This window comes from Bacillus taeanensis, from assembly GCF_003318295.1.
Taxonomy (GTDB): Bacteria; Bacillota; Bacilli; order Bacillales; family UBA6769; genus Maribacillus; species Maribacillus taeanensis.
This window is the reverse complement of record NZ_QOCW01000013.1, coordinates 1-57,671: the sequence shown is the minus strand read 5'-3', so window position 1 is coordinate 57,671 and position 57,671 is coordinate 1. Positions and strand designations below refer to the sequence as shown.

The window sequence follows — 57,671 nt, the reverse complement described above, 5'->3', positions numbered from 1 at the left end:
TTGATTTGGATCTAAAATAATCCTTACTTCAATTCCGCGTTCAGCCGCGTCTTCAAGGGCATCAATAATATCACGATCAGCTAAATAAAACATGCCAACCCAAATGACATCTCCTTTTACTGCATGATCCACAGCTTCTACAACGCTGTCTTGAATTTTACTTTCTGTTAAGATTTGCGCTTTAATGAAGGAATCTGATTCTATCTGAGAGCCGGTACTTTCAATATTTTCTAACTGTTTTTCGGTAGGAAACTTCTTTAAATTTCCGCCTGAAAAAGCGGCAGCCGCTCTTTCAGCTTTAATCATATCGAGGAGAATGTCTCCTTTTATTTTAAAGGCGATATTAGAATGAAACCCACTCGCATCATGCGGGTTTGCTGAAAGAATAAGTCCGGCATCTTCTGTAATGACGACTTTTCGGTGATTTGCTTTAATGTTTAATAATTTAAAATAGGAGCGCATGGTAACAGAAGGTGCATTTGCTGCGAGAGGATTAGGAAGCCATCCTGTTCCTTCTTGTCCAAACCAAGATAGCGTCGTTCTCCAAATTCCCGAATATAAGATGTTAGGATCGCGTAATCGATTTAAATCTGTAAAAATAACTTCTGCACCAAGCTTTTTTAAAGGCTCTATTTGTTCGGCAGTGTGAGAATGATAGGTTGTGTTAATTTCATCAGTAATAAATACAACTTTTAAATTCGGATCTTCTTTCATCTTCTTTTCAATCGTTTTTCTTAATTTACTGCTGATCGGAGGATAGTTACGTTCCCCATTTGAGTAACTATTGACGAGAAATAAATCTAAAATAAGGAAGCTATCCGCTTTTTCAATTGTTTGATAAACTTCTTTAAAAATCGATTGCTCATACGTTTCTTTTCCATTTTGTTTATAAGTAAGATCATAAAGAAATTCTACCTCTTCATCTGGTACATTATATACCTTACCTGCAAAGGATGTATTCGGCGGCAGCGGCTTTATTCTGTGATAAATCATGGTAGTTGTTACAATTAAAACAATCAGTACAAGTAAGATCCGACCCTTTTTCTTATGAATAGGTTTCTGTATTTTCATTTTCACTTCTCCAAACATATTTAGACATTTCATTACTGTATACCCTCTTTTTCCGGATATCTATCGTTCTTGTTAGTAAGAAAGCAGAGTGGATGAAAACATGAATTAAAATTTTTTAGGGTGAATGGATAATGAAAAAAATACGTTAATATATATAAAATGAGAAAGAAGAGTTAAACTTGTTTTATACTCTGTTAATGGATGTGATGAGATGAGAACGGTTAATGAACAAGCAGTAAAAATTGGTTATGTGCTTGCACTTTCTTTAATAATGGCTGCAGTTATTTATTTTTTTGCATCGAATTGGGGTGGATTGGATAAATGGCAAAAAATTAGTTTAAGTGTGGGACTGCTCGTTTTATTTTACGGAGGAGCCTTTTTGTTAGCTAAATGGTTTACTAGGCGCCCCTTTTTAAGTGAATTCTTTTTCTTTATAGGCTGTATAAGTTTTGGGGTGACGATTGCCTTAATAGGGCAAATTTATAATTCCCATGCAGACAGTTTTATGCTGTTTGTTGTGTGGGCTGTGCCGTCGCTTCTGTTTTCTTTTTTTACAAAATACCAGCCGTTTTATTTTTTAAGTTATGGATTGGTGCATTTAGCCGTATGGTTCTTTCTTTTTCCTTCAGCAGGCTTTCATACAAATGAGGAGTATTGGTATCGAGGCTTCTTTTTAGGAACGGCTTTCGCAAATCTTCTTTTATTTATAATCATTGAAAAAGGAGTTTTTCGTGCACAGGCACTTGCCTTTTTGGCATTCATTTCCTTTCATATAACCATGCTTATTTTATCGACAGGGGAATTATTTGAGTCTTTTTCATTGATTATGAGTTTTACTTATCTTGTTATTTTAGTTCGTTGGTTTATTTACTATGTAAAAACAGATTTTCATAAAGGGTATACAGTCTTGTTAGGACTAGGTTTTACAGTTTTTGTTATTATTAAATTTATCGCTTTTTTAATTTTTGTAGGAACTGAGTTTGTTTTTCTCTTTACAATGTTTTTGCCGGTTGTGATTGTTGCAGGAGCTGTGTTTGGAATCAGCAAATGGCGAAAAAATAAGAAGGGAAATGAAAGTCCACTGATGAGGCGGATTTTTATCGGGGTGATTTCGTTAATTTCGTCTGTGATTGCGGCCAGTTCAATCGCGGGAACATTATTTTTAATTGTGGGTGAAGTTCCTTATTATGTAACAGCTTTTTTAGCGGTTCTAGGTTTTATCTTACCAGCAGTATTACTAAAAAACTGGGACCCTGTTATTCGGTATACAGTGCTTTTAACCGGTTATTTTCTCGGTGCTCCTTCTGTAATTTTTTCTCATCTTGCTTATTCATTTGCATTTATCGCTGTGCTTGGATTTGTGTTTTGGATATATGAAAGCAAAGCGATTAAATATGGAACGTATTTTTTAACAATGTTTGTCCTGTTTGCCGGATGTTTAGAAGAAAACTTCAACATGGAAGCAGTGGTGTTTAGCTTATTAATCGTAAATATTATTTTGTTAGCGTTAAGTTTTAAGATGATACCAGTATTAAAAGAGCTTGTTTATATCAACAGTATTTTCTATAGTTTTCTTAGCTTTTTTATTTTAACCTTTTTATTTGAAAATTCTTTCGTTACGTATGTCATCGTAAATAGTGTGTATTTTATTATCGCAACGGCTGTGCTTTTTCTAGCGCTTAAGAGAGATCAGCAGGCTCTTTATTGGATGAGTTTATTGTTCTGGTTCGCTTATGTGATCTATAAATATTATGATCTATTATGGAGTTTGCTGCATAAATCACTGACATTTCTAATTGTAGGGCTTATTCTTTTTATACTTACAAACAGATATGACGCTCTTTCTAAAGCAGTAGGTTCATCGATTAGTTTTGTGAAAAAAAGATGGCTTTCAATTCTCGTTGTGTTAGTACTGCAGGTTACGATTATCGGCTTTCAAGTTGTGAAAAGTGAAGTACTGCTCGCTGAAGGGGAGTTAGTGAAACTTGAACTGGAGCCGGTTGATCCGCGTTCAATGCTGCAGGGCGATTATGTGATTCTTCGCTATACGATTTCAAATCTTTCCTTAACACCAGAGCCTTCTTACAATGAAAAAGTAAAAATCGGCTTAGTAAAAAATGAAGCGGGAATTTATCAATACAGCGGTACCTTCTTAGAAAATAACCAGCAGTTAGAAAATGAGCATGCGGACGTGTGGATCACAGGGCGTTATAAAGGGGATGGTAACGTTGAATACGGCATTGAAAATTACTTTGTAGAAGAAGGGACGGGGTTTGAACTCGAACAGAATGCTGACTATGCGAATGTAAAGGTTTCAAAAGGCGGAGATGCGATTATTGTTTCTTTAGAATAGGTACTGTTTCATAATGGGGTTGACTTCTTAGTTGGGGTCAACCTTTTTTTGCTGTCCTTTGCTCTCGGAACAGATAACGTTATAATGAAAAGCATGGAATGCAATAAAATGTGAAAATGATAAAAAGAAGTTAGGATGAAAAAAGATGACGAAAGAAATTTCTTTAAAGATAAAATCAAAGTTTACTAATAAATTCAAAAGTGGTTATCCGCTCATTTTTAAAGATGCATTACTCAATAGCGAAGTTCTTAAAGAAGAAGGATCGATTGTAAAGCTCTTTGATGAAAGAAATCACTTTATTGGAAAAGGCTATTACGGCAAGCAAAATAAAGGCTATGGCTGGGTGCTTACACAAAAAGAAAGTGAGAAAATTGATCAAGTATTTTTTGAAAAGAAGCTTCATTTCGCATTAAAACACCGCGCCCATCTTTATGAAGATGCGGAAACCACTGCATTTCGTGTTTTTAATGGGGAAGGAGACGGCATTGGCGGTTTTACAATTGACTACTTTGACGGATACTATTTAATTAACTGGTATAGTGAAGGCATATATCAATTTAAGGAATCTGTTATAACATCACTTGAAAATTTAGTTTCCTTTAAAGCGATTTATGAGAAAAAGCGATTTGATACAAAGGGTCAGTATATGGAAGATGATGATTTTGTTATGGGAGAACGCGCGGAGTTTCCGCTTCTCGTCAAAGAAAATGGCGCTGTGTTTGCTGTTTATTTAAATGACGGGGCAATGGTTGGGGTGTTCTTAGATCAGCGTGAAGTAAGGCGTACGATTCGCGATCAGTATGCGGCAGGAAAAACCGTGTTAAACACGTTTTCTTATACAGGTGCTTTTTCCGTTTTTGCAGCATTAGGTGGTGCAAAGAAAACAACAAGTGTTGACCTTGCTAATCGAAGTTTAAGTAAAACAATTGAACAGTTTCGTGTAAATGACATTGATTATGAAGCACAAGACATTATCGTAGAAGATGTGTTTAAATATTTTAAATATGCGGTTCGAAAACAATTGAAGTTTGAGATGGTCATCCTTGATCCGCCGAGCTTTGCCCGCTCAAAGAAGCATACGTTTAGTGCGGCAAAAGATTATAAAAACCTTTTAAAAGAAGCGATTGCGATTACAGAAGATCATGGGGTGATTGTTGCTTCCACAAACTGCAGCACATTTGATATGAAGAAGTTTAAAGGCTTTATTGAAGCAGCATTTAAGGAAATGAACGGAAAATATGAAGTTTTGGAACAGTTTTCACTGCCGGAAGACTTTAAAACGATAAAAGAATTTAAAGAAGGCAACTACTTAAAAGTAGTGTTTATTAAGAAAATAAAAGGGTAGGAATATACCTCCCATGGTAGGGGTCTGACCCCTACCATGGGAGGTATATATTTATTTTACCGCGACTTCAATATGTTTAAAAATGGTGACATCAAAAAGACCTAAATCGGTTAGTTTTAAGGCAGGAATAACAGGTAAACTTAAAAAGGAAAGTGTTAAAAAAGGATTAAAGTTCGTGCGGCCGCCAAGCTGTTTTAAAGCGAGATGAAGTTCATGAAGTTCTTCATTAACTTCTTTAAATTCCTTTTTTGATAGCAATCCAGCAATTGGTAAAGGAAGTGAACCGATCACGTCACCTTGGTTTACAACGACAAGGCCTCCCTTCATCTTAACGATGGTCTCAACCGCTTTTAAAAGGTCGTGATCGTTTGTGCCAGCAGCAATAATGTTGTGAGAGTCATGGGCGACCGTTGAAGCAATTGCCCCAGACTTTAATCCAAAGCCTTTTACAATGCCTGCTCCAATAGTGCCTTTCTTTTGGTGGCGTTCAACAACAATGAGTTTTAAATGATCATCTGTTGGTGATGAAACAAAATAACCGTCTTTTATGTTCACCTTTTCAATTAGTTTTTTTGTTACAAGCTGGTTTGGAATCACTTCAATAATGTGAGCCAGGCCGCTTTTATAAATTGGAATTTGCAGATCTTTTTTTGTAATAGAAGGAACTTGAACAGAAGTTGTTAACTTTGTTCCCGCTTTTACTTTATAAGGATTACGGAGCATACATTTGCCATTTTTAGCAGCAAGTTTCCCTCCTTTAAACACATGTGAGATTTTTACATCATCTAAGTTATCCAGCAGGAGAAAGTCTGCATCATATCCTGGGGCAATGGCTCCTTTACTTGTTAATCCATAGCATTCAGCAGCATTTAAAGAGGCAATTTGGATGGCTAAAAGAGGATCAAGTCCTAGTTGAATCACTAGCCGGACATTATAATCAATACTTCCTTCAGAAATTAATTCATCTAAATGTTTATCATCTGTACAAAATAGAAAGCGGCGCGCATTTTTATAAGTTACCGCTTTAATAAGCTCTGTTAAATTTTTCGCGGCAGATCCCTGCCGAATTAATACATACATCCCTCGCTTGATTCGCTCTAATGCTTCTTCAGCTGTGACGCATTCATGATCTGTTTGAATGCCTGCAGTACGATAACTGTTAAGAGCTTCTGGAGATAATCCAGCCGCATGTCCATCAATTTTATTTCGATGCTTCAGCGCTGCTAAAAGCTTTTCAATCATTCCGTCATTACTGTTTAAGACTGCCGGATAATCCATTACTTCAGCTAACCCTAACACTCTTGGGTGGGAATAAAACGGTTCTAGATCAGGAGCAGTTAATACAGCGCCTGCATTTTCAAAAGAGGTCGCCGGAACACAAGAAGGCAGCATAAAAAAGATATCGATTGGGAGATTTTCTGAAGCTTGAAGCATAAAAGAAAGCCCGTCAATTCCAGCAACATTTGCAATTTCATGTGGGTCGGTAATGACTGCTGCAACACCATGAGGTAAAACAATCTCTGCAAATTCTTCAGGTGTGACCATTGAAGATTCGATGTGGACATGTCCATCGATAAAGGTTGGCGCAATATAACGATTTTCTGCATCTATCACAATGTGTCCATCAAATTTACCAATACCAACAATTGTGCCATCAACAATAGCTAGATCTCCTCTTATAAATTCTAAATTAAACACATCAATAATTTGGCCATTTTTAATCACAAGATCTGCCGCTTTTCGGTTACTTGAAACATCTATTTTGCTTATAAGCTCCTGTTTTTTATTTTTCATAATCGTTCTCCTCTTAGGTTGAATTTTTAAGGGATAAACGTATGGTAAGACGTACTGTAAAGCAATGTTTTATCATTTGCTCAATTGGGAAATGGTTTTATAAACATGTTAGAAAAGGAGCGAGATTATGAAAACATACAGTGTAGTTCCAAATAAAGATGCAGCAGGCTGGTACGTTAAAATAGAAAATGTGGCACCGACCGATTTATATGACAATAAGGAAATTGCCGTTGAAAAAGCAGAAGAATTGGCAAGAAAAAATAAGCCAAGCAAGCTGTTTATTCATGATAAGCATCATGAAGTAGAAGATGAAAAAAGTTTTAAATAGAGACAACATAACCGCTCACCTGTGAGTGGTTATTTTTTTATGGAAATGTTCTTAGTGAGAGGATAAGTGAAGTTTGTTATGTGAATTTGTGAATAAATATTGAAAAAAAAATGGCTTTTTTGTCACAGTGATTGTGACCGTTTTTTGAACTTTGTGAAAGAAAGTAATCAAAAGCGCTTTCAATTTGGTATGATAAGTCAGCACTATTAATAACAGATTTATTAGAAATAGGCTGCAAGCCATTATAAAAACATTAGCTATTTTATATTGCTCGATTTGAGAGTGTCTTATTTAGAAAGGAAGGTGAACGAAATGTTCAAAAATCGCAATACATTTTTAATTGTAAGTAGTAGTTTAATTTCACTAATCATCATCACAGTATTAGGTTTTCAGACTGATATGATTGTATTAGATCCAAAAGGACCGGTTGGACAAATTCAAAAGGACCTTATTATGTTTTCTATTTATTTTATGATTGGTATCATGGTTGTCGTTTTTGCCATGTTTACGTATGTCATTATTAAATACCGTGGTGACCGTAAAAATGTTACAAGTAAAGATTATCAACCTGATATGCATGGCAGTACAAAATTGGAAATCATCTGGACGATTATTCCGGTTATTATCGTTACATTATTAGCGGTTCCGAATGCAAAGGCGCTTTATGAACTGAAAGAACCACCGAAATCTTCTGCTGATAAAGAGGCAATTGTTATCCATGCTACTGCGGTGGATTGGAAGTGGATTTTTAGTTACCCAGAGGAAAATATTGAAACAGTGAACTATGTAAATGTTCCTGAAGATACTGCAGTTCTTTTTAAAGTGACGGCTGCTGATTCCATGGCTTCTTTCTGGGTCCCGCAGATTGGCGGTCAAATTTATGGAATGCCAGGAATGGTCAATGATCTTTACCTGCAGGCAGATGAGCCTGGCGAATATGAAGGAAGAAACTCAAACTTCACGGGTGAAGGAATGACCCATCAGCAGTTTAATTTTGTCGCGTTAGAAGAAGACGATTATCAAGAGTGGGTAAAAGAAACACAAGAAACTGCACCAAAGTTAGATGAAGAAACATATGAAAAGTTAATGTTACCTGAAAATGTTGAGGAAATGACGTTTTCATCTACTCACTTAGAATTTGTCGATCATGGAACAAATTCTGGATATGCAATGGGAATTCGTGAAAAATACGGCGTTGAGATAAAAGGAATTAAAGTGGAAGGCGTATCTTCAGATCATGAATCTGACTCTAATTCGAACTCACACTCACATTCTCATCACTAAGAAAGGGGGCCACTTGAATGTTTAATTTTATAAAGGATAATTTAATCCTGCATGACCCAATGATTCTTGGAGCAAATATTTCGATCGCATTAACGGTCATTGGAATTGTATTTGTTCTTACGTACTGGAAAAAATGGAGATGGCTCTGGACAGAGTGGATCACAACCGTTGACCACAAACGAATCGGAATTATGTATATTATTGCAGCCCTGCTGATGCTTTTCCGCGGTGGTGTGGATGCATTATTAATGCGGGCACAGTTAACTGTTCCTAATAATGATTTCTTATCATCACAGCATTATAATGAAATCTTTACAACACATGGTGTAATCATGATTTTATTCATGGCGATGCCGTTTTTAATCGGATTAATGAACGTCGCGGTTCCACTACAAATTGGAGCAAGGGACGTAGCCTTTCCATATTTAAATAACTTAAGTTTTTGGTCATTTATGTTTGGGGCAATTTTATTTAACATCTCGTTCGTATTTGGTGGATCACCGGATGCGGGTTGGACAAACTATGCACCACTTGCAATTGAAGGTAGTCCCGGACCTGGAATTAACTATTATTTACTAGGTTTACAGGTTGCCGGTATTGGTACACTTATGACAGGTATTAACTTTATTGTAACGATTGTTAAAATGCGTGCACCAGGAATGACATTGCTTCGTATTCCAATGTTTACATGGACAACGCTTATTACGTCGTTTATTATCGTTTTTGCCTTTCCAATCTTAACGGTTACGTTAGCGTTAATGTCGTTTGACCGATTATTCGGAACACATTTCTTTACACTAACGGGCGGCGGTAACCCGATGCTTTGGTCGAACTTGTTCTGGCTGTGGGGTCACCCTGAAGTATATATTGTTATTTTGCCTGCGTTCGGTATTTTCTCAGAAATTATTGCAACATTTGCAAGAAAAACATTGTTTGGCTATAAATCAATGATTATTTCTCTTGTTGCGATTTCTTTCCTAAGCTTCATTGTATGGGTTCACCACTTCTTTACAATGGGCGGAAGCGCGGCAGTCAATAATGTCTTTTCAATTACGACGATGGCCATTGCGATACCGACCGGGATTAAAATCTTTAACTGGTTAGGTACGTTATATAAAAGTAAAATTCAATTTACTTCAGCAATGCTTTGGTCGGTTGCATTTATTCCGACATTCGTAATTGGCGGGGTAACAGGGGTTATGCTTGGAATGGCTGCAGCAGATTTTCAATATCATAACAACTATTTCCTTGTTGCACACTTCCACTATACGTTAATTGCCGGTGTAGCATTTGCCTGCTTCGCAGGTTTAATCTACTGGTATCCAAAAATGTTTGGTTATAAAATGAATGAACGCATTGGAAAATGGGCATTCTGGTTCTTTACAATTGGATTTAATGTCTGCTTCCTGCCGCAGTTTATCTTAGGATTTGCCGGTATGCCAAGACGTGTTTACACGTATATGCCGGAAGATGGCTGGACTACATTAAATGTTATTTCTACAATCGGAGCCGTTGGTATGGGGATCGGCTTTGTAGTTATTGTTTATAACGTCTATTACAGCTTCCGTTACGCTGAAAGAGAAGTTTCAGGAGACTCTTGGGATGGGCGTACATTAGAATGGGCAACAACAACAGCAGTACCGCCGCATTATAATTTTGCGGTTGTTCCTGAAATAAAAGAAGTCGATGCATTCTGGTATATGAAACAGGAGCAAAAAGAAGCGAAACAAGAAGAAAAACAAGACAAAATCGACTATAAACCAATTCACATGCCGAGCAATGCAGGAACACCGTTTGTATTTTCAGCGTTTACCTTTGTGGCAGGCTTCGCTTTAGTGTTTGAATTATGGTGGATGGCTATACTCGGTGCGGTCGGTATACTTGGATGTTTGGCATTCCGTTCCATGCGCTCGCATAAAGAAGATGAAGGTTATTATGTAAGTGTAGAAGAAATTAATAAAACGGAAAACTTGTTTAAGAAGGAGGCGTGATTGATGGCACATAGTACGAATGTAGATCCAAACACGCCATTAGAATATCAATCTAGTATTGGCAGATTAAATATATTTGGATTTTGGATTTTCCTCGGTGCGGAAGTTGCTTTATTTGCTACAATTTTTGCGACATACTTTTCGCTTAAAGGCGGCACAGCCGGCGGTCCGCTTCCGAGTGAACTTTTTGACTTAAAAAACACAATTATTATGACATTACTGTTATTAATTAGTAGTTTCACTTCTGGTTTATCCATTAATGAAATGAGAAGAAAAAATGTGAAGGCAATGCTTATTTGGCTGATCATCACATTATTATTCGGGGCTGGATTTCTCTATATGGAGATCACTGAGTTTATCCATTTAGTGCATGAAGGTGCTGCTTTAAGTACAAATGCATTCTGGTCATCTTTCTATATTTTGACTGGAACACATGGACTTCACGTAACACTTGGTATTGGCTGGATTATATTAGTGATGTTCCAAGTGCTTAAAAGAGGTTTAAACCCGGATACTGCTAAAAAGATTTTTATTTCTAGTTTATATTGGCACTTTTTAGACTTTGTATGGATTTTCGTCTTTACAAGTGTTTATCTATTAGGGATGGTGGGATAATGGCAAGTAAAACAGCGAATCATAATGGCTTTCCATGGACACAGGTTATTGGCTTTCTCCTATCTATCGCTTTAACATTTTTAGCAGTTTGGTGGGGACTTTATACAAACTTACCGTATAATACAATTGTTATTCTTGTCTTTGTCCTTGCAGTTCTTCAAGCAGCAATTCAGCTCTTTATGTTTATGCACGTAACAGAAGGTGAGGGTAAATGGCAGGTAGGTAAAATGCTTTCATCTGCATTTATCGCATTTGTAATTGTTGCTGGTTCGGTTTGGGTACTAACTTCAATGCACTAAAAAAAGCGGAAGCACCTTGTTCAGCCTCGAAGCGCATTTCAGCTCCTGACAAAAAGGCGCACTTTGCCTTTGCAGGAAGGAGAGAAATGACACGAGAGGCTGGGTGCTGCAGCTGGATTAAAAAAAGCGGAAGCACCTTGTTCAGCCTCGAAGCGCATTTCAGCTCCTGACAAAAAGGCGCACTTTGCCTTTGCAGAAAGGAGGGAAATGACACGAGAGGCTAGGTGCTGGAAGCTAATTAGATAAAAGCAAAAAATGCGGTTTGCACATTTTGTGCAAACCGCATTTTTTTATATAATAAGGTGGGTAGGGTTAACGAAAGTTATTTAACAATGTGAAGATTTTTACGCATTTTCCTTTTTTCAAGATCACGTCCGATTACAAATACTAATATTATAGCAGCTTCAGCAAATACTAAGTTTCCATAGAAAGAGACTGGTAAAATGAAATGTGAAATATTTCCTGATGCAGCCTGCACAAAATAAGCCCACATTCCGACTACAAACGGAATTTGAATAAGTGCTAATTTATGACGGCTGTGACGCCATAATAAAATAGGTGTGAGACTTGAAAGCAGCATGAAAATAATAACGATATCCATATCAATCTCTCCTTTTTCCGACTATTATAGTAAACGCTTACAATACGTATGAAAATAAAAAGGTAACTATTTTAATAGTTTAAATTATGTAGTTGTTTTATTTGTTACTTATATTGTAACAAATTGTTCAATGAATTGTCACTATTTTTTCAAAAAATGTTCAAATTTATAGTGAATAACTTATTGCAATGACTGTGAGAAACGCAGATGATCTAGTATAATGACTGTACTGCAATGATAACGACATAAATAAAAAGGAGTTCTTTAAGATGGCGAAAGAAGCAATTGAAACATTTCGGCAGTGTATTCCGCTTTTTCAAGCGTTAAGTGATACGTACAGACAAGATATTATTTTACTTCTCGCACAGCATGAAAAATTAACGGTGAATGAGATTACAAATCATTCGACGCTCTCAAGACCAGCAATTTCACATCATTTAAAAGTATTGCGAGATAATAAATTGGTATCAATTGAACAAAAAGGTACGCAGCGTTATTACTCGCTAGAAGTTCAAGCATCAGTAGATTTATTGAAGGAATTAATTTATCAAGTGGAATTGGCATGCGACCTTTAAGAAAGATCTTTTCTCTAAAGGTCGTTTTACTAATATAAAGTTTAATTATTTAAACGATTAAACTAATTTGGCGAAAAAAACTCCTCTTTAAAACGAAGCATGGAAAAACGTCAAAAAGTTCGAAAATAAAAGATTTCCCTTTATAAATACGCTTTCATTATCCAAAAGAAAATTTGCTTTCTGCAGAAAAGGTTTAGTACTGTGTACAGTAGAAAGTTTTCTCCGATTAAGGGAGGGCTTCTTGATAAAAACGAAAAAGGGGCTGTGTAAAGATGACGGAACGAGAACAACAGCTTATTCACGCTGCATATGCAGAAGTTGAAAAGCATCAAGAAAAGGTTGAAAGTGACTATTATCGTTTAAAGTATCACATGATGCCGCCTGTTGGTCTATTAAATGATCCGAACGGGTTTATTCAGTTTAACGGTACCTATCATTTATTTTATCAATGGAATCCATTTAAAACAGGTCATGGTGCAAAGTTTTGGGGCCATTATACGTCTGCTGATTTGGTTCATTGGAATCATGAAAAAATTGCACTTGCTCCGAGTGAATGGTTTGAAAAAAACGGCTGTTATTCTGGAAGTGCCGTTGAACATGATGGGAAGATGCTGCTTTTCTATACGGGGAATGTAAAAGATGAAGAGGGAAATCGTGAAAGCTATCAATGCTTAGCGGCATCAGCAGATGGCATGCATTTTGATAAAAAAGGTCCTGTTATAAACCTCCCTGAACAGGGGTATACTGCGCATTTTCGTGATCCGAAAGTATGGGAAAAAGATGGAAAGTGGTATATGGTAATCGGTGCTCAAAGTGAAGCGGAAGAAGGAAAAGTTGTCTTATACCGCTCAGCTAATTTAACAGATTGGGAACTTCTCGGTGAGATGACCGGTTCAAACTCAGAACAGCTCGGTGAATTTGGTTACATGTGGGAATGTCCGGATCTTATTTCGTTAGACGGAAAAGATGTTCTTATCGTTTCTCCGCAAGGGCTGGCACCAGAGGGAGATCTCTACAACAACCTTTATCAAGCAGGTTATTTTGTTGGAAGCTTGGATTACGAAACGGCCAAATTTTCACATGGAGCATTTACTGAGCTTGACCGCGGCTTTGAATTTTATGCACCGCAAACGACAGAAGATGATAAAGGAAGACGCTTATTATTCGGTTGGATGGGCATGCCGGAAGAAAATGAAGAAGATCATCCAACGATTGAACACGGCTGGATTCACACGATGACACTACCGCGTGAGTTAAAATTGATTAACGATAAGCTGTATCAAATTCCTGTTCAAGAATTAACAAAACTTCGCCAAACAGAAACAACTGCAGAAAATATTCAGCTTTCAAATGAGGCTCAAAGCTTTGAAGAAATCGCAGGAGATGCACTTGAACTTCTCATTACAAGCAGTGGTAGTCGCGAGTTTTCAATTGAAATCAACATCCATGATAACGCAAAAGTAATCTACAATGCTGATGACAAGAAGCTTTCACTTGAACGAATCAGTTTTGCAAACGGGAATTGGGAGAGAAGACGCTGTGAATTAGCTTCACTTTCTGAACTGCGTATTTTCTTAGATACATCTTCTGTTGAAATTTTCGCAAATGGTGGGGAAGAAGTATTTACAGCACGTATTTATCCAGAAAAAAGCAATCAAAAGATTTCCTTTTCTGGTCAAGGAAATGTCTCGATTAAAAAATGGGAGTTATCTCTTTAATAAAAAAGCAGGCTCAAGAAGGAGTCTGCTTTTTTCCGTTTAATGAAATAGGGTTAAAGGGAACAATAACACGTATACATCGTTATTTAACAAGAGATAAGTTAATGGGGGATGGGAACAATGAAACAGTTTGTTAAACCAACAGTCGTTGTTAGTAAATGTCTAGAGTTTGCTGCCTGCCGATATAATGGGGATGTGATTCACGATGAAATGGTTGATAATCTTTCTACTTTTGTTGATTTTATTCCTGTGTGTCCAGAAGTGGAGATTGGCTTAGGAACGCCAAGGGACGTGATTCGGATTGTTTCAAAAGAGGGAGAGCATCGCCTTATTCAACCATCCACAGAAAAAGATTTAACGGAAAAGATGACTGCATTTGCTAATACTTTTCTAGAAGAAATCGGTGAAATAGACGGTTTTATTTTAAAAAATCGATCGCCAAGCTGCGGGACACGCGATGTAAAAGTGTATACAGGTATTGAGAAAGCACCTGTTAAAGAAAAAGGCAGCGGCTTATTTGGTGGAAAAGTTATTGAAAACTACGGTGATAAGGCAGTAGAAGAAGAAGGAAGGCTGAAAAATTTTACGATTCGGGAGCATTTTTTAACAAAGCTGTTTACACTTGCTGAATTTCGAAGCATAAAAACCAGACACGATATGCAGGAGTTAATCGATTTTCATTCCCGCAATAAATATTTATTTATGGCTTACAACCAAACACAGCTGAAAAATATGGGAAGAACGGTCGCCAATCATGAAAAAAAATCAATTGAAGAAGTGTTTAAAAGTTATGAGTTGTACTTATACAAACTGCTTAAACGGGTACCGCGTTATACCTCAAACATAAATGTATGTCAGCATGTATTCGGTTACTTTAAAAACGAATTAAGCTCAAAAGAAAAAGCATTTTTTCTTGAAATGATGGGAAAATATAAAGAAAAAAAGATACCCTTAAGCAGTTTAATCAGCTTATTAAAGGCTTGGGCGATCCGGTTTGAAAATAATTATTTATTAAGTCAAACGTATTTTGAACCTTATCCTGAGGCGCTTGTAGAAATTAGCGATTCAGGAAAGGGAAGAAATTACAGCTAAAAAGGTGTTGACGAATGCTGTCGATCAAGCTACAATGAAAGCGGATTATAAATTAATAACACAGGATTGTGACTGGTAAAGCAGGCAAGACCTAAAATGTGTAAAGGGCATCGTGTACCTATGTGTACGTATTCGCTCCTGCGCGTTTTAGGTCTTTTTTATTTTCCTGTGCTAAATATAAAGGAGGAACAACAGCATGAATCCAAAAGAAACTGCTCGTAAAATTTTGCCGTTACTTGGCGGTAAAGAGAACATACAAAGTGCTGCACATTGTGCAACACGTCTTCGCCTTGTCTTAAAAGATGATGATAAAGCAAATAAAGCAGAACTTGAAAATATTGATGAAGTAAAAGGCGTATTTTTAAGTTCAGGTCAGTTCCAAATTATTTTAGGAACAGGTATGGTTAATAAAGTATATCAAGCATTATCAGAAGAAGCGGATTTTAGTACGGATACTGATTCTAGTGATCATTCCGAAGCGATTAAGAAGAAGATGAATCCAGTTGCTCGTGTCGCTAAATCATTATCAAATATTTTCGTCCCAATTATTCCAGCGATCGTTGCCAGCGGTTTATTAATGGGTCTTTTAGGGATGATGAGAGCATTCCAATGGGTAGAGCCTGAAAGTGCATGGTTTGTATTTCTTGATATGTTCTCAAGTGCTGCCTTTATTATTTTACCAATCTTAATCGGTTTCAGCGCGGCGAAAGAATTTGGCGGCAATGCGTTTTTAGGTGCGGTTATCGGTGGAATTATGACACACCCTGCCCTTTTAAATCCGTGGGTGCTTGGAAATCAAGATCCATCATATATTGAATTTCTCGGTTTCGATGTTGCATTAATTGGCTATCAAGGAACAGTATTACCAGTATTATTAACAGTGTATGTAATGAGTAAGTTTGAACGCGGCTTGCGTAAATTTGTACCAAACTCAATTGACCTACTTGTTACACCGTTTTTAACAGTCATTTTTACTGGATTTTTAGCAATGCTTGTGATCGGTCCACTAGGTACTTTGTTAGGTGACGGGATTAGTAATGGGTTACAATTTTTATATGATAAAGCAGGATTTATTGCTGGTATTTTATTTGGCGGTCTTTATTCAACGATCGTTTTAACTGGTGTTCATCACAGCTTCCATGCAATTGAAGCAGGACTTCTTGCAAAATTCGGTGTTAACTTCTTATTGCCGATTTGGTCAATGGCAAACGTTGCTCAAGGTGGCGCTGGTCTTGCGGTATTCTTTAAAACGAAAAATAAAAAGCTTAAAGGAATTGCTCTTCCATCAGCGATTTCTTCATTCTTAGGAATTACAGAGCCGGTTATTTTCGGTGTTAACTTACGTTTAAGAAGACCATTTATCGGTGCTGCAATTGGTGGTGCACTTGGCGGGGCATATGTTGTATTTACAAATGTTGTGGCCAATGCGTACGGCTTAACAGGAATTCCAATGATCGCAATTGTTGCACCGGAAGGAATGGCAAACTTAGTGAACTATCTAATTGGTTTTGCGATTGCAGTTGTTGGTGCATTTGCAGCGACATTAATTTTAGGATTTAAAGAAGAATAAAAAAGATATAAACAAGCGGGTGACCTTATGTTTTGAGGTTAGCCGCTTGTTTTATTAAAAATAGTTTGGCTGCTGTTCAGTATGTGCAGCCTGTGCTAATTGATCAAGCTTTTTATTTAAAAACGTTTTATCAAGTTCTTGAAGCATGCTGCTGTTAAAGCCGCTTATAATATAATCGCTAAAATGCCAAACTTTATTTTTGATAGACTGATCAGCTCCTTCTGCAATAAAAATTAAGGCATCCAAAATCGATGTGGTGACGGAAACATCTTCTTTTCCGTAATGACGAAGCTGATAAAACGTTGAATATAACAGGTCTTCAAAACGCGGATATTCAACGATTAACCGGAGCTGATTTTCCTCATCATAATGATACATTGTACCTAAATGCGTTTTTGAAATTTAATGTAAAATATTTCCATATGATTTGATACAGGTTATCGCTGTATTCGGATCATTAATGCCGGGAGAAACAGCACGGAGCGCAATTTCTGTTAACTTTTGGATGCCATATTCCATATCTTGAAACGTCGTTCGTGATTCTCCGACTGTAATATAATCTAAAAAGCGATGAGTGTTTTCTATTTTTTTTGATTGGGGCCATATTAACAGCAGAGAAGTGGCAGGACCAACATAGGCACCGATTGGATAATTGACTTTAATAACCGCATTGCACTGCTGCGCTTCATTACGAAGTCCTTCTAAATCAATTAATTGAATATATCCAACATTGTTTAGCGGTGGAACTTCAATTGGTTTGTTTGTAAGAACATCAAGCATCTGAGCTGAAGGTGGCGTATAGTCTACATTATTTTTATCTTTATTTCCCTTATGTAATTTGTGAACAGTTTCCAAAATATCAGTCGAAAGGTTTTCGATAAGTTTACTTACCCGCAAAGAAGTAGCAACATGATGAATAAAATAAACAAAATAACCGAGACATAAAATCGAAATAGCAACTCCAAGTACCGCTGAAAAGACGACTTGTTCTTCCTCGTTTTTGCGCATAAATAAAAGCGCTAAAATCGTATAAATAAACCCTCCAATAAAAATTCCTAATACTCTTAGTGTGCGCCGTTCTGTAATAAAATTTTGCAGCGTTCGCGGTGAAAACTGGGACGTATAAGTTGTTAGGACAACCATAATCATGGAAAAGGTGATAGTTGTCATTGTTAATAAAGAAGGTGCAAGAGCACTTAAGATTGTTTGAGCTAATTCAACATCTGTTAATAAATAAGAAGGAAGCCATTTATGGATGTTATTTGCATAGATTGTATCAACGCTAAGTGCAATTATAGAAAGAATAAGGGCAAAGAAACTGTAACTTCCTGGAATAAACCACACGCTTTCATGAAGACGTAAATACCATTTTTTTATCATTTTTTTCTCCTTGAAATATGTTGTATTCTATCTGATTTATTTAGCGGTCTTTTTATCTTCTTCCCTATTTGAATGCTGTATAACCTTTAAAACTTAAATGAGGATTCAGTGATGATGGCTATTCTTTTCCATTTTAGAAAGGATTGTTTAAAATAAATAAAGAGGTTACTGATAATAAAATGGAGGGGTTCATTTTGACATTTCAACATAAGGTCGTTATTGTGACAGGTTCAGCAAATGGTATTGGAAAAACTGCGGCAATAGAATATGCAAAAAAAGGCGCAAAAGTTGTTTTAGCAGATATGGACGAAGAGGAAGCACAAAAAACGCTCACAGCCATTAAAGAACATCACGGGGAAGCAATTTTTATTCCAACAGACATGCGGAATCCAAAAGAGATTGAAACATTAATCTTTAAAACGAAAGAGGTATATGGCAGAATTGATATATTAATTAATAATGCTGGTGTATCGCGCTGGAAGTCGCCATACGAACTATCAGTAGAAGAATGGGACGACATCATTAATATTAATTTACGAGGTGTTTTTTTATGCGCAAGAGAAGCGGCGAAAGTGATGCGTCAAAATCAACAAGGTGGTTCTATCGTTAACATTGCTTCAACCCGGGCATTGATGTCTGAACAACATACAGAAGCATATGCGGCTTCAAAAGGCGGCATTGTTGCACTAACTCATGCGTTAGCCATTTCACTTAGTGAGGACCAGATTCGTGTTAATGCCATTAGCCCAGGGTGGATCGAAACCGGAAATTATGAGGAGTTAAGAGAAATTGATCACAAACAGCATCCTGCCAATCGCGTTGGAACGCCTCTTGATATTGCTCGTGCCTGTTTTTATTTAACCCACCCAGAAAATGATTTTGTTACAGGAGAAAACATTGTTATCGACGGCGGGATGACGCGAAAAATGATGTATGAACATTAAGAAGATTTCCTTCTCATAATGAAGTTTAAACTGGATAAACTAAAATGAATGAAATATGAGGAGTGATAATCATGAATTTTCAACAACATGAACTTACTGTGATTGAGCAGGCATTAAAGCAGGCAATGAATCAAAGTACAGATTACCAAGAAATTTATGCTTATGAAGAACTGTTAAAAAAATGTTCAGTACAAAATGCGGCTGCAAAACAAGACGGATTTCGCTATGATTATGATGATTCCTTTGAATTGTAGGCTTTCTATAAATAAAAGAAGTTAATGAGGGAGGCCCTCTCAAAAAATTTTTATTTATAAGAAGATATCATAACTAAAAAATAATTGTGGTTGTGTTTAATATAAAAATATTGTATGTTGTATAGTATAAGAAAGATTATGACAATAATATACGTTTTTCCACTAGGGGTGCATGTACATGCTGAGAGAGGCGAACTGCCTTAACCCTTAACCTGATCTAGGTAATGCTAGCGGAGGGAAGTGGATAGAGTAAATGCGAACAAGTGTGATTTTTTATATGCGTGTTTATGTTCAATTACTTCTAGCCTACTTCTGTTCCGAAGTAGGCTTTTTATTTTTTATAGGAGGGGATCGAAATGAAATTTTCTGAACAGCTTCGAAAAGAGGCAGATGCGATTTGGCAGGCGAGCTTTGATCATCCATTTGTAACGGGAATTGCAGATGGAACGCTTCCACTTGATTGTTTTCGTTATTATGTGAAACAGGATGCGTATTATTTATCTCATTTTGCAAGAGTACAAGCATTAGGCGCAGCAAAAGCAGGCGATTTATTTACAACGAGCCGCCTTGCAGCTCATGCACAGGGAACAGCTGAAGCGGAACTTAGCTTACATGAAAACTTCTCAAAACGATTAGACATTACAGACGAGGAAAAAGCGAACTTTAAGCCGGCACCGACTGCTTATGCGTATACATCTCATTTATACCGGGCTGCCTTAAACGGTCATTTAGGCGATATTATTGCTGCCCTGCTTCCTTGTTACTGGCTTTATTATGAAATTGGTGAACGTCTGCAGGGTGAGAAACCGGAAGAACCGATTTATCAAGAGTGGATTGCCGCGTACGGCGGGGAATGGTTCCGCGAGCTTGTTGAGGAACAAATTAATCGTTTGGATGAGCTTGCAGCCCGCGTTACAGAAGAAGACCGTAACCGCATGAAAGAGCACTTTATTATTAGCAGTCAGTATGAATATTCATTTTGGGAAATGGCTTATACAAAAGAAACATGGCCTGTAAACAAAGAAAACATACTTTTATAATAAAAGGAGAATGAAAGATGTCTAAAGGATTAAAGTTAACAGATATTTTAGTAACGATTGTGATTGCGATTGTATTTGGTCTTGTGTATAAATTATGGGGTCCATTATATTCAGCGGTTGCGCCGCTTGGCATTCATTTAGATCAACTCATTTACGGCATGTGGTTTATCGCCGCAACGGTTGCGTTTTTAATTATTCGTAAACCCGGTGTTGCCCTTCTTGCAGAAGTTGCCGCGGCATCTGGTGAGTTTTTAACCGGTTCTCAGTTTGGTCTAGAAGTATTAATTTATGGTGTTCTTCAAGGCTTGTTTGCAGAATTAGTATTTATGGCATTTCGTTATAAGCGCGTTGATTTATTTGTTGTATCACTTGCAGGTTTTGGTTCAGCGGTTGGTTCTTTTGTAATGGACTTTTATAAAGGTTATCTTGCTGATCTTGAAACATGGAACTTATTATTAATGATTGGCGCACGTTCTCTTGGTGCAATTATTATTTCTGGTATTTTTGCTTATTATCTTGTAGGCGCATTAGAAAAAACAGGTGTTACAAATTTAGTACGCCCGGCATCTAAGAAAGATTATGAGGCGTTAAACGATTAAAAGAGGTGTCTTTATGACAAAGATTGCATCTGTAGAAAAGTTACGCTTAAAATTTCCAGGAGGAGAGTCCTTGTTGTTCAAGGATTTATCCTCTTCTTTTCATAAAGGTGAAAAAGTATTATTTCTTGGTCCGTCTGGATGTGGGAAGTCCACACTGCTTCAAGTGTTAACAGGACTTATTCCAAACTCGATTGAAGTGCCGATGAAGGCGGAAGAAATTCAAATTCCAGATTCATGGGGCTATGTGTTTCAAGATCCTGATACACAGTTTTGCATGCCGTTTGTAGATGAAGAAATTGCGTTTGTATTAGAAAACTTACAAGTGCCGCGTTCGGAAATGAAAGAGCGAATTCATTACCATTTACAAGAAGTAGGCTTAAAGCTAGAAGATATTCATACAAATATTCAAACATTGTCAGGTGGGATGAAGCAGCGTCTTGCAATTGCTTCGGTAATGGCTTTAAATCCAGATGTTCTATTTTTAGATGAACCAACAGCGATGCTTGACCCTGAAGGAACAGAGCAGATTTGGGAGACGATTAAGCGGGTTGGGGAAGATAAAACACTGCTAATTGTTGAACATAAACTTGAACATGTAATTGATATTATTGAACGAATTGTTCTTTTTAATGAAAATGGTGAAATTATTGCAGATGGAGATAAAGAAACCGTACTAAGTGAGCATAAGCAAGCGCTGATTGAACAGGGCATTTGGTATCCAGGGGTTTGGGAAGATTATCTTAAGCGGACAAATAAACAACTTCCTTCTGTTGAAAGCAGTAGTCAAGAGCCTTTATTAATAGTAGAAGATTTTAAAGGTTACCGATGGAAAGAAACAAAAATTGAAGTACCGAAAGCCGAAGTGACCGCTGGCGAATGGATCGCTGTCATTGGTGAAAACGGCGCAGGGAAAAGTACGCTTCTTCATGCTTTTATGCAGTTTATTAAAACAACCGGTATCTATCAATTAGAGGGACAGCCTGTGGAAAAAATAAAAAAACTAACAAACTATTTAACGTTTGTATTCCAAAATCCTGAATTTCAATTTGTTACAAATTCTGTTTATGAAGAAATTGCTTATGCGTTAAGGTTAGACAAAGTTACTGAACAAGAGATTGATCAAAAAGTAACGAAGCTCCTTCATACTTTTAACTTAACAAAGCAGAAAGAGCAGCATCCTTATTTACTTTCGATGGGTCAAAAACGCCGTTTAAGTGTTGCGGCGGCTATTGTAAAAGAACAAAAAATCATTTTATTAGATGAACCAACGTTTGGACAGGACGCCAAAAATACGTTTGCGATGTTAGAGCTGATTGAGCATTGGCGCAGGCAGGGAACAACGATTATTATGGTCACGCACAGTCCTGAGATTACTGAGCATTTTGTTACAAGAATTTGGACCGTTGAAGACGGCCGTCTCGTAAGTGATCAAACGCCGGCAAAGTATGGTTCACAGCGCACAGAAGTTGTGTTGTCTGCAACATAAGGGGTGAGATAGATGCAGCTTGATGTATCGTATAAAGAAACATGGCTTCATAAAATTAATCCAAGTGTGAAATTACTTTTTATGGTGCTGTTATTTTTAAGTTTATTGTTTATTCATAATTTAAATTTTATGATTAACTATACGGCGGTAACGATGATTTTGCTGCTTGTTTTTACAGGTCATCCGCTAAAACGAATTCTTCTTATTACACTGCCGTTTTTATTTATTGCCGCGTCTACGTCAACATCGATGATCTTTTTCGGACAAGGTGACACAACATGGGTGAAGTGGGGACTGCTTCATATTACAGAAGAAAGCTTTTTCCGCGGCGTTCATTTAGGGCTTCGCGCTTTTGTGTTTGCCATATTAGGGGTACTGTTCGCGTTAACGACCCGACCTGTTTATTTATTTTATTCATTAATGCAGCAGTTAAAATTAAAGCCAAAATATGCGTATAGTTTTATGGCGGGGATTCGATTGATTCCTATTATGATCGAAGAGTTTCAGACGATCCGTTATGCGATGAAAGTACGAGGGGTTGAAGGAAAAAAAGGGATCGGCGCTTTTTACTATAAACTGAAATCCTATTCGATTCCGCTTCTTTCACAAAGCATTCGCCGCGCCCACCGAATTGCTGTTGCAATGGAAGCAAAACGGTTTTCAATGGTGAATGGACGTACGTTTTATTATAAAGTCAGTATTTCAAGATATGATGCTTTCTTTATTTTATATTTTGTTTTGTTTCTAACGCTTGCTTTCTATATAAGTAAAGAGTTTCCATATATACCGATTACAGATGTGCGGTACGAAGGATAAGGTTGTCTCAAAGTTATAGGGTCTACCCTATGATTTTGAGACAACTTTTTTTTATAGTTAGCTTTATAAGTCCATATAACAAAGGAAATGGATTTTTCAGCTGATAATCCTTATAATGAAGGCTAGAAAACGATGGAAAGGAATTTTTTTATGCTTCATGAATATATTGTGTACGTTCCTTATGAGCGTGTTGATGAATATGTTGAAAAATTAAATGCGGTCGATATTTTTAATGTGTATTATGAAACACCAATTGAAGTAGAGGCTGACAGAAACGGCTATACGTTTTTTGAAAAAAACGTTGAACAGATTCCATTAAAAATTTACGCGGAACCGTTTGAAGTCGAGAGTTTACCTGACGCTTATTTTGAGTTAATTACAAAAGCGCTCAACGTTTCTAAAAGTGAAATTACATATAAGGAACTACATGAAGAAACATGGCAGCTGCCGTTTGAAGATATTGATTTAGAAAACGGCTGGGTAATCTGCAGTCCTGAAACAAAAGAGTTTTATAAAGGAAAGAAAACATTCATTTTTGAGCCGCAGGGTGCGTTTGGAACAGGGCTTCATGAAACAACTCAAGATTGTTTGCGTATCCTCTTAGATCGTGATTTTACAAATCAAACGGTACTTGATTTAGGAACAGGATCGGGAATTTTAAGCATTGCAGCCGCACTTCGTCACGCGAAAAAAGTAGAAGCAGTTGATATTGAGCCGGTTGAGCGAGAAATAGGTTATAATGCCGAGCTGAATGCTGTTTCAACAATTAATGTTATTCAAGCAGACTTACTTCATGGAAATTATAAAAGCAATACTTCTTATCATTTAGTGATCATTAATATTGGTGGCGATGAAACGATTGATATTGTAACAAAGCATCATTTACTTCATAAAGGCAGTGCCGCTTTTTTAATTTCCGGTCTTGTGGAGTGGAATGAAGAAGGGGTAAGGAAGCTATTTGAAGAGAATGGGTATCAGATTGCGCATCGGATGCAATCAAATGAATGGGTAACCATTTTATTTCAAAAAAGCTAAGCAGATAACGTAAATATGTTATCTGCTTAGCTTTTTAATATTTTATCAGCAGCTAGTTATCGAACCATCCTTTTTGCTTAAACCAAATAAACATACTTAAGGCGATTCCTGCCATGACGGCAAGAACGATAAAATAGCTGTATTCCCATGTTAATTCTGGCATATTCATAAAATTCATGCCGTAAATGCCGGCAATAAAAGTAAGCGGCATGAAAATGGTTGTAATGACGGTTAAAACCATCATGACGCGGTTCATATGATGGGTATTAATCGATAAATAGCTGTCACGAATATCTGCCGTCATTTCTCTATTCGAATCAATTTTTTCTGTCAGACGAAGCAAATGATCATAAATATCTGAAAAATATTCATAGAGATCGTTAATCTCCCTTATATTTAAGTGGCTGGAATATAAAATGCGATACAATAAATCACGCATCGGTATAATCGTATGTCTTAGCTGCAGCAGCTGACTGCGAATATCAAATAAGTCTTCCATCAGGTGTTTCATTGATTTATTATGGGGGTTATTTTCAATTTGGTTAAGGGCGTCTTCAATTTTATAAACGATTGGAAAATAGTTATCAACCATGCTGTCCATTAAAAGGTATAACACATAATAAGGCCCATATTCGCGTTTCTCCGTGATTTTCTCTACTTGTTTCCATGCTTTGTCGATTTCGTGTTGTTTACGATGATGATAGGTTACGACGAAATTTTTACCGATAAATAAATCGATTTCTTCAGGTTCTAGTGTAGTTTGATTTAAAGCGTGGGTAACGAAAAAGTTGGCTTTTTTATAATAATCAAGTTTTGGACGCTGCAAAATATGAAAACAGTCTTCAATCGCAAGCGGATGAAAATGAAAATAACTTGAAAGAAGGTTGTTTTCTTCTTCTATCGGCTCACTGAAGTCAGCCCAATACCAGCTGTATAAATCTAAGTTTAGTTGTTCAACAGAAAGATTTTTTTCGATTTCGAGGTTTTGTTTTACAGCTAATATTCGAATCATTCCGTCATATCCCCTTTAAAAATAGCACAAGGTTTCTTTTCTTAATGTAAGTAAAAGGAACTCTTTTCATACATCTTTTGTTTTTTTAGAATAATCTTTCTATTCCCTCTTTTTGTTAAAAACTACAAAAATACTATATAATATTTTTGTAATTTCACAAAAATGCTAGTTCACAAAAATGTTAAAATGAAACAGAAAACAAGGAAAGCGTTTACAAAAAGGGTTAAGGAGAGATAGATAATGGATGTTTACGGTATGCTGCAAAAGATTAACGGCGTGTTATGGGGAACACCGAGTTTAATTTTATTGTTTGGGACAGGCATCTTTTTAACAGTTATTTTAAAAGGTTTGCAATTTCGTAAATTAGGATATGCATTTAAAATTGGTTTTTCAAAAGAGCAGGAATCGGATAAAACAGCTGAAGGTGATGTTAGTAATTTTAAAGCATTAATGACAGCACTGGCGGCAACAATTGGAAACGGTAACATTGCAGGAGTAGCGACAGCCGTTACAATTGGCGGTCCGGGAGCAATCTTTTGGATGTGGATCGTTGGGCTCGTTGGAATGGCAACAAAGTACGGTGAGGCGCTTCTTGCGATGAAATATCGTGTTAAAAATGAGAATGGTGAATATTCAAGTGGTCCGATGTATTATATTGAACGCGGTTTAGGAAAGAAGTGGAAAGCACTTGGAATGGCGTTTGCGATTTTTGCGATTTTTGCAACGTTTGGAACGGGAAATGGTATTCAATCAAATACAATTGCCGGTGTGATGAACGAGAGCTTTCATATTAATGGCACCACTACTGCTATTGTATTAATGGTACTTGTAAGTTTAATTATTTTTGGCGGTATTCAGCGTATTAGTACAGTGGCCGGCTTTTTCGTACCGATTATGGCGGTTCTGTACATGGGCGGGGCAATCTTAATTCTACTTTTAAACCTTGATCAGGTTATTCCAGCTTTTAAATTAATTTTCTTTTATGCTTTTAATCCAGTGGCAGCAGCAGGCGGCTTTACAGGGGTGATTGTATCTGAAGCGATTCGAAGCGGATTTTCACGCGGGATTTTTTCAAATGAAGCAGGTCTTGGTACGGCAGCTCTTGTCGCTGGGAATGCCCGTGCTGATCACCCTGTACGTCAAGCGCTTGTCGCGATGACGGGAACATTTATCGTAACGATTATCGTTTGTACAATGACAGGTTTATCACTTATTATTACAGGCTTTTGGGATCCAACAGGCGGTGCGATTTCAGGTGTTGAACATGCGGCAGATCTTAAAGGAGGCGCTTTAACGAGCGCGGCATTCTCTGCGGCGTTAGGAATTGTTGGCGAATATATTGTTGCCTTTTCGGTTATTTTCTTTGGATTTTCGACAATTGTTGGTTGGTATGTATACGGGGAAAAATGTTTTGAATATTTGTTTGGCTTACGATTTGTTAATGGATTCCGTATTGCTTACGTACTCGCGTGCGGGATCGGTGCAGTCGCAAATTTACGCACGGTTTGGGCATTTGCTGATATGACGAATGCTTTAATGATGATACCAAACTTAATTGCGCTTATTTTGTTAAGCAAAGTGATTGTAAGTGAAACAAATGATTATTTTGACAATCATTATAAAGCAGCAGTAAAAAAAGCGGGCTAACGAGTAAAAGAAGGTTGATTCGATAGGATGTTGACTCTAAAAGAGCGGGGTCAGATCTTAATGAGTCAACCTCTTCTTATGTAAACATGTTATAATAGCTAGTAAGAAGGGAGCTGAATATACATGATGCCCGGGTTAAGAGAACCGACTGAAGGAGAATTTCGAACCCCTTATACGTTTGGATCGCTTTTACTACTTTCTATTTTTATTCTTTTTCTTCTGCTGCAGCCGTTATGGAAAGAAGGTTATCCTCAATTAGAGGTGGTGCAGTATGCCTCGTTTTTTGTAGGCGTTTTGCTGCAGTTGATCGGTCAGTGGAAAAAGGAGAATAAGCGCAACTTTATCCTTGGACTGCTTGTATTTACAGGCGGTGCGGTGTTATTGTTTGTTAATTATTCAAACGTGCTTTCCTAAACCATACTTATTCAATCTGATTAACATGAGTTTTATGATATGATAGGAAAAAATGTGGTTGAATAAGGAGAGATCAAAATGGCTAAAGGATTAGATGGAAAGCATATTATTTTAGCTGCGTCGCGTAAAACGGAAGAAATGACTGAGCTTATTAAACGGCAAGGCGGAAGTGCGGCTGTTCTTCCTGCGCAGGGCACGGTTTTCCTTGCTGAAAAGGAAGTGCAGCCAGATCTTGAGCGACTTATTAAAGAAGGCTCAGATTGGGTCATTTTAACGACAGGAATTGGAACCGAAAAGCTATTTGAAATCGCTGAAAATATCGGAAAAGGCGATAAATTTTTGCAGGTGCTAAAAAGGGCGAACATTGCAATTCGCGGCTATAAAACGCGTGCAGCCTTAAAGAAGCGCGGCATTGAGCCGGATGTTAGCGATAATGACGGCACAACACGCGGCTTAATTCGTGCTCTTGAAGGGGTAGAGTTAAACGGAAAAAAAGTAACCGTGCAGCTTCACGGCGATACGGCGCCAAAGTTAATGGAATTTCTTGATGAAAAAGGCGCTCCGCATACGGAAATTTTGCCTTATCAGCATATTGCGCCGGAGGATGAAGCGCTGGAGGTACTTTACAAAGAAATTATTGAAGGACAGGCAGATGCGGTTTGTTTTACAACTGCAATGCAGGTGCGCTTTTTATTTCAATATGCAAAAGAAAAGAATGTTACAGCGTTATTGGTAGAAGCATTTCAAGATCGCGTGCTTGCGGTTGCCGTTGGCGTGATTACAGCAGAAGCGTTAAGTGAAGAAGGCATTGAACGAATTTTGGCACCAGAGCAGCAGCGTATGGGCGCTATGATTTTGAAGCTTTCGCAGTATTATGCAAGTGAAGGTCGTTAATACATTTTAAAAAGGGTCAGACTTCGGTCTGACCCTTTTTAAAATGTAAGAAAGGATAAGTTTTAATGTCCAGCTGCAGCGTCTACCCCCTCGAGTCAAATAACCTTCCGACGTAAATGTAAAAAGCACCTTTTCATCGGAAGAACATTTGCTTATCGGGGGTGAGCAAGACGCTTCCGCTTTTCTAGATGTCCAGCTGCAGGCGCCATCGGCTCGAGGTCACAAGTCAATCCGTCCGGAAGATAAAAAACAATCTTCCAGCCGTCTTGCCTTGTGCTTGTCGCCGATAAACGGGCGCCTTCCGCTTTTCTTAATACAATTTATTATATAAGCGCTGATCCATTAAGTTTGTATCAATCGGGCACTCCGGCGCATTTTCGCCGTACTGCCATGCCCAAACATTTACTGTGCAGGGCGGTGACATAGGTTTATAGTCTGGTGCTTTCGAAGCCTTTGAAACACCTGGAGTAGGCTCTTGGCTCCATAATACAACTTGCTTGCCGACCTTGTCAGAGTTTGAAACTGCAAGACAGTATGCGCGGTTAAAAGATTCTTGACTTGGATCGGAATAAATTCCCGGGCGATAGCCGCTCGGATAGATGCCGTCGACCCAACCGCGAATCCAACCTTCGTCGACATTAAAAAACTTTTCAACATTTGCAAATAAGTAAACATCTTTTGGAAATCCTAATCTTCTTGCATGAAAAAGGGTATTAAGTGCAGCAATTTTCCCTTTTTCATAGCCAACTGCTTCTTTAAAGACATTATAAATCGGTAAAACCTTTACCCCTCTATTATGCAGCAAACGAATTTCTTCTTTTGTAAGCCCATCAGATACATTTTCTACGGTCGTCAAGTAACGTCCCCAATAGCTCGGCTTGCCGTAATTTTTTACTACACAATTATATAAATCATCTGTCACAGCTGCGGCAGAATCAACACCCCAAAGTTTTCTTGCCATCATCTCCGCTCCTATCATTTCATTCTCATAACATATATATGCCCCTAAGTAAAAAAGGGGGAATTTTTTCAAGATTTCTTTCATAAATTTGCCCTCTTTAGCATGAACTTTATCAAATAGGGGAATATTTTAATGATAATCAAAGGAGTGAGTGCAGGTGTCGGGTAAAATTACAAATGTGGATGATTATAAATCTAAAAAATGGGTGAAGCAAAATAAAAAGAAGTTTCTTTCCTCAGGAGTAAATATGATTAGTCCTGAAGAAATAAAACCGTTAAAAATGCTGACAATTGATGAGTTTACGCTCATTTTAAATAAAGTGCAAGGCTCAAAGCGAAATGTTTATGAAGTGCGGCCTCATTTTGTTGATCGTACGTATGCGCCGTTTATTGAGTTTCATACATTAACAGAAGAAGGCGTGAAAACTTTTTCAAATATTAAAGGGGAAAAAGAAAGTATGTATGAAGAAATTGTGGCTTGGCTTGAAGATAAATCATCTTAAGAAGCAGCATCTTGAGAGGGAAAATTTGTTATGATAGGGATAGATATGCAGGAAAGGAGAACAGTCATTGAAACAACAATCAAAGCAGTTTTTAACAGAATTATTAGCCACACCTTCTCCATCTGGTGCAGAAATGGACATTCAAAAAAAGTGGATTTCATATGTAAAACAGTTTGCTGATGAAATTCGGACAGACATGGTAGGCAATGCGATTGGTATTTTAAATCCTGAGGCCCCCTTTAAAGTATTAATTGCCGGACACTGCGATGAAATTGGTTTTATTGTGAGCCGTATCGATGAAAACGGGTTTATTTATGTGCAGGCACTCGGCGGGATTAGTCCAAAAGCTGCGGTTGGCATGAAAGTTACTATTTTTGGATTCAATAAAACGATTACCGGTGTGATTGGTGTAAATGCTCAGCATCATGGCGGTGTAAAAGATGATTTGAAATTTGAAGATATTTATATTGACTGCGGTGCAAAAAATCGTGAAGAAGTTGAAAAATTTGTGGCGATCGGCGATTTAGCTGTTTATAAACGCGAATTAGAATGGTTAATGAATGACCGTATTTCAGGACGCGGCTTAGACAACCGTACAGGAGCATTTATTGCAGCTGAAGTGCTGCGAAAAGCAGCAAAAAAGGGGACAAATATTGGTGTTTACGCAGTAAGTACCGTAAATGAAGAAACAAATATGGGCGGTGCTTATTTTGCGGGGGCGGGCATTGAGCCAACGATGGCAATTGCAGTTGATGTAACGTTTGCCACAGATTATCCCGGCGTTGATACGAGAAAGCACGGCAGCATCAGCCTTGATAAAGGACCTGTACTTGCAAAGGGAGCGCCGATTAATTGGAAAATCAATCGTCTCTTAGAAGAAAGCGCAAAAGCGCTGGACATGAAGCTGCAGTATGAATTAACGCCAAGGCATACAGGAACAGATGCTGATAAACTAAGGTTAACAGGAAAAGGTGTCCCTGTCGCGCTTGTATCCCTGCCGCTTCGCTATATGCATGCCCCTGTTGAAACGGCAAGCTTACGCGATATAAAGGAAGAAATTGAGCTTCTTACACATTTTGTTGTAAATCTAAGTGGAAATGAAAACTTAAATCCATTAGAAGATTAAAGGAAAAGGCTGGCTCACTAGAGTTTGACCCTATGTTTTTGAGCCAGCCTTTAAAACAAGTTTAAAAATTTAAAAAATGGGTAATTAATAACAAATTCCAACCCGTGTACGTAAAAATTTATCTGAATTTAACTGGTGATATGTAAATTCAGCAGTATCTGCGACAGAGATTTCTTTCCCAGCTTCAGGTAACCTATTTTGTTCGACACGATAGGTACCTGTATAGTCTCCATCAGGTAAGTAAGTAGGACAAACAATCGTCCAATCAAGCTGTGATTGCTCCAGCAGTCGAAACACTTTTTCATGCTCCTCCGCCGCTCTTGTCAGCTTTCGCTTTGATTCACTTGATTGGTAGCGAAGAAGCTCAGGATTTGTGCGGCTGTTTAAAATACCGGCTGTTCCAACTGTAATAATTCGTGAAATGTTTTCTTGTTTCATTGCCTCGATAACAAGTGGAATGCTGTCTGTTAATGTTGTTGTTTTATCCGTGCTAAGTGTGCTTATTACGGCATCAACATTTTTTATAGCATTAAAAATATCTTCTCTGCTTCGGGCATCGCCTTGAAAAATGGTTAGCTTTTCATGAAAGGCGTGTAGTTTTTCAGGATTACGCACAAATGCTTTTACATCATAACCATCTTTTAACGCATATTGAACGAGTTTCCTTCCAACACGTCCTGATGCCCCTAAAATTAATACATTCATTAAAGCACTCCTTTTGATAACTTAAAACTGCTTTACTCTAATTTTATTGTACCAGTCCTTCATGTTAATATGACATGGAAAACAGAAAAAAGCTTTTTAATTAACTTTTTAAGGAAATTATGGCATACTATGATGGTTACAAGTACTTCCTGATTATATGGAAAGGGAGGAATGAGGAATGAAAAAATCACTTTACAACATTACTGTGCAAACAGCAGGTGGAGAAGAGAAAAAGCTTGAGGATTACAAAGATCGAGCGCTGTTAATTGTGAACGTAGCGTCATTTTGCGGTTTTACTCCCCAGTATGAAGGGTTAGAAAAGTTGAATCGTAAATACAGTGACAAAGGATTAAGCATTTTAGCGTTTCCCTCCAATGACTTTGGGGCGCAGGAACCGAATACAATTACAGAAATTCAAACATTTTGCACGGAAAATTACGGCATCTCCTTTGAACTTTTTAATAAAATTAAAATAAAAGGCTCCGATAAGCATCCGTTATATAAATGGTTAATCTCCCAAGAGAAATCATCACTTCTTGAAAAGATTACAGGGGAAGTGGATGCATCAAAAGAAGTGCAGTGGAATTTTGAAAAGTTTTTAGTATCGCGAGACGGAAAGCTTTTGAATCGTTTTGTCAGCAAAGTGGCACCAGAAGATCCGGCAGTAATTGAAGCGGTTGAAAAAGCACTCGATTTAACAAAAATTGAGCAATAAATGAACATTTTATTAATAATCGTGTTTTTAGTTGCTCTTCTTTTTAAATTTCCTTATTCTAAGAAGGGAAATAACTTTTCAATAGGTAAGGAGATGCAAAGTGAAAGAGCGAAATTATACACCGCTAATTGTGATATTATCAATTGCGATTAATGCAATTGTTGCTGTTCTTTTCTTTATGCCAAAACTTGAAGGATTTGATGGTTTAAATTTAACATTTTTACCGATGATCAACGCGATTTTAAATAGTTTTACGTTTGTATTTCTCGCGGCGGCGCTTTATATGATTCTAAAGAAAAATGTGACAATGCACCGCCGCTTTATTTATGCGGCTTTTACATCAACAGCATTGTTTCTTGTTACGTATTTAACGTATCATTCGTTAGCTGAATCAACGCATTATGGTGGAGAAGGCATTCTTCGTTATATTTACTTTTTTATTTTAATTACACATATTGTTCTTGCAGCAGCAATTGTACCGCTTGCGCTTGTCACTGTTGCGCGAGGCTTAAATATGCAGGTCGAAAAGCATCGCAAAATTGCCCGCATTACGATGCCGATTTGGCTTTATGTCAGTTTAACAGGCGTGATCGTTTATTTAATGATTTCGCCATATTATTAAGAAAATGTCCAAGCTTGTTCTTAACGAGTTTGGACATTTTTTAGTTATTTTTTAATAAATTAGACAAATATGTAAAGTGTATAAGCAAATTAGATAATTATGTCTAAAATTGTCTAACCTTTTTACGTTTACTTTAAATAGAAAAGTGGTAAAGCCTTTAATAGGACAGTTTTTTTATTTTATCGGTATGTTGGCACATTACTTGCAATAAAGTAATGTGAGAAATAATTTAATGCTGGAGGGATGATTCATGTTAACACCTTATAAACACGAACCATTTACGGATTTTTCATTAGAAGAAAATCAAAAAATCTTTCAAGAAGCATTACGTGAGGTTGAGGGACAGCTTGGAAAAGACTATGATCTTGTTGTCGGTGGGGAGCGTATTTCAACAGATGATAAGATTGTATCCATCAATCCAGCAAACAAAGAAGAAGTGATTGGAAAAGTTTCAAAAGCAACGAAAGAAATTGCGGAAAAAGCGATGAATGAAGCGAGTACGGCCTTTGAATCATGGCGTAAGGTCGACCCTGCAGAGCGCGCAAATATTATTATCCGTGCGGCTGCAATTGTGCGCCGCCGCAAGCATGAGTTTTCGGCACTGCTTGTGAAAGAAGCAGGAAAGCCGTGGAAAGAAGCGGATGCGGATACAGCAGAAGCAATTGATTTTATGGAATTTTATGCGCGTCAAATGGTTGCTTTAAAAGAAGGAAAACCAGTTAACAGCCGTGAAGGCGAGCTTAATAAATATATTTATCAGCCAATGGGTGTTAGTGTCGTCATTTCGCCTTGGAATTTTGCCTTTGCAATTATGGCCGGTACAACAGTGGCACCAATTGTAACAGGAAATCCAGTGCTGTTAAAGCCTGCGAGCGCGACACCAGTGGTTGCAGCAAAGTTTGTGGAAGTATTAGAAGAAGCAGGTCTTCCAAAAGGAGTTGTCAATTATGTGCCAGGAAGCGGCGCTGAAGTAGGAGACTATTTAGTAGATCATCCGAAAACTGCTCTGATTAGTTTTACAGGTTCACGCGAAGTTGGCGTGCGTATTTATGAGCGTGCCGCGAAAGTGCATCAGGGTCAAAACCATCTGAAGCGCGTCATTGCGGAAATGGGCGGTAAGGATACTGTTGTAGTTGATAAAGACGCCGATCTTGATCTTGCAGCCGAATCAATCGTTGTGTCCGCGTTTGGTTTCTCAGGTCAAAAATGTTCAGCAGGCTCACGCGCGGTTGTTCACGAAGAAGTGTATGATGAAGTATTAAGTAAAGTTGAAAAGCTTACAAACGAATTAACATTAGGTGATACAACGAGCTATGATAACTATATGGGACCTGTTATTGACCAAGCATCCTATGATAAAATCATGAACTACATTGAAATCGGTAAAGAAGAAGGACGTCTTGTCGCAGGCGGTACGGGTGACGATTCGAAAGGTTACTTTATTAAGCCGACTGTATTTGCAGACCTTGATCCGAAAGCACGCCTTATGCAGGAAGAAATTTTTGGTCCTGTTGTTGGTTTTAGTAAAGCAAAAGATTTTGATCATGCTCTTGAAATTGCCAACAATACGGAATACGGCTTAACGGGTGCAGTACTTACAAAGAACCGTGAACATATTGAGCGCGCAAAGCGAGATTTTCATGTCGGCAACCTCTACTTTAACCGCAACTGTACAGGCGCTATTGTTGGTTACCATCCATTTGGCGGTTTTAAAATGTCAGGCACAGACTCTAAAGCAGGCGGTCCTGATTATTTAGTGCTTCATATGCAGGCGAAAACAGTTTCTGAAATGTATTAAAAAATAAAACGAAGAGACCCATTCAGTGTAAATGGGTCTCTTTTTTGTCCTCTCCACATGGACAAAATGGGGTGATTGTCTTTTTGAGGGGTCAGACCCTTTTCAATATAACAATGACTTTAAATAAATCACCATCCACTTCAATGTTTAAATTTCCTTCATGAAGATCAATAATTGATTTTGCAATCGCAAGTCCAAGACCAGAGCCCTCTGTATGACGGGAGGTGTCACCGCGTTTAAAGCGTTCAAACAGTTCGTCCATATTATCACCAAGTTCATATTTTGTAACATTTTTAAACGTAATAACGGCTTGATTGTTTACTTCTTTTAATGAAATATAGACGCGCGTATTTTCTAACGAATATTTTAGAATGTTGCTAATTAAATTATCAAAAACGCGCCATATTTTTTGCCCGTCAACGATGGCATAAAGGGGCGGGTCAGGATTTGACACGCGAAATTGTAAGGAAGATTCGTTAATTGTCTCGCTGTATTCTGCTAATGCCTGCTGCAAAAGCTGTACAAGATCTACTTTTTCTTTTTGAAGCTCAATATTGCCGCTCGCCATTTTTGATGCTTCAAATAAATCATCGATTAACACTTTTAGTCGTTTTGTTTTGCGGTCAATAATTTCAATATATGCGTCGCGTTGATCATTTTCTAAATTTGCTGTTTTTAATAGATCCGTATACGTCATAATGGATGTTAACGGTGTGCGCAAATCATGGCTTACATTTGTAATTAATTCTGTTTTTAAGCGCTCGCTTTTTGCTTGTTCTTTTTGGGATGATTTAACGCCGTGCTTTAATGTATTCACATTATCAGCTAAACGCGCTAATGTATGCTTCCCTTTCACAGGAAGGTCCTGCTCAAAGTGTCCGTGAGCGGCTGCAGTTGTATGAAGAAAAATCCGATTAAAGTAGCCAATACGCTTAATTAAAATGACAAGTGTCGGCAGACCAATGATTAAGCATAAAAGCCCGTAAAAAACGATAACTGAAGGTTCAATAACAACAATCATCGCCCCGAACCCAAGACCAAACACGATAGTTAACAACAGAAAGAACTGCATACCGACACTGCGATTCAAAAAGACATCCTGCAGGCTGTGATAAATTTTTAGAAGCAGGCTATTTTGCCAGTTTCTTTTTAATTGATCCATGTTCTTTACTGTGTCTAGTAAAAGTTTTCCTTGAATGAATAGTAAGGTTAAAAGTACAGCTGTAACAAGTACTGCGATTCCTACATGAAACAAAAAGTCCCTCATATTAAAATAGTAATAGAAATCATAATGGTTATTATAAGTCAGTACACTAAGTAGAATCATTCCTGCTAAAGCAAAACTAACAGCACGTACATCAATCGGGAGAAGGTTGTAATAGGGTTTTACTCGTTCAAGCTGTATTTTTTCTTTTAAAGGGAATTTTTTATAAACAATCATGCTTGTGATTAAAGTTAGCAGACTTGCAATCATATAACTAAAGAAAACCATTTGTTTCATTTTATAGTTTTCATAGTTCTCTAAAAGAAAATCAGCTCCAGCTGCAGGCAGCGCAACAATGCCTTCAAAAGACCTTTTAGGGAGGTTGTCAAAAACTTCAGGGACAGTGGGACCATACATATAGTAAGCGTCTGTCGTTGTTAAATAGGAATTAGTATCATTAGGATAGTTTCTTGTAAACAACATCTTTTGATTAGTAAAAGCTTGTTCTACTTTGTCCTCACTTTTTTCATTTACATTTGTATAAATTTCGCCGCTTTTTACGTCTTTTAAATAATATTGAAATGCTTCATGATATCGTTTAAGATCAGGACGGAAGTTTTCCAGCTCACGAAAATATTCATCAATTTTTTGTTCTTTTTCTTTTATTACCTTTTCACGAACATGCTCATCGCTTGTAAAGTTTTTTGTAATGTCGGCGATTTTTGCGTCTCGTTCTTTTTTAAAGGTATTGGCCGCCTCCTCATTACCAGCATCGATCGCGCCTTGAATACGGCCTTCATACTGCTGTTTAAGATTTTCTATTTGATCTGTTAAAGCGCCATATCGATAGCGGTGTTCCTCAATGTCGTCTTCTGTTACTGTAATGTTTTCCTTCGCTTTTTCTGGTGTTACCACGTTAAATTCAAATAGTGTTAAATAGTTAATCAAGTTATTTAATTCTTCATCAAACTGCATCGTTTCAAAATAGTTTTTGTGCAGATCAGAGTTTAGATGTGAAAGAGTGAACAGAATTCCGTTTAATGAAAACGCGACAAGTAAAATAAAAATTATGATCGGCAGTTTATTTTTCCATTTTATAGCCAATTCCCCATACCACCTTTAAATATCTTGGATTCTTCGGATCGATTTCAATCTTTTCGCGAATTTTACGAATATGAACAGCGACTGTGTTTTCAGCATTGTAGCCGGGTTCCTCCCACACTCGTTCGTAAATGTCATGAATGGAAAACACACGGCCGGCATTTTTCATCAGCAGTTCAACGATTTTATATTCGATTGGTGTAAATTTTACAACTTCACCATGTGCTGTTACTTCTTTGGCTTCTGCATTTAATGTAAGGCCGTTTAAATCAATGATCTTATTTCCGCCTTCATATGTACCAAGGCTGACATATCGTCTTAGCTGAGATTTTACTCGTGCAGCGAGCTCCATTGGGTTAAACGGTTTTGTTACATAATCATCAGCACCAACCTGCAGCCCTAAAATTTTATCAGTGTCCTCTGTTTTTGCACTCAAAATAATGATTGGAATATTGTTTTTTTCGCGTATTTTAAATGTTGTATTAATGCCATCAAGGCGCGGCATCATTACATCAAGTAAAATAAGATGAATGTCATGCTCAGTTAATTTTTCAATCGCTTCAATGCCGTCTTTTGCTTTTATTACCGTAATACCTTCGTTTTTTAAATATATTTCAATCGCATCGCGTATTTCTTTTTCATCATCTACTACTAATACAAAGTAATGGTTCAATGTTTTCGCCTCCCTTCAAAAGTATATCATTCCTAAGATGTTTCCATTGTAAGCCTTAAATCTTAACATATAAGACGTAAATTTCTTAAGATTTTCTTAAGATTAGTTGGATAATAGATGGCTTAAGCTGGAAAGGATAAGAGTAATTGAGATAAAGAGGTGCTTGAGCTGTGGATGTATTCATGGATTCTGTAAAAGTAGTTGGCCGTATTCTTACAATTCTTCCTTTTATGCTGTTTATTGGTTTATATATGGGGAAGCGTTCGATTGGAGAGCTGCCTGTATTTGATTTTCTCGTGATTTTAGTGCTGGGGGCCGTTGTCGGTGCGGATATTGCCGATCCAAAAATTGATCATATCCATACTGTCGTAGCGATGATTGCCATTGCACTGCTGCAAAAATTTATTATTTTTTTAAAAATGAGAAGTCGCCGTATTGGAAAGCTGTTAACATTTGAACCGACTGTTGTGATTTATGATGGAAAATTTCTGATGAGAAATATGAAAAAAATTAAATATTCGATTGATAATATCTTGCAAATGATGCGTGAAAAGGATGTTTTTCACATGGAGGATGTAGAAATCGCTATTATTGAAGCAAATGGAAATTTATCAATAAAGGTTGTGCCGATGAAAGAAGGTGTCACAAGAGAGGACCTTAACATTCAAAAGAAAGGGAAAAACTATGAAATTCCAGTGATATTAGACGGAGAAATTCAAGCTGATCTTTTGAAGCGAATAAACAAGGATGAACAGTGGGTAAGACAAAAGCTCGTTGAACAAAACGTTGCCGATATAACGAGAGTATTTTACGGTGCGGTAAATGAAGAAGGGAAGCTTCATCTTTCCTTAAAACAAACTGATTTATCTAATGTACCGTCTATTAGGCATTAGTTTCTATAAACTCAAAACACCGCCCGATTGTCCTCTCCACATGGACAAATGGACGGTGTTGTCTTTTTGCGGGGTCAGACCCCGCAAAGGTTGTGCTTTTTCATTTTGTTGTACAGGGTCGCACGGGAAATGCCTAAAAGTTTTGCAGCTGCGGTACGGTTGCCGTATGTTGTTTTTAAGGCATAGCGTATTTCAGCTTCCTCACTGCCGCCTTCAAGTTTCCGAAATTCCAACGGGATATCAGTGGGTTCCTTTTTTGGAAGTGTTGGGTTCTTGAAGCTTGTTGGCAGGTGATGAAGTTTAATCACTTCATCTTCCCCGCCTAAAATCGTAATTCGCTCAACAACATTACGAAGCTGACGAATATTTCCTGGCCAAGGATATTGTAAGAGTGTATACATCACTTCAGGGTCAATGTTTGGAATCGGCTTACTGTACTTTATTGAAAACTCTTTTAAGAAAAGCTGGGTTAACTCAGGAACGTCTTCCCCTCGTTCGCGAAGCGGGGGAACATGAATGGAAATAACATTTAATCGGTAATAAAGATCATCGCGGAAAATCTTTGCGTCGACCATTTCTTCAAGGTTACGGTTAGTAGCCGCGATAATGCGAACATCGATTGGAATTGGGTCTGTTCCGCCAACGCGGTAAAACTGTTTTTCCTGTAGGACGCGCAGCAGCTTAACCTGCAGTTCAAGCGGCATTTCACCAATTTCATCTAAAAATAATGTCCCGTTTTTTGCAAGATCAAATTTTCCTTTCTTTCCACCTTTCACTGCTCCTGTAAAAGCGCCTTTTTCATAGCCAAACAGTTCGCTTTCAAATAATGAAGCCGGAATCGCGCCGCAGTTAATCGCAATAAACGGTGCTTCTGCGCGGGGGCTTGCTTTATGAATCGCTTCAGCAAACAGCTCTTTTCCAACCCCGCTTTCACCTGTTACAAGAACCGTAGCATCTGTTGCGGAAACTTTTTCAGCAAGCATTACAGCTTCCTGCAATGCGCTACTGCGGCCTTTAATTTTATTAAAAGGGGAAAGGTAATGGTCTTTTTCGTATTCACTTTCTAATTCATGAAGATAGGCGGTTGTTGTTGCGAGTTCATCATTTAGCTTTACAACATCGCTAATGTTGCGCTCAACAGAAATACCGCCAATGATTTCATCGTTTATATAAATCGGTTTCGTGTTGATTAGAACATGCATATCAGGCTGGGGCTGGTTGTATTTTTGCAGGACGCTTTTCCCCTCTTTTAGCGTCGACATAAGAACAACAGCATCTTCTTGAAAAAATTCCGTAACCGAGCGGCCGGCCACTTCTTGAAATTTCCTTCCGTACATTTCTTCTGATTGATGATTCCAAGATACAATTTTTCCGTACGCATCGACGACAGTTACGGCATCGTCGGCAATAGAGAGGAGTGCTTCATAATACGCATGCAGCAGTTTCCATTCTTTAAAAACGGCCTTAATAAGCGTTTCATATGGTACCCATCCGACAAAATTTCCGCTTTTATCTTTCAGGGCAATATCAACGTGGAGGGGAAGTTCTTTAATTTCCGATAGGGTGCGGCTGCATGGACAGCAGACCATTTTTGTTTCATCGAGCTGTGGTTTCCATGGAAGAGCAATCGATTGAAGAGAAATGTTAACATGCATGAAAAAGCCCCCTTTTTTAAAAGCGTTTTCACCAAATAATACAGCAGTTATACAAATTTGTTTATCTACTTTACATTCTATACGAATATGTCTAAAAATTCTATATGCAACTCACTAAAAATGGTTGTCTTGTAAACTAATAAAATTGGCATAAGTCTTGCATTATAAAGCAGTAAAATGAAGTTTTTAAAAGTGTTAACAAACAAACATTTAACATGGAGGCGATTATAATGATGCTTGAACAGCCAATGAAAAATTTCTTCATGTTTCTTTCACAAAATAAAGCGATGAATACTGCGGCGAAAAGGTGGGGGTTACAGTTTGGCGCCGCACAAGTCGTCGCAGGTCAAACAATTGATAGTGCCGTAGAGCGAGTAATGGAATTAAATGCCCAAGGACTAACATGTACGCTTGATCATTTAGGTGAATTTGCCAGCACAAAAGAAGAGGCATTAGAAGCAGCAGAATGTTGTCTTCAAACGTTAGATGCGATTGAAGCAGCAGGAGCAAATTGCAATTTATCCTTAAAAATGACGCAGCTTGGTCTTGATATTAGTGAGGATTTTTGTATAGATAATATGCGCCGCATTGTCAGCCGCGCAAAGCAGTATAATAATTTTGTTCGCATTGATATGGAAGACTATTCACATTGTCAGCAAACATTAACGATTTTAGCCGAGCTTCGTAAAGAGTATGATAATGTAGGAACCGTCATTCAAGCTTATTTACATCGCTCTCTAGAAGATATAAAAGCATTACAGGGCATCCCGCTTCGCCTTGTGAAGGGAGCGTATAAAGAGTCACCTGAGGTAGCTTATCAAGAAAAAGCGAAAATTGATGAAAATTACTTTAGTTTAATTAAACTGCACCTGTTAAGCGGCAGTTATACAGCGGTTGCGACACACGATCATCATATTATTGAAAAAGTAAAGCAGTTTGTAAGAGAAAATAACATTCCAAAAAGCCAATTTGAATTTCAAATGCTGTACGGCTTTCGCACAAATTTGCAGGTTGAGTTAGTGAAACAAGGCTATACGATGCGTGTATATGTTCCGTTTGGAAACGATTGGTTTGGCTATTTTATGCGCCGTATGGCGGAGCGTCCTCAAAACGCAGCCTTTGCGTTAAGAGGTTTCTTTTCAAAATAGGAAAAAAGACGACTGCAGATGCAGTCGTCTTTTAATTCTTTTGTTCGCTAAATAGTTCAAGCAGTTTCTTGTCATTTACAACAATATCAGCAAGTGTGTATTGATCAAGAACACTAATATAAGCTTTAAGGGCATCATTTAAAAGATGTTTTAAGCGGCAGGCAGGGCTGATAATGCAGGCATTTCTATCGGCATCAAAGCATTCGACAAGATAAAAATCTTCTTCTGTTTGACGAACGACTTCTCCAATATTAATAGTTTCTGGCTGAAGTGCAAGTCGGATTCCGCCGTTTCGACCTCGAACTGTTTCAATATAGCCAAGCTTCCCAAGTTCAAATGTTACTTTCATTAAATGGTTTTTTGAAATTCTGTAAACATCGGCAATTTCTTTAATATTGGAAAGCTTCTCCCGATCTTGTGTGGCCAAATAAATAAGAACTCGTAATGAGTAATCTGTATATTGTGTTAGGCGCATATTCATACCTCTTTCAACGATACATGTATGTTGTTATTTTATCATAAATTTTTTTAAAGTTATAAACGAAGAATTCTTTCTTAATTGTGACGAATTTATTAAAGATGTATTTTAAATATTGCTTTTTTATGGAGAAAAAGGATATCATAAAGATGTATTTAAAATACTTCTTTAAGAAGGCGAGGAGTTTTCTTATGTTAAAGCCAAAAACAATTGAGACAATTAAGTCAACGGTTCCAGTATTAGAAGTGTATGGGGAAGCGATTACAAAAAGGTTTTATGAAATGCTGTTTACGAATCATCCGGAGTTGTTAAATATTTTTAATCATGCAAATCAAAAGCAGGGCAGACAGCAGGGGGCGCTTGCAAATGCTGTTTATGCGGCGGCAAAGCATATTGATGAGCTTGAAAAAATAATTCCTGTTGTGAAACAAATTGGTCATAAACACCGCAGTCTTGGTGTAAAGCCAGAACATTATCCGATCGTTGGAGAGCATCTATTAATGGCAATTAAAGATGTATTAGGTGATGCGGCAACAGATGAAATTATTGAGGCGTGGGGCGAGGCGTACGGCGTGATTGCAGAAGCCTTTATCGGGATTGAAAAAGAAATGTATAACGAAGCAGAAAATCAAGAAGGCGGTTGGGAAGGGTTCCGACCATTTGTTATTGCGAAGAAAGTAAAAGAAAGCAGTGTTATTACATCTTTTTATTTAAAGCCTGAGGATGGGCAGGTTATTTCAACTTTTCTTCCTGGTCAATACGTAAGTGTAAAAGTTGCAATACCTGGCGAAGAAAATACACATATTCGTCAGTACAGTTTATCAGATGCACCTGGAAAAGATTATTACCGCATCAGTGTAAAGCGTGAGGAAGGAAATAACAAGCCTGACGGAAAAGTATCAAATTATCTTCATAATAACCTAAAGGAAGGAGATAAGCTTGAATTAAGTGCTCCTGCTGGTGACTTTACATTAAATATGAATACATCTTTACCGGCTGTCTTTATTAGCGGTGGAGTTGGCTTAACACCGATGGTTAGTATGCTGAATACAGCTGCAGCGGTACAGCCTGAGCGTAAGGTAACTTTTATTCACGCAGCTATTAACGGAGAGTATCACGCACTGGGTGAGGGTGTTCGAAAGCTAGCAAATGAACAAGAACATGTAAAAGCGTATTTCTGTTATGAAAAGCCGACAGAACAAGATCGCAAGGAAGGACAATTTGATAAAGAAGGATATATTGATCTTGCGTGGTTAAAAGAAATGCTTAAAACAAATGAAGCAGACTTCTACTTCTGCGGACCACTGCCATTTATGAAGGCGATTCGCAGTGCATTGCTCGAATGGAATGTGCCGCAAGAACGAATTCACTTTGAATTTTTTGGTCCTGCCGTTGATTTAGAAAATGAAGAAAAGGTAACAACTCGTTAAGGAACGAAGAAAAAGAGGAATCTACTTCTATAAGGATCGATTTAGAAACAATGGATATTCCCCACTTCAACTAGTAAGTGAAGGAATATTCATTGTTTTTTAGTTCATTATCCCTGAAATGTTTATTAATGGTATTTATTCGAATTATCCTATGTTACAATTTGCTGTAATGCTAGTTTAATAGAATGGTGAGGTGTAACAGTGGGGAAAGAAGGAACGATTAGAAGAAACATAGGGGCAGTAATAGCAGCACTTTTTATGAGCATGCTCATTTCACAAGGAGCTTTTGCTGCTGAAAACGAAATTGCAGAAAAATGCGGGTATGACAACACATCAAAAGAAAACCCGTCTTATCAAGTGATGAACTGTCTGTTAACTGAAGCGGCTCTAAAAGCTAACATACCTGCTGAAGTTGTAAAAGGAATTGCCACACAAGAAAACGGGGAATGGAAGCATTTTGATGAGTCAGGAAAGGCAATTATTTCAGAGGACGGCGGCATTGGGATTATGCAGATTACCAATTATAAGGAATCTGAAAAAGATCAGCTTAAAAATGATTTAATTTTCAACATTGCAAAGGGAGTTAAGATGTTGAATGAAAACTTTAAGCGCAGCGATCTACCAAGAATTAATGATCATGATCGTAACAAAATTGAAAGCTGGTATTTTGCGGTGATGGCTTATAACGGCACAAAGCCGGTAAATAGTCCGATTGTTCGAGACACAGGTGAGCGAAATAAAGAAGCTTATCAAGAGAAAGTATTTCGGTACATTGAAGCACAAAGTTCGGATATTAATGGAGATATTCTATTAGATTTAAAACATGATGAGCTGCCTTTTAACAAAAGTGATTTTACGTATGATAATAGTAAAGACGAATCAGGAAACATAAAGAATATTGAGTTTGAAAAGCTGCAATATAATGTTGATTTTGTTCTTACTGAAACAAAGCATCATTTTGAGCAAGGTACTATTGTTTCTGTAACAGATGCTGTAAAACTGCGTAGTCAACCTAAAACAAAAAGTGATGAACCACAATTAGAAAAAGATGAATTTCTTACAATTACAGGTCCTTTTACGTATGATTTAATAAGTAATGCAAACCAATTTGTTTGGTATCCGGTTGTAGATGTAGAGGGCCAATCAGGTTATGTTGCATCAAGCTATTTAAGAGGGATTCATGAATTTGATGATTTTGGACTTAACGAAACAGATAAAGGCTTTAAAGAAGTGAATGCACTGTACCAATTAGGGATTATTAAGGGATATACAGGTAATAATTTCCAACCTGATTCTTTATTAACGAGAGCTGAGGCGGCCGTTTTTCTAAGCCGGGCTTTAAACTTAGACAAACTACCTTACAACCTTTCGTTTAAAGATGTGAAAAAAGATGATTGGTTTGCAGAGGATATTGCAGCTGTTTATCATCACCCTAAGAAAATTTTCTCTGGGAAAAGCAGTACATATTTCGGTGCTGCAAACCGGTTAACACGAGGAGAAATGGCAGCTGTACTTAACAGGGCCTTTGAGTTAACGGAATCAAGCGGAAAGACTGTTCTTCTTACTGATATAGAAGGGCACTACTTTGGGAGCGATATTAGGATATTAGCTCAAAATAACATTACAGCAGGATATCCTGATGGCACTTATAAGCCAGACAATGAAATTACAAGGCTTCATTTTACCTTGCTGTTGTATCGGGTTTTAAATAAATAAAAGAGATTGATTAAACAGCTGCGTGTGGAAGGCTGTTGTCTCTATGAAATGTAATGGTCTTTTCCGAAAGATGAAGATAAAAAACGACTGCAGCCGCAGTCGTTTTTTTATTGATTGAAAAAACCTTCATTCAGGAAGTTTTCAATTATTCATGATAGAATGCTAGTAAACAACTAGCTTCATAGCATAAAGGAGAATAAAAGTGAGGATAAAGCGGACAAAGATTGAAAGAATCTCGTTAAGTTTTTTCATTGCTATAGTGCTGTTTTTAGTGCCGGAGCCGCTGTTTGCTAATAACGAAGAAACGATTGCTGGAAAGTGTGGTTACAATTCTGTCAGGGCTGGGAATCCCTCTTACCAAGTCATGAATTGTTTACTAACAGAAGCTGCATTGAGAGCAGAAATCCCCGTACCTCCTGAAGTTGTTAAAGGAATCGCCACCCAAGAAAATGGAGAGTGGCTTCATTTTAATGAAGAGGGAGAAGCTGTAATATCAGATGATGGCGGTATTGGACTGATGCAAATTACAAACATTCAGGGATATGAGCGTGAACGGTTAAAAAATGACCTTGTTTATAATATTGAAACAGCTGTTAATATGTTAGTCAATCATTTTAAACGCAATGATCTTCCGAGAATGAACGATCATCACCCTAAATATATTGAAAGCTGGTATTTTTCAGTTATGGCTTATAACGGCATTAAGCCGGTAAACAGTCCTATCATTCAAAAGACGGGTGAACGAAATCTGGATGCCTATCAGGAGAATGTATTTCGCTATATTGAAGAGCGAAACAGTGTCATATTAAAACATAGAGAGTTTTTATTTAAAGCAGCCGATTTTAGCTATGATCCAAATCAAACCGCTAATATTAAATTTATGAAAATGAACTATAAACTAAATGATTCATTAACCCAAACAAAACATCACTTTCAAACAGGAGATGTTTTGTTTGCGGCAGATGATGTGAAGTTGAGATCATCACCTAGTACAACAAGCCTTGTTGAAATTATTAATGTTGGGGAGGCACTTAAAGTTACTGGTGATTTTGTATATGATGAGCGCTCTGAGAGCCTAAACCACTTTGTATGGTATCCTGTTTCAGTGAATGAGAAGACGGGATATATTGCTTCAAGTTATCTTCAAGAAGATGAGCCCGTTATTTCTGTCAGTTCTTTTGCTTCAGAGGAGGAGGAAACAGAAGCACTGCCTTTTGTAGAATTTTATCAATCGCAAGCAGTTAAGAAAACAGCAGTGATAGGATACCGGATGGCTGGAGCAGATCTTCTTTTTTCACAACTTCTGTTTTTCGATGACAGAAAAAGGGTTAAGGCAGAAAATAAAAACGCTCAAAAATGACAGACAACTATAAAAGTGTCCCAATAAACACAATAATGAGTATAAATAAAAGGAGCTTACATGATGAAACAGGAGCTTGTCTATGAACCAACATGGAAAAGAGTGCTGTCAGAGCAGGATCATGATTTAATCGAAAAGATTTTTGAAAGAACACCCCCTCCAACAGAAGGAGAGATTCAGTTTATTCCGATTCGAGCGGCATATAACCATCGCGGGGATTTAATTGCGACAGCACTTATTCAAAACAGCAAGAACAGCTCTTTTTCAGTTTATGAGCTGACTTTAATTTATAAAGAAAACGGCACAGAGCTCGCAAAGCATGTTTTTACCATCCCAAGGCTTCATATTCCGCCACATACAACGATGCCTTGGTCGTTTCTGTTTCCAAAAGAAGCACAAGACAAGAAAGCCTCATTAATAGAGTGGGAACTTGTATGGGAACCTGCCATGAAAGGCTAAAATAAAACAAATAATGGACATTTTTCGTTTCACTCCCTCAAAGGGGGGACTTTGTGTTAAAATAAGTCTTAAAATTTAAAATAAATTTACAATACATTCGAAATATAGACAAAAGGAAGGTTGGCATATGAACAGAATTCAAATCGAGGATATCATCATTGCAAATCAAGCCGTAAAAGACGTTGTCACACAAACGCCGCTGCAGCGAAATGAAGTGTTATCAAAGCGGTATGAGTGTAATGTTTACTTAAAGCGTGAAGACCTTCAAGTTGTAAGGTCTTTTAAAATAAGAGGCGCATATAATTTAATTCAAAGCTTGTCAGAAGAGGAGCGAAGTAAAGGTGTTGTTTGCGCAAGTGCCGGCAACCATGCGCAAGGGGTAGCCTATTCGTGTAAGGCTCTAGATATTCAAGGGAAAATTTTTATGCCAAGTACAACACCTCGTCAAAAGGTAAATCAAGTGAAGTTCTTTGGCGGAGAAAATGTTGAAGTTAAATTAATTGGTGATACGTTTGATGACTCCTCTATTGAAGCAAAAAAATATTGTGAAGAGCATAACATGAGTTTTATTCATCCATTTGACGATGTTAAAACGATTGCAGGTCAAGGCACGATTGGAATGGAAATTATGAATGAAATGGATGAACAGGTTGACTACATGTTTGCGACAATCGGCGGCGGCGGGTTAATTTCTGGTGTGGGAACGTATATTAAAAGCATCAGTCCGCAAACAAAGCTCATTGGTGTAGAGCCGTTTGGAGCGCCAAGTATGAAAAAATCAATTGAAAAAGGTGAAGTGGTTACCCTTGAATCAATTGATAAATTTGTAGATGGCGCTGCTGTGAAACAAGTCGGCTACCTTACGTTTGATATTGCGAAAGAACTGATTGATGACATTGTCGTCGTCCCAGAAGGAAAAGCATGTACAAAAATTTTAGAGCTTTATAATGAAAATGCAATTGTCGCAGAGCCTGCAGGAGCGCTCCCGATTGCGGCATTAGATTTTTATAAAGAAGAAATTAAAGGGAAAAATGTTGTATGTGTGATTAGCGGTGGGAATAATGATATTGGGCGCATGCAGGACATTAAAGAACGCTCCATGATTTATGAAGGACTTCAGCACTATTTTATCGTTACTTTTCCACAGCGTGCCGGCGCATTAAGAGAGTTTCTTGAATATGTGCTTGGTCCAACAGATGATATTACGCGTTTTGAGTATACGAAGAAAAATAACCGCGGTGAAGGTCCTGCATTAGTCGGAATTGAGTTAAAGCATCCTGATGATTATCAGTCCTTAATGCAGCGTATGGAGGAAAAAGGATTCCCTTATATGGAAGTGAACAACAAGCCTCTTTTATTTAATTTATTAATTTAATTAGCTTGAAAGGTTTCATCGGAATCCAGCATAAAGGTGATGATGAAAAATGATGAATTATAACATTGGAGCCATTAAACAGCAGCTTGGAAATCGAAAGCCCAACATATTAGGGCATGAAAAAATGAAAAAGTCTGCAGTGATGCTTCCACTTCTTCGAGAAGGCGGAGAAACACATCTTTTATTTGAAGTGCGGGCCAAAACACTTCGAACACAGCCGGGAGAAATTTGTTTTCCGGGCGGAAGAGTCGATGATGAGGACAAGAATGAAGAAGAAACAGCTGTACGGGAAACATGCGAAGAGCTCGGTATAAACAACGGTGATATTGAAATTGCCGCTCCGCTTGATGTATTAGTGATGCCGTACAAGCTGTTAATTTATCCGTTTGTGGGCGTTGTTTCAGAAACAGCTGTTTTAAAGCCAAATGAAAGTGAAGTGGGCGAAGTGTTTTCTGTGCCGCTGAAAGAGCTTTTAACACAAAACCCTGATCGGCATCATGTTGATTTGCATGTACGTCCAAACGAATCGTTTCCTTTTCATTTAATTCCGAATGGCAAAGCATATAAATGGCGTTCCACTCAAATTGCCGAATATTTTTATACGTACCAAGATTATGTGATTTGGGGTTTGACAGCACGCATTTTACATCATTTTTTACAGTTAGTTGAAAAAGAAGGCATATAAAAGAGGTGAACTCAAAATGAGGTCACCTCTTTATTTAATGGGGGGATTTACGTTCCTTTTTTAAAAGATAAGAAGTATAAGTTTTGGTGTCTAGCTTCAGGCGCCATCGGCTCGAGGTCACAAGTCAACCCGTCCAGAAGATAAAAAGCAATCTTCTAGCCGTCTTGCCTTGTGCTTGTCGCCGATAAGCAGGCGCCTTGCGCTTTTCTTATACCGTTACAATTTCGCTGTATAAAACATCCTGCAGGGAAGCATAGTGATCATTTAATGCTTCTGCGACTGCTTTGTATGTGTATTCTCCTCCTAGCACGTTTACACCGAGCCCTAGTGCAGGATTTTCAGTTACCGCTTTTCTTACACCTTTATTCGCGATTTGAAGCGCGTAAGGAATCGTGACGTTTGTAAGGGCAATCGTTGATGTTCTTGGTACCGCACCAGGCATGTTTGCTACGGCATAGTGAATAACATCATGTTTCACATATGTCGGGTTATCATGTGTTGTAACCGTATCTGCGGTTTCAATAATGCCGCCTTGATCAACCGCAACATCAACAACAACAGAGCCAGGCTTCATCAATTGAATCATTTCTTCTGTTACAAGTTTCGGAGCTTTTGCACCAGGAATTAAGACTGCGCCAATTACAAGATCAGATTCCGCAACGGCTTCTGCGATGTTCATTGGATTTGACATTAATGTATTAATTTCTGTGCCAAAAATATCATCAAGCTGGCGAAGGCGTTCTGGGCTAAGATCAATAATCGTAACATCGGCACCAAGACCCATCGCAATTTTTGCTGCATTTGTTCCAACAACACCGCCGCCGATAACTGTTACTTTCCCGCGTTTAACACCAGGCACACCGCCAAGAAGAATCCCCATGCCGCCTTTTGGTTTTTCAAGAAACTGTGCCCCGATTTGAGCAGACATACGTCCTGCGACTTCACTCATTGGGGTTAATAATGGAAGGGTGCGGTTTTGCTCGACTGTTTCATAAGCAATTGCTGTAATGCCAGATTGCTTTAATGCTTTGGCAAGGGCTGGCTCTGCCGCAAGATGTAAATAAGTGAATAAAATTAAATCTTTATGGAAGTAGCCGTATTCTGATGCAAGAGGCTCTTTTACTTTCATCACCATTTCAGCGTTTTCCCATACATCCGCTGCATTTTCAATAATACGTGCACCTGCCGCTTTGTAGTCAGCGTCTGTAAAACCGCTTCCGACACCCGCATTTTTTTCTACCATTACATCATGACCTGATTTAGTTAAAGAAATAACGCCTGCTGGAGTGATGGCTACACGATTTTCATTGTTTTTAATTTCTTTTGGAATTCCGATACGCATAATATATGCCTCCTTAAAATGGCTTAAACTGTTTTATCTAAGGAGAATTATACGTGTGGAAACGGTTTAATACATTGTTGAGAAAAAAGAAAAAAAGAAGTTCAATTTGTGAAATTTCACAAATTGAACTCCTCATGAAGTTTTTCTGTTTTTAAATCGAGGTACAGCGTCACCTTTTGCGCCATGTTTTTTAAATCAATGTTCGCAATTTCGGAAATTCGTTTTAAGCGGTAGTTTAGTGTATTTACATGAACGTGAAGAGCATGTGCCGCTTCTTTTACATTGCTGTCATGATTTAAAAATACTTCAAGCGTATGAACAAATCCGCTGTTATGGATGCGGTCATACTGTCTAAGCTTTTGCAGTTCTTGGTTTTCAATGTGTTCTTTTTGCTTTTGTTCTAAAATAACCGGCAAAAACCGGTAAAATCCAAGATCTTGATAACTTTTAATCTCGTTTGTTTCTTTTGGAAACTGCTTTTTAATTTGTAAAACCGTAAGTGCTTCTTGGTAGCTTGCTTCTACTTTTAAATAACTGTCATACATGGAGCCGCATGCACCGTCAACGGCATGAATACTAAAGCGCTCCTTCATCTGCGTTATAAAGGCATTTATAAACTCGGCAACATCCTGTTTATTAGGACTTAAAGGCTGCGGTGCCGCGAGAAGAATTAAGTGATTGCGATCTACCGCATGACAAATAATTTTAACTTTTTGTGTGGTTGATAAAATATAGTGAATTTGCTTCTGTGCTTTTTCACTAAGTGCTTCAGAAAATTGAAAAACGAGAACACGAAAAAACGGCGGTAAGCTCACCCTTAAACGCTCTGCTTCTTCTTTAATAACAGTTTCTACATGTAAATGTCCTGTTAATAGCTGCCAAAAGAATTCCTGCAAACCTTGTTCTTCTTTTCGTTTTCGTACCTGAAGCTGTAAAAGTTTTGTTTTCGCTGCTTGTGCCGCTTTTTTCAGTTGTAAAAAGTCCTCATCATTTAGTTCAACATTTACTTCAAGAAGCCAAATAAATCCTAATACTTCATTGTTTTTTCGTATGGAAATGGCAATTCTGTTTCCCAAACCAATTTCATCAATTGGGGTAATGCGAATCGGTTCATCACTATTTAACAGCTTTTGAATGAAACCATCGCGCCATAGACTGTTAATTACTCTTTCAGGAACACGCCGGCCGATAATGGTTGCAATACGAGCCGGATCGGACTGTGCTTCATGTGAGCTGTAAGCAAGTAAGCGATGATTGGCATCCTCAAGGGTAACCGGACAGCTTGTTACTTCACTAATTGTATCGACTAGCGTTTCTAAGCTTTCAAATGTTCCTGAAAAAGGATCTTTTTGATAGTTCATTATGATTTCTCCTTTATTAACATCGTGAAAAGAAGACAAAAAGGTAATGGTTTATTACTTGTTTTATTTTAACGAAGAATTATGCGGTATCCTAGTCTTAGTTTTTATAAAGAATGATAAAAAAGGCACCAGCGTTTAGATAGTCATGATAAATTAAATAAGAACAATTAGTGAGAGTGCAGGTGAAAGAATGTGATCTATGTTTTTGTAGGATTAGCTGGAGCTTTAGGAGCTTTATTTCGTTACAGTATTAGTATAAGCACGGCGTCTCTATGGTTTTTTCCCTTTCCGCTTGCGACACTGCTGGCAAATATAATCGGCTGTTTCATGCTCGGTTGGTTTACGACAAGAATAATGAAACAAAATAAAGTATCAAAACCGCTAGCAGCAGCAATGGGAACCGGTTTGATTGGCTCTTTTACAACCTTTTCAACCTTTAGTGTGGAGACAGTAATGCTGTTGGAAGAAAAATTAATAATAACGGCTCTTTTATATGTAGTAAGTAGCTTTATTGGCGGTCTGCTGTTTGCTTGGTTTGGCTATCAGCTTGGCCGCAGAAGGGAGAAGTCGTATGATTAATGTTCTCCTTGTGGCTGTTGGTGGCTTTTTTGGAGCGATAACCCGATTTACAATTAGCGGATGGGTCAAAGCGTATGTTCCATCACTTTTTCCGTATGGCACGCTTTTTGTAAATATATGCGGCTCTTTTTTGTTAGGTGTTTTAATAGGAGCTGACGTAGAAACTGTGTGGAAACTTTTGGTTGGGGTAGGGTTTATGGGCGCCTTTACCACTTTTTCAACTTTTAAAGTAGAAGTAATTGCGCTGATTGAAAAGCGTTCTTGGAAACTTGTCATTGCCTATGTGAGTGTTAGTTATATTGGTGGTATTATATTTGCTTATTTTGGATATTATTTTAAACTTATTTTTTAAAGTCTACTCTTTATAAGAAATAGCTGTTAACCCTCTCGTTCTATAGAATGAGAGGGTTTTGATTAGGAAATTATTAATTTTGAAAATTCTATTTAAATATAATTATTTTATTATTCTGTGTTTTAAGAGGTAAAGTGATTTTTCATGTATACTAAACGCAACGATAAAAAGACAACTGTTCATCAGGGGAGGACAAATAAATGAAAAAATTGGGATTACTGCCGCGCATTTTACTTGCGATGGCGCTTGGCGTTGTGATTGGCGGCTTTTCTCCAGAGTGGTTAGTGAAACTTTTTGCAACGTTTAATGGCATCTTTGGTAATTTTTTAGGTTTTGCGATTCCGCTTATTATTATTGGGTTTATCGCACCTGGCATCGGGCAAATGGGGAAAGGGGCAGGGAAGCTCCTCGGTTTAACGGCAGGTGTTGCCTATGCGTCAACAGTTTTAGCTGGTACAATTGCTTATTTTGTAAGTACAGCTGTTTTCCCTAAAATTTTAAAAGTAGGCGCGCTGTCAGGCGAACTTGAAAATCCGGAAGAAGCGCTCGTATCCGGCTTCTTTACAGTCGAAATGCCGCCGGTGATGGGAATTATGACGGCCCTTCTTCTATCGTTTGCACTCGGACTTGGTATTGCGGTGATTAAAGGAAATACACTAGAGAAATTTATGGTGGATTTTCGTGATATTATTGAAAAACTCATTGCGAATGTGATTATTCCGCTGCTTCCGTTTCATATTTTCGGTATTTTCGCGAATATGACACACGGTGGTCAAGTGGCGACAATTATGTCTGTTTTTGCAAAAGTATTTGTGATTATTATTCTTGTTCATACAGCAATGATTATTCTGCAGTATGTGATTGGCGGCGGAATAAATGGTAAGAATCCATTTCTGCTCTTAAAAAATATGCTTCCCGCTTATTTTACAGCACTTGGAACGCAATCATCTGCAGCAACAATTCCGGTTACAGTAAGACAGGCAAAAAAGAATGTTGAAAACGAAAAAGTTGTTGATTTCGTTGTTCCGCTCTCGGCAACAATTCATTTATCAGGAAGCACGATTACACTTGTAAGCTGTGCACTTGCTGTAATGATGCTTCATGATATGACAATCTCATTTTCATTAGTATTTCCATTTATTTTAATGCTTGGGATTACGATGATCGCTGCACCAGGTGTTCCTGGAGGAGCGGTAATGGCGGCGCTTGGTTTATTAGAGGGGATGCTTGCGTTTGATCCCGTACTTCTTTCATTAATGATTGCTCTTTATCTTGCACAGGACAGTTTTGGAACAGCTTGCAACGTAACAGGGGATGGGGCAATTGCGCTTATTGTTGATAAAATTCAAGGCTTCATTGGAAGCAAAGAAAGCTTAAAACGCTCAGCATAACTTCTGATTAAAAGGGACAGAACATCTTAAAGGATAAGATTTCTGTTCCCTTTTTTAAAATTAAAGAGTATGCAAAAGAAGCTTTCTTTCAATATTAAAAAAAGAACCCTTTCTTTTTAGCGATTTTATGTTACAATCTTCTATAATATTTATACTAGACTGAATATTTTAATATCGTTATGGTAGGAAATCGGCCTCAATAGTTATTCAACATGAAACAGGCTGGAGGAGGAAAAAAAGTGAAAGTTGCAAAATTTGGTGGATCATCTGTAGCGAGTGCAGAACAAATTAAAAAGGTATGCAATATTATTACGGCAGATGCTGAGCGCCGCCTTGTCGTTGTATCAGCACCAGGAAAGCGATGTAAAGAAGATGAGAAAACAACCGATCTATTAATTGCTCTTGCTGATCAATATTTACTGAAAGGAAGCGCGGAAGCAGAACTTCAAAAGGTTATTGCCCGTTATGAAGATATTGCACAAAACCTTAATTTAGGTACCGATATTATTGAAGAGATTCGTGCTGATTTAAAAGCGCGTTTAGCGATCGATACAAACAATCCGGGTTTATTTATGGACAGCCTTAAAGCGAGCGGTGAAGATAACAATGCCAAGCTTATTGCAAATTACCTGCAAAGCCTAGGAATTGAAGCACATTACATTAACCCAAAAGAAGCGGGCCTTTTAGTAAGCAATGAAGCTGGAAATGCGCAGGTGCTTCCAGAGTCTTATGACAATCTGTATAAGCTTCGCGAAAAATCAGGCATTTTAATTTTCCCAGGATTTTTTGGTTATTCGCCTGAAGGAACACTTGTAACATTCCCGCGCGGTGGCTCAGATATTACCGGCGCTATTTTAGCGGCGGCCGTCCAAGCAGATTTATATGAAAACTTTACAGATGTAGATTCTGTTTATGTCGTAAATCCGAATTTAGTTGAAAATCCTCAAGAAATTAGCGAGCTTACTTACTCTGAAATGCGTGAGTTATCTTATGCAGGTTTTTCTGTGTTTCATGAAGAAGCATTAGCGCCAGCAGTACGAGCGAGTATTCCGGTTTGTATTAAAAATACGAATAATCCATCAGCACCGGGGACAAAAATTATTGCCAAGCGTCAATATGCATTAAACCCTGTTGTTGGAATTGCGAGTGATACAGGCTTCTTAAGTATTTATGTTGAAAAGTACTTAATGAACCGCGAAATTGGTTTTGGTCGTAAATTGCTGCAAATTCTAGAAGAAGAGCATGTTTCTTATGAGCATACACCATCAGGTATTGACAGCATTTCTGTTATTCTTCGCGCGAATCAATTAAATGCTGAAAAAGAAATGCGTTTAGTGGAACGCATCAAAAATGAATTAAAAGTAGATAAAGTTGAAATCGAGCGCGGTCTTGCGTTAATTATGATTGTAGGGGAAGCCATGCACCAAACAATCGGAATTGCTGCACGAGCTGTTTCAGCAATACAGCGTTCCAATGTAAACATTGAAATGATTAACCAAGGTTCTTCTGAGGTTAGTATGATGTTTGGTGTCAAAGAAGAAGGTGCTGATAAAGCGGTAAGATCGATTTATGAAGAGTATTTTGAAAAAAGTTATGTAGAAGAAGCGCTTCAAAATCCATATCCTGTTCGTTCATAATTGAGAAACGACCTGTCTTTTATTAGACAGGTCGTTTTTTGACTTAAAGAGTAAGAAAGTATAAATTTTAGTAATGTCCAGCAATAATGGCTCGTCTTTTACAGCTGTTCTGTTCGTTTGATACAATAAAAGAGGGTTGATAAACTTTTTAATCATTGGAGGAACTGTCATGCGTTTAGAAGGGAAAAAGGTTTTAAGCTTTGTTCATCATGACTTTGAAGATTTGGAGTTATGGTATCCGATTTTACGCTTACGTGAAGAAGGTGCTGTTGTTCATTTGAGCGGGGAATCTAAAGAAACATATATCGGAAAATACGGGGTACCGGCAGAAGCCGACTTTTCATTTGATGAAATTAATCCAGAAGATTATGATGCACTTTTAGTACCTGGAGGATGGGCACCAGACAAGCTGCGCCGTTTCCAAAAAGTAATTGAGATTGTTCAGTATATGGAAGAAAATAAAAAGCTAATCGGGCAAATTTGTCATGCTGGCTGGGTATTAATTTCCGCAAAAATTCTTGAAGGAAAGAAAGTAACAAGTACACCTGGCATTAAAGATGATATGGAAAATGCGGGCGCACAGTGGATTGATGAGCCGGTTGTTGTAGATGGACATCTGATCTCAAGCCGCAGACCGCCTGACTTACCACCTTACATGAAAGCTTTTTGTGATGTGCTTGCTAAATAATAATAAAGGGGCTGTCTCAAAAGCATAGAGTCAGACCCTCCCCGCCTCATATAAGTATACGTTTTATAAAATGAATCTATATCTTGTATGAGGTTGTGGGGGGTCAGACCCTAATGAGACACCCCCTTCATTATTTATAAAAAATCATGCTAAAGGGCGCGGTGAAATCACAACACCATCTTCATCTGCATACACATAATTTCGAGGCTTCCATTCGACGCTTCCAAACTGAAGAATACTGTCTCTTTCGCCTTTTCCTTCTTTTTTACTTTTCAAAGGCATCGTATCGATTGCGAGAATCCCAAGATCGAGTTTAGCAAGTTCTGCTGAATCACGAACACATCCATAGATGATAATGCCCGCTAATTCCCTTTTTAGCGCAATTGCTGCTAGCCTATCTCCAAGTAGAGCGCAATTTTTTGAACCCTCACCGTCGACGACGAGAACAGCTCCTTTTGAAATAGAAGAAATCGCTTCTCGAACGAGTATATTATCATCTTTAACTTTCACTGTAGCAATTGGCCCTGAAAAAGTTTTTTTCTTTCCATATGATTGAAAAGAAAGGGTACAAATTTGAAGTTCTTCATGAAATTCATCACATAAATCTGCTGTTTTGACTTCCTTCATCATCTCTCACCTCTGTTCGACAAATTTTGTTCCACGTGAAACATAATATTCGATCTTCTTATATGTTGTTTCGTTATTTAACGCTAAAATCCTTTTAAAGAGAAGGGTTTTAACATATTAAAAAGAGGGTATTTATTATGAAAAATAATAAGATAGGTGTTGACTGTCGCTATAGATTCCTTTACAATAAATGTTAAGAAAGCGTTTTCAATTAAGTTTTTGTTTCCCTCTACTAGTTAATTAAGAAATTGTATTTAAAAGGGGGCTTTAAGATGGAAGCAGTTTATAATAATGTTGAAAATCGAAAAGATTGGATTATTAATGAGCTAATCTCACTTGATATTTATAAAATGAGTGATGGCCGTCATTTGTATGAGGTGCCGTTAGATGATTTAGAAGAAGCGTATCACGGAATAAGAAGAAAAGTTTCTAATTGTTGAATTCCTCGCTAAATATAGCGAAGGAATTCTTTTTAAGTTCAGCTCCAAATCATTTCGTTCATGAATAAAATGACTACTGAACAATTTTAATAATGTTTGCTATAATAGTGAAGTGGATTCAAAATTTAATACTTTTAAGAAAATGTATTGACATTTTATTTAGTATCATGTAAAGTATTATCTTGTCGCGAGGTTATTGCAAAAAAGCAATTAACACTCACGAAAAAAACTTTTCGAAAAATGTTGACAAGGTTTTGAATATATGATAAATTATATCTTGTCGCTTCAACGAAAAGTGATAACAACTGTTCTTTGAAAACTGAACAAAACGCCAAGCGAATTTATGCAATATCCCGAAAGAAGCAATTCTTTCGACAACAACTATTGAGCAATTCAAACTTAATTTGAGAGTTTGATCCTGGCTCAGGACGAACGCTGGCGGCGTGCCTAATACATGCAAGTCGAGCGCGTGAAACTAACTGATCCCTTCG

General features: G+C 37.7%; 53 protein-coding genes, 1 rRNA gene, 1 pseudogene and 1 riboswitch (1 of these 56 running past the window's edge). Of the genes and pseudogenes, 41 read left to right on the top strand and 14 right to left on the bottom strand.

The window, feature by feature from the left end; all coding sequences use genetic code 11:
* Nucleotides 1-1,071, bottom strand: partial view of a phospholipase D family protein gene (locus tag DS031_RS13175; RefSeq protein ID WP_113806593.1) — the 5' portion only. 405 nt of this gene lie to the left of the window's left edge; only the first 1,071 of its 1,476 coding nucleotides appear in the window; the start codon lies at nucleotides 1,069-1,071; its stop codon lies off the left edge, out of view.
* 211 nt (nucleotides 1,072-1,282) lie between these two features.
* Between DS031_RS13175 and DS031_RS13170 the strand changes: the two genes are divergently transcribed.
* On the top strand, nucleotides 1,283-3,424 hold the full coding sequence (locus DS031_RS13170) for a GDYXXLXY domain-containing protein (protein WP_113806534.1): 2,142 nt from the start codon (nucleotides 1,283-1,285) through the stop codon (nucleotides 3,422-3,424).
* Between the two features lie 145 nt (nucleotides 3,425-3,569).
* Nucleotides 3,570-4,769 carry a class I SAM-dependent rRNA methyltransferase gene (locus DS031_RS13165; protein ID WP_113806533.1) on the top strand — a complete coding sequence of 400 codons (1,200 nt, stop codon included), beginning with the start codon at nucleotides 3,570-3,572 and terminating at the stop codon, nucleotides 4,767-4,769.
* Between the two features lie 51 nt (nucleotides 4,770-4,820).
* On the opposite strand, the gene ade is transcribed toward DS031_RS13165, so the two are convergent.
* On the bottom strand, nucleotides 4,821-6,563 hold the full coding sequence (gene ade / locus DS031_RS13160) for an adenine deaminase (protein ID WP_113806532.1): 1,743 nt from the start codon (nucleotides 6,561-6,563) through the stop codon (nucleotides 4,821-4,823).
* A 127-nt stretch (nucleotides 6,564-6,690) separates the two neighbouring features.
* Here ade and DS031_RS13155 point away from each other — a divergent pair, with 127 nt between their 5' ends.
* The 5 genes from DS031_RS13155 to qoxD all read left to right on the top strand — a co-directional run bounded on the left by DS031_RS13155 (nucleotide 6,691) and on the right by qoxD (nucleotide 11,080).
* Nucleotides 6,691-6,891 carry a DUF2188 domain-containing protein gene (locus DS031_RS13155; protein ID WP_113806531.1) on the top strand — a complete coding sequence of 67 codons (201 nt, stop codon included), beginning with the start codon at nucleotides 6,691-6,693 and terminating at the stop codon, nucleotides 6,889-6,891.
* 312 nt (nucleotides 6,892-7,203) lie between these two features.
* Nucleotides 7,204-8,175 carry a cytochrome aa3 quinol oxidase subunit II gene (gene qoxA, locus DS031_RS13150; protein ID WP_113806530.1) on the top strand — a complete coding sequence of 324 codons (972 nt, stop codon included), beginning with the start codon at nucleotides 7,204-7,206 and terminating at the stop codon, nucleotides 8,173-8,175.
* Nucleotides 8,176-8,192: 17 nt separating this feature from the next.
* Nucleotides 8,193-10,166 carry a cytochrome aa3 quinol oxidase subunit I gene (qoxB, locus tag DS031_RS13145; RefSeq protein ID WP_113806529.1) on the top strand — a complete coding sequence of 658 codons (1,974 nt, stop codon included), beginning with the start codon at nucleotides 8,193-8,195 and terminating at the stop codon, nucleotides 10,164-10,166.
* A 3-nt stretch (nucleotides 10,167-10,169) separates the two neighbouring features.
* A complete protein-coding gene (qoxC, locus tag DS031_RS13140; RefSeq protein WP_113806528.1) occupies nucleotides 10,170-10,781 on the top strand; it encodes a cytochrome aa3 quinol oxidase subunit III in 612 nt (203 codons plus the stop codon).
* Nucleotides 10,781-11,080, top strand: coding sequence for a cytochrome aa3 quinol oxidase subunit IV (gene qoxD, locus DS031_RS13135; protein ID WP_113806527.1), 300 nt, complete (start codon nucleotides 10,781-10,783; stop codon nucleotides 11,078-11,080). The genes qoxC and qoxD overlap by 1 nt, the downstream gene beginning before the upstream one ends.
* Before the next feature lie 322 nt (nucleotides 11,081-11,402).
* Here the strand turns inward: qoxD and DS031_RS13130 are convergent, their stop codons facing one another.
* Nucleotides 11,403-11,681, bottom strand: a complete 279-nt coding sequence (locus tag DS031_RS13130; protein ID WP_113806526.1) for a spore morphogenesis/germination protein YwcE — start codon at nucleotides 11,679-11,681, stop codon at nucleotides 11,403-11,405.
* A 269-nt stretch (nucleotides 11,682-11,950) separates the two neighbouring features.
* Here DS031_RS13130 and DS031_RS13125 point away from each other — a divergent pair, with 269 nt between their 5' ends.
* From DS031_RS13125 to DS031_RS13110, 4 genes are all read left to right on the top strand, one after another.
* Nucleotides 11,951-12,256 carry an ArsR/SmtB family transcription factor gene (locus DS031_RS13125; RefSeq protein WP_113806525.1) on the top strand — a complete coding sequence of 102 codons (306 nt, stop codon included), beginning with the start codon at nucleotides 11,951-11,953 and terminating at the stop codon, nucleotides 12,254-12,256.
* 272 nt (nucleotides 12,257-12,528) lie between these two features.
* Complete coding sequence (locus DS031_RS13120; protein WP_113806524.1) at nucleotides 12,529-13,974, top strand: glycoside hydrolase family 32 protein; 1,446 nt, start codon at nucleotides 12,529-12,531, stop codon at nucleotides 13,972-13,974.
* Nucleotides 13,975-14,094: 120 nt separating this feature from the next.
* The gene (locus DS031_RS13115; RefSeq protein ID WP_113806523.1) at nucleotides 14,095-15,066 is read left to right on the top strand and encodes a YbgA family protein; all 972 of its coding nucleotides are present in this window, start codon (nucleotides 14,095-14,097) and stop codon (nucleotides 15,064-15,066) included.
* Between the two features lie 196 nt (nucleotides 15,067-15,262).
* Complete coding sequence (locus DS031_RS13110) at nucleotides 15,263-16,636, top strand: sucrose-specific PTS transporter subunit IIBC (protein WP_113806522.1); 1,374 nt, start codon at nucleotides 15,263-15,265, stop codon at nucleotides 16,634-16,636.
* Between the two features lie 54 nt (nucleotides 16,637-16,690).
* Here the strand turns inward: DS031_RS13110 and DS031_RS13100 are convergent.
* Nucleotides 16,691-18,016, bottom strand: a pseudogene (locus DS031_RS13100) (DUF2254 domain-containing protein).
* Nucleotides 18,017-18,195: 179 nt separating this feature from the next.
* Here DS031_RS13100 and DS031_RS13095 point away from each other — a divergent pair.
* The 7 genes from DS031_RS13095 to DS031_RS13065 all read left to right on the top strand — a co-directional run bounded on the left by DS031_RS13095 (nucleotide 18,196) and on the right by DS031_RS13065 (nucleotide 24,190).
* Complete coding sequence (locus tag DS031_RS13095; RefSeq protein WP_425451967.1) at nucleotides 18,196-18,960, top strand: glucose 1-dehydrogenase; 765 nt, start codon at nucleotides 18,196-18,198, stop codon at nucleotides 18,958-18,960.
* A 71-nt stretch (nucleotides 18,961-19,031) separates the two neighbouring features.
* Nucleotides 19,032-19,214 (top strand): hypothetical protein, encoded by a 183-nt coding sequence (locus tag DS031_RS13090; protein WP_113806518.1) that lies wholly within the window; start codon nucleotides 19,032-19,034, stop codon nucleotides 19,212-19,214.
* A gap of 154 nt (nucleotides 19,215-19,368) precedes the next feature.
* Nucleotides 19,369-19,470, top strand: a riboswitch (TPP riboswitch).
* A 100-nt stretch (nucleotides 19,471-19,570) separates the two neighbouring features.
* On the top strand, nucleotides 19,571-20,254 hold the full coding sequence (tenA, locus tag DS031_RS13085) for a thiaminase II (protein WP_113806517.1): 684 nt from the start codon (nucleotides 19,571-19,573) through the stop codon (nucleotides 20,252-20,254).
* 17 nt (nucleotides 20,255-20,271) lie between these two features.
* Complete coding sequence (locus DS031_RS13080; RefSeq protein ID WP_113806516.1) at nucleotides 20,272-20,853, top strand: ECF transporter S component; 582 nt, start codon at nucleotides 20,272-20,274, stop codon at nucleotides 20,851-20,853.
* A 13-nt stretch (nucleotides 20,854-20,866) separates the two neighbouring features.
* On the top strand, nucleotides 20,867-22,339 hold the full coding sequence (locus tag DS031_RS13075) for an ABC transporter ATP-binding protein (RefSeq protein WP_113806515.1): 1,473 nt from the start codon (nucleotides 20,867-20,869) through the stop codon (nucleotides 22,337-22,339).
* A gap of 12 nt (nucleotides 22,340-22,351) precedes the next feature.
* A complete protein-coding gene (locus DS031_RS13070; RefSeq protein WP_113806514.1) occupies nucleotides 22,352-23,155 on the top strand; it encodes an energy-coupling factor transporter transmembrane component T family protein in 804 nt (267 codons plus the stop codon).
* Nucleotides 23,156-23,287: 132 nt separating this feature from the next.
* Nucleotides 23,288-24,190 carry a 50S ribosomal protein L11 methyltransferase gene (locus DS031_RS13065; RefSeq protein ID WP_113806513.1) on the top strand — a complete coding sequence of 301 codons (903 nt, stop codon included), beginning with the start codon at nucleotides 23,288-23,290 and terminating at the stop codon, nucleotides 24,188-24,190.
* A 52-nt stretch (nucleotides 24,191-24,242) separates the two neighbouring features.
* Here the strand turns inward: DS031_RS13065 and corA are convergent, their stop codons facing one another.
* Nucleotides 24,243-25,202, bottom strand: a complete 960-nt coding sequence (gene corA / locus DS031_RS13060; protein ID WP_113806512.1) for a magnesium/cobalt transporter CorA — start codon at nucleotides 25,200-25,202, stop codon at nucleotides 24,243-24,245.
* 240 nt (nucleotides 25,203-25,442) lie between these two features.
* Between corA and DS031_RS13055 the strand changes: the two genes are divergently transcribed.
* From DS031_RS13055 to DS031_RS13045, 3 genes are all read left to right on the top strand, one after another.
* A complete protein-coding gene (locus tag DS031_RS13055; RefSeq protein ID WP_113806511.1) occupies nucleotides 25,443-26,849 on the top strand; it encodes an alanine/glycine:cation symporter family protein in 1,407 nt (468 codons plus the stop codon).
* A 123-nt stretch (nucleotides 26,850-26,972) separates the two neighbouring features.
* Entirely contained in the window at nucleotides 26,973-27,263 is a 291-nt protein-coding gene (locus DS031_RS13050) for a hypothetical protein (protein ID WP_113806510.1), read from the top strand.
* 78 nt (nucleotides 27,264-27,341) lie between these two features.
* Nucleotides 27,342-28,157: a uroporphyrinogen-III synthase gene (locus DS031_RS13045; RefSeq protein WP_113806509.1), complete on the top strand. Its 816-nt coding sequence runs from the start codon at nucleotides 27,342-27,344 to the stop codon at nucleotides 28,155-28,157.
* Nucleotides 28,158-28,467: 310 nt separating this feature from the next.
* On the opposite strand, the gene DS031_RS13040 is transcribed toward DS031_RS13045, so the two are convergent.
* Complete coding sequence (locus tag DS031_RS13040; RefSeq protein ID WP_113806508.1) at nucleotides 28,468-29,118, bottom strand: glycoside hydrolase domain-containing protein; 651 nt, start codon at nucleotides 29,116-29,118, stop codon at nucleotides 28,468-28,470.
* 157 nt (nucleotides 29,119-29,275) lie between these two features.
* Here DS031_RS13040 and DS031_RS13035 point away from each other — a divergent pair, with 157 nt between their 5' ends.
* Together DS031_RS13035 and DS031_RS13030 are read left to right on the top strand one after the other, a co-directional pair.
* Nucleotides 29,276-29,620, top strand: coding sequence for a hypothetical protein (locus DS031_RS13035; protein ID WP_113806507.1), 345 nt, complete (start codon nucleotides 29,276-29,278; stop codon nucleotides 29,618-29,620).
* 67 nt (nucleotides 29,621-29,687) lie between these two features.
* Nucleotides 29,688-30,746 carry a M20/M25/M40 family metallo-hydrolase gene (locus DS031_RS13030; RefSeq protein ID WP_113806506.1) on the top strand — a complete coding sequence of 353 codons (1,059 nt, stop codon included), beginning with the start codon at nucleotides 29,688-29,690 and terminating at the stop codon, nucleotides 30,744-30,746.
* A gap of 84 nt (nucleotides 30,747-30,830) precedes the next feature.
* Here DS031_RS13030 and DS031_RS13025 read toward each other — a convergent pair whose 3' ends face one another.
* A complete protein-coding gene (locus DS031_RS13025; RefSeq protein ID WP_113806505.1) occupies nucleotides 30,831-31,451 on the bottom strand; it encodes an NAD(P)-dependent oxidoreductase in 621 nt (206 codons plus the stop codon).
* 178 nt (nucleotides 31,452-31,629) lie between these two features.
* Between DS031_RS13025 and DS031_RS13020 the strand changes: the two genes are divergently transcribed.
* The 3 genes from DS031_RS13020 to pruA all read left to right on the top strand — a co-directional run bounded on the left by DS031_RS13020 (nucleotide 31,630) and on the right by pruA (nucleotide 34,586).
* Nucleotides 31,630-32,166 carry a glutathione peroxidase gene (locus tag DS031_RS13020; protein ID WP_113806504.1) on the top strand — a complete coding sequence of 179 codons (537 nt, stop codon included), beginning with the start codon at nucleotides 31,630-31,632 and terminating at the stop codon, nucleotides 32,164-32,166.
* Between the two features lie 100 nt (nucleotides 32,167-32,266).
* On the top strand, nucleotides 32,267-32,788 hold the full coding sequence (locus tag DS031_RS13015) for a DUF420 domain-containing protein (protein ID WP_245947411.1): 522 nt from the start codon (nucleotides 32,267-32,269) through the stop codon (nucleotides 32,786-32,788).
* Between the two features lie 250 nt (nucleotides 32,789-33,038).
* Nucleotides 33,039-34,586: an L-glutamate gamma-semialdehyde dehydrogenase gene (pruA, locus tag DS031_RS13010; RefSeq protein ID WP_113806503.1), complete on the top strand. Its 1,548-nt coding sequence runs from the start codon at nucleotides 33,039-33,041 to the stop codon at nucleotides 34,584-34,586.
* A 91-nt stretch (nucleotides 34,587-34,677) separates the two neighbouring features.
* Here the strand turns inward: pruA and DS031_RS13005 are convergent, their stop codons facing one another.
* Nucleotides 34,678-36,894, bottom strand: coding sequence for a HAMP domain-containing sensor histidine kinase (locus DS031_RS13005; protein WP_113806502.1), 2,217 nt, complete (start codon nucleotides 36,892-36,894; stop codon nucleotides 34,678-34,680).
* Entirely contained in the window at nucleotides 36,872-37,564 is a 693-nt protein-coding gene (locus tag DS031_RS13000) for a response regulator transcription factor (protein WP_113806501.1), read from the bottom strand. The genes DS031_RS13005 and DS031_RS13000 overlap by 23 nt, the downstream gene beginning before the upstream one ends.
* Nucleotides 37,565-37,746: 182 nt before the next feature.
* Between DS031_RS13000 and DS031_RS12995 the strand changes: the two genes are divergently transcribed.
* On the top strand, nucleotides 37,747-38,457 hold the full coding sequence (locus DS031_RS12995) for a DUF421 domain-containing protein (protein ID WP_113806591.1): 711 nt from the start codon (nucleotides 37,747-37,749) through the stop codon (nucleotides 38,455-38,457).
* A gap of 74 nt (nucleotides 38,458-38,531) precedes the next feature.
* Here the strand turns inward: DS031_RS12995 and DS031_RS12990 are convergent, their stop codons facing one another.
* Complete coding sequence (locus DS031_RS12990; RefSeq protein WP_113806500.1) at nucleotides 38,532-40,112, bottom strand: sigma-54 interaction domain-containing protein; 1,581 nt, start codon at nucleotides 40,110-40,112, stop codon at nucleotides 38,532-38,534.
* Nucleotides 40,113-40,345: 233 nt separating this feature from the next.
* On the opposite strand from DS031_RS12990, the gene DS031_RS12985 reads away from it, so the two are divergent.
* Nucleotides 40,346-41,260 carry a proline dehydrogenase family protein gene (locus DS031_RS12985; RefSeq protein WP_113806590.1) on the top strand — a complete coding sequence of 305 codons (915 nt, stop codon included), beginning with the start codon at nucleotides 40,346-40,348 and terminating at the stop codon, nucleotides 41,258-41,260.
* Nucleotides 41,261-41,291: 31 nt separating this feature from the next.
* Here the strand turns inward: DS031_RS12985 and DS031_RS12980 are convergent, their stop codons facing one another.
* Nucleotides 41,292-41,735, bottom strand: coding sequence for an Rrf2 family transcriptional regulator (locus tag DS031_RS12980; RefSeq protein ID WP_113806499.1), 444 nt, complete (start codon nucleotides 41,733-41,735; stop codon nucleotides 41,292-41,294).
* A gap of 152 nt (nucleotides 41,736-41,887) precedes the next feature.
* Between DS031_RS12980 and hmpA the strand changes: the two genes are divergently transcribed.
* From hmpA to DS031_RS12950, 6 genes are all read left to right on the top strand, one after another.
* Nucleotides 41,888-43,168 carry an NO-inducible flavohemoprotein gene (gene hmpA, locus DS031_RS12975; RefSeq protein ID WP_113806498.1) on the top strand — a complete coding sequence of 427 codons (1,281 nt, stop codon included), beginning with the start codon at nucleotides 41,888-41,890 and terminating at the stop codon, nucleotides 43,166-43,168.
* Between the two features lie 201 nt (nucleotides 43,169-43,369).
* Nucleotides 43,370-44,884, top strand: a complete 1,515-nt coding sequence (locus tag DS031_RS12970; protein ID WP_113806497.1) for an S-layer homology domain-containing protein — start codon at nucleotides 43,370-43,372, stop codon at nucleotides 44,882-44,884.
* A 202-nt stretch (nucleotides 44,885-45,086) separates the two neighbouring features.
* Nucleotides 45,087-46,244 carry an SH3 domain-containing protein gene (locus DS031_RS12965; protein WP_113806496.1) on the top strand — a complete coding sequence of 386 codons (1,158 nt, stop codon included), beginning with the start codon at nucleotides 45,087-45,089 and terminating at the stop codon, nucleotides 46,242-46,244.
* Nucleotides 46,245-46,307: 63 nt separating this feature from the next.
* Nucleotides 46,308-46,703 carry an SLAP domain-containing protein gene (locus DS031_RS12960; RefSeq protein ID WP_181833146.1) on the top strand — a complete coding sequence of 132 codons (396 nt, stop codon included), beginning with the start codon at nucleotides 46,308-46,310 and terminating at the stop codon, nucleotides 46,701-46,703.
* A gap of 127 nt (nucleotides 46,704-46,830) precedes the next feature.
* Nucleotides 46,831-48,078, top strand: coding sequence for a threonine ammonia-lyase IlvA (gene ilvA, locus DS031_RS12955; RefSeq protein ID WP_113806494.1), 1,248 nt, complete (start codon nucleotides 46,831-46,833; stop codon nucleotides 48,076-48,078).
* Between the two features lie 49 nt (nucleotides 48,079-48,127).
* The gene (locus DS031_RS12950) at nucleotides 48,128-48,763 is read left to right on the top strand and encodes an NUDIX hydrolase (RefSeq protein ID WP_245947408.1); all 636 of its coding nucleotides are present in this window, start codon (nucleotides 48,128-48,130) and stop codon (nucleotides 48,761-48,763) included.
* Between the two features lie 208 nt (nucleotides 48,764-48,971).
* On the opposite strand, the gene ald is transcribed toward DS031_RS12950, so the two are convergent.
* Together ald and DS031_RS12940 are read right to left on the bottom strand one after the other, a co-directional pair.
* Complete coding sequence (gene ald, locus DS031_RS12945) at nucleotides 48,972-50,105, bottom strand: alanine dehydrogenase (RefSeq protein WP_113806493.1); 1,134 nt, start codon at nucleotides 50,103-50,105, stop codon at nucleotides 48,972-48,974.
* 116 nt (nucleotides 50,106-50,221) lie between these two features.
* Nucleotides 50,222-51,466 (bottom strand): PucR family transcriptional regulator, encoded by a 1,245-nt coding sequence (locus tag DS031_RS12940; protein WP_113806492.1) that lies wholly within the window; start codon nucleotides 51,464-51,466, stop codon nucleotides 50,222-50,224.
* Nucleotides 51,467-51,658: 192 nt separating this feature from the next.
* Between DS031_RS12940 and crcB (DS031_RS12935) the strand changes: the two genes are divergently transcribed.
* From crcB (DS031_RS12935) to DS031_RS12915, 5 genes are all read left to right on the top strand, one after another.
* A complete protein-coding gene (gene crcB, locus DS031_RS12935; RefSeq protein ID WP_113806491.1) occupies nucleotides 51,659-52,045 on the top strand; it encodes a fluoride efflux transporter CrcB in 387 nt (128 codons plus the stop codon).
* Nucleotides 52,038-52,397: a fluoride efflux transporter CrcB gene (gene crcB / locus DS031_RS12930; protein WP_113806490.1), complete on the top strand. Its 360-nt coding sequence runs from the start codon at nucleotides 52,038-52,040 to the stop codon at nucleotides 52,395-52,397. The genes crcB (DS031_RS12935) and crcB (DS031_RS12930) overlap by 8 nt, the downstream gene beginning before the upstream one ends.
* Nucleotides 52,398-52,597: 200 nt before the next feature.
* Nucleotides 52,598-53,788: a dicarboxylate/amino acid:cation symporter gene (locus DS031_RS12925; protein WP_113806489.1), complete on the top strand. Its 1,191-nt coding sequence runs from the start codon at nucleotides 52,598-52,600 to the stop codon at nucleotides 53,786-53,788.
* A 239-nt stretch (nucleotides 53,789-54,027) separates the two neighbouring features.
* Nucleotides 54,028-55,425 (top strand): aspartate kinase, encoded by a 1,398-nt coding sequence (locus tag DS031_RS12920; RefSeq protein WP_113806488.1) that lies wholly within the window; start codon nucleotides 54,028-54,030, stop codon nucleotides 55,423-55,425.
* Between the two features lie 169 nt (nucleotides 55,426-55,594).
* Nucleotides 55,595-56,113: a type 1 glutamine amidotransferase domain-containing protein gene (locus DS031_RS12915; RefSeq protein ID WP_113806487.1), complete on the top strand. Its 519-nt coding sequence runs from the start codon at nucleotides 55,595-55,597 to the stop codon at nucleotides 56,111-56,113.
* A gap of 144 nt (nucleotides 56,114-56,257) precedes the next feature.
* Here DS031_RS12915 and rraA read toward each other — a convergent pair whose 3' ends face one another.
* Nucleotides 56,258-56,740 (bottom strand): ribonuclease E activity regulator RraA, encoded by a 483-nt coding sequence (gene rraA, locus DS031_RS12910; protein ID WP_113806486.1) that lies wholly within the window; start codon nucleotides 56,738-56,740, stop codon nucleotides 56,258-56,260.
* A 272-nt stretch (nucleotides 56,741-57,012) separates the two neighbouring features.
* Here rraA and DS031_RS12905 point away from each other — a divergent pair, with 272 nt between their 5' ends.
* Nucleotides 57,013-57,180: a Fur-regulated basic protein FbpA gene (locus DS031_RS12905; protein ID WP_113806485.1), complete on the top strand. Its 168-nt coding sequence runs from the start codon at nucleotides 57,013-57,015 to the stop codon at nucleotides 57,178-57,180.
* A gap of 400 nt (nucleotides 57,181-57,580) precedes the next feature.
* Nucleotides 57,581-57,671, top strand: a 16S ribosomal RNA gene (locus DS031_RS12900); the annotation flags it as partial.

What these genes read in the sequence shown, in the direction of transcription:
- DS031_RS13170 (WP_113806534.1), top strand. Translation starts at nt 1,283, where the DNA reads ATGAGAACGGTTAATGAACAAGCAGTAAAAATTGGTTATGTGCTTGCA.
- DS031_RS13165 (WP_113806533.1), top strand. Translation starts at nt 3,570, where the DNA reads ATGACGAAAGAAATTTCTTTAAAGATAAAATCAAAGTTTACTAATAAA.
- ade (WP_113806532.1), bottom strand. Translation starts at nt 6,563, where the DNA reads ATGAAAAATAAAAAACAGGAGCTTATAAGCAAAATAGATGTTTCAAGT.
- DS031_RS13155 (WP_113806531.1), top strand. Translation starts at nt 6,691, where the DNA reads ATGAAAACATACAGTGTAGTTCCAAATAAAGATGCAGCAGGCTGGTAC.
- qoxA (WP_113806530.1), top strand. Translation starts at nt 7,204, where the DNA reads ATGTTCAAAAATCGCAATACATTTTTAATTGTAAGTAGTAGTTTAATT.
- qoxB (WP_113806529.1), top strand. Translation starts at nt 8,193, where the DNA reads ATGTTTAATTTTATAAAGGATAATTTAATCCTGCATGACCCAATGATT.
- qoxC (WP_113806528.1), top strand. Translation starts at nt 10,170, where the DNA reads ATGGCACATAGTACGAATGTAGATCCAAACACGCCATTAGAATATCAA.
- qoxD (WP_113806527.1), top strand. Translation starts at nt 10,781, where the DNA reads ATGGCAAGTAAAACAGCGAATCATAATGGCTTTCCATGGACACAGGTT.
- DS031_RS13130 (WP_113806526.1), bottom strand. Translation starts at nt 11,681, where the DNA reads ATGGATATCGTTATTATTTTCATGCTGCTTTCAAGTCTCACACCTATT.
- DS031_RS13125 (WP_113806525.1), top strand. Translation starts at nt 11,951, where the DNA reads ATGGCGAAAGAAGCAATTGAAACATTTCGGCAGTGTATTCCGCTTTTT.
- DS031_RS13120 (WP_113806524.1), top strand. Translation starts at nt 12,529, where the DNA reads ATGACGGAACGAGAACAACAGCTTATTCACGCTGCATATGCAGAAGTT.
- DS031_RS13115 (WP_113806523.1), top strand. Translation starts at nt 14,095, where the DNA reads ATGAAACAGTTTGTTAAACCAACAGTCGTTGTTAGTAAATGTCTAGAG.
- DS031_RS13110 (WP_113806522.1), top strand. Translation starts at nt 15,263, where the DNA reads ATGAATCCAAAAGAAACTGCTCGTAAAATTTTGCCGTTACTTGGCGGT.
- DS031_RS13095 (WP_425451967.1), top strand. Translation starts at nt 18,196, where the DNA reads ATGGAGGGGTTCATTTTGACATTTCAACATAAGGTCGTTATTGTGACA.
- DS031_RS13090 (WP_113806518.1), top strand. Translation starts at nt 19,032, where the DNA reads ATGAATTTTCAACAACATGAACTTACTGTGATTGAGCAGGCATTAAAG.
- tenA (WP_113806517.1), top strand. Translation starts at nt 19,571, where the DNA reads ATGAAATTTTCTGAACAGCTTCGAAAAGAGGCAGATGCGATTTGGCAG.
- DS031_RS13080 (WP_113806516.1), top strand. Translation starts at nt 20,272, where the DNA reads ATGTCTAAAGGATTAAAGTTAACAGATATTTTAGTAACGATTGTGATT.
- DS031_RS13075 (WP_113806515.1), top strand. Translation starts at nt 20,867, where the DNA reads ATGACAAAGATTGCATCTGTAGAAAAGTTACGCTTAAAATTTCCAGGA.
- DS031_RS13070 (WP_113806514.1), top strand. Translation starts at nt 22,352, where the DNA reads ATGCAGCTTGATGTATCGTATAAAGAAACATGGCTTCATAAAATTAAT.
- DS031_RS13065 (WP_113806513.1), top strand. Translation starts at nt 23,288, where the DNA reads ATGGAAAGGAATTTTTTTATGCTTCATGAATATATTGTGTACGTTCCT.
- corA (WP_113806512.1), bottom strand. Translation starts at nt 25,202, where the DNA reads ATGATTCGAATATTAGCTGTAAAACAAAACCTCGAAATCGAAAAAAAT.
- DS031_RS13055 (WP_113806511.1), top strand. Translation starts at nt 25,443, where the DNA reads ATGGATGTTTACGGTATGCTGCAAAAGATTAACGGCGTGTTATGGGGA.
- DS031_RS13050 (WP_113806510.1), top strand. Translation starts at nt 26,973, where the DNA reads ATGATGCCCGGGTTAAGAGAACCGACTGAAGGAGAATTTCGAACCCCT.
- DS031_RS13045 (WP_113806509.1), top strand. Translation starts at nt 27,342, where the DNA reads ATGGCTAAAGGATTAGATGGAAAGCATATTATTTTAGCTGCGTCGCGT.
- DS031_RS13040 (WP_113806508.1), bottom strand. Translation starts at nt 29,118, where the DNA reads ATGGCAAGAAAACTTTGGGGTGTTGATTCTGCCGCAGCTGTGACAGAT.
- DS031_RS13025 (WP_113806505.1), bottom strand. Translation starts at nt 31,451, where the DNA reads ATGAATGTATTAATTTTAGGGGCATCAGGACGTGTTGGAAGGAAACTC.
- DS031_RS13020 (WP_113806504.1), top strand. Translation starts at nt 31,630, where the DNA reads ATGAAAAAATCACTTTACAACATTACTGTGCAAACAGCAGGTGGAGAA.
- pruA (WP_113806503.1), top strand. Translation starts at nt 33,039, where the DNA reads ATGTTAACACCTTATAAACACGAACCATTTACGGATTTTTCATTAGAA.
- DS031_RS12995 (WP_113806591.1), top strand. Translation starts at nt 37,747, where the DNA reads ATGGATTCTGTAAAAGTAGTTGGCCGTATTCTTACAATTCTTCCTTTT.
- DS031_RS12990 (WP_113806500.1), bottom strand. Translation starts at nt 40,112, where the DNA reads ATGCATGTTAACATTTCTCTTCAATCGATTGCTCTTCCATGGAAACCA.
- DS031_RS12985 (WP_113806590.1), top strand. Translation starts at nt 40,346, where the DNA reads ATGCTTGAACAGCCAATGAAAAATTTCTTCATGTTTCTTTCACAAAAT.
- DS031_RS12980 (WP_113806499.1), bottom strand. Translation starts at nt 41,735, where the DNA reads ATGCGCCTAACACAATATACAGATTACTCATTACGAGTTCTTATTTAT.
- hmpA (WP_113806498.1), top strand. Translation starts at nt 41,888, where the DNA reads ATGTATTTAAAATACTTCTTTAAGAAGGCGAGGAGTTTTCTTATGTTA.
- DS031_RS12960 (WP_181833146.1), top strand. Translation starts at nt 46,308, where the DNA reads ATGAAACAGGAGCTTGTCTATGAACCAACATGGAAAAGAGTGCTGTCA.
- ilvA (WP_113806494.1), top strand. Translation starts at nt 46,831, where the DNA reads ATGAACAGAATTCAAATCGAGGATATCATCATTGCAAATCAAGCCGTA.
- DS031_RS12950 (WP_245947408.1), top strand. Translation starts at nt 48,128, where the DNA reads ATGATGAATTATAACATTGGAGCCATTAAACAGCAGCTTGGAAATCGA.
- ald (WP_113806493.1), bottom strand. Translation starts at nt 50,105, where the DNA reads ATGCGTATCGGAATTCCAAAAGAAATTAAAAACAATGAAAATCGTGTA.
- DS031_RS12940 (WP_113806492.1), bottom strand. Translation starts at nt 51,466, where the DNA reads ATGAACTATCAAAAAGATCCTTTTTCAGGAACATTTGAAAGCTTAGAA.
- crcB (WP_113806490.1), top strand. Translation starts at nt 52,038, where the DNA reads ATGATTAATGTTCTCCTTGTGGCTGTTGGTGGCTTTTTTGGAGCGATA.
- DS031_RS12925 (WP_113806489.1), top strand. Translation starts at nt 52,598, where the DNA reads ATGAAAAAATTGGGATTACTGCCGCGCATTTTACTTGCGATGGCGCTT.
- DS031_RS12915 (WP_113806487.1), top strand. Translation starts at nt 55,595, where the DNA reads ATGCGTTTAGAAGGGAAAAAGGTTTTAAGCTTTGTTCATCATGACTTT.
- rraA (WP_113806486.1), bottom strand. Translation starts at nt 56,740, where the DNA reads ATGAAGGAAGTCAAAACAGCAGATTTATGTGATGAATTTCATGAAGAA.
- DS031_RS12905 (WP_113806485.1), top strand. Translation starts at nt 57,013, where the DNA reads ATGGAAGCAGTTTATAATAATGTTGAAAATCGAAAAGATTGGATTATT.